Consider the following 57,671-nt stretch of genomic DNA (forward strand, 5'->3'; position numbering starts at 1 on the left):
TGCCGGGATAGCCGCGCTGGGCCATGGATGGCCCTTCGCGGCGGGCCCACGGAGCAATGCCGGAGTGAGGGCACACCGAGCCTAGGCGAGGTGCCGAGTGGTGGGGCAGAAGCGCTTTGGTTACTTTTGACTGGGCCGGCTTCCGGGCTTTTCGAAAGTGACCCGCCGTAAGGGCGGAACCCTAAGCAGCCGTTACCGCAGAAATGGATATGTACTCGCCCAGAAGTCTCACCCCCAACGCTTAGGCTCACCCACCAACTGCCCCTGCACCCCAAACAACCCCATCTCCCGAATCACCGCCAACTCCCCCTCCGTCTCAACCCGCTCGGCAATCAACGGCAAATCAATACTGTGAGCCGCCCGCTGAATTGCCTCAATGAACAAGCGCTTATCGCTCTCCTGATCAATCGCACGAATATAACTGCCATCGATCTTCAAATAAGCCAACCCCAACCGCGACAAGTTACCGATCATGCTGAACCGCCCACCAAAACGCTGCAGGCTCAGAGAGAAGCCAAGCTCACGCAGACGCCGAGTCAACTGCTCCAGCACCGCTTGCTCCGGCAGTTGCTCTTCACCAATCTCCAGCGTCAAGCGCGGCCCAAGGTTTGAATGCGCCCGCAGGATCTCAAAAATCTTGTTCAGCGCCTGCGGATCGGCCAAGGTCGCCGAAGACAGGTTCAACGCCAGGGATTGTTCATGCCCGGCCATTTGCCTGAGCACCTGTTCAAGCATCAAGCGGTCCAGGCGCGCCGTCCAGCCAAAGCGCTCCAGCCAGGGCAGGAAACGCCCGGCAGGAATCGTCTGGCCCTGCTCGTCCAACAGCCGCGACAGCACTTTGTAATGCAGCACCATCTGGGTGTCCTGTGCGGCCACCACCGGCTGGAAGTACAGTTCGAAGCGCTGATGACTCAAAGCCTGGTCGAGCAAATTGTGCCAGGCATGGTGATCGTCACCGACGCTCGCCGACGCACTGTGGTCCAGGCAGGCCCAACCCGGTTCGCCCTGGCTTTCAGCCTGGGCCAGGGCCTGGTCGCCGAGCTGGAGCACCGCTTGCGGCGAATCGCCATGAACGAACGGCGCCAGCCCAATGGAAGCCACCGACGCCACATCCGTCGCACCGGTCGCATGCAGGCTCGCCAACGCGGCCTCGAGGTTCTGCGCAAGCTGCAGCGCTTCCCCACGCACCAGTCCAGGCGCCAGCACCGCGAATTCCCCACCGCGAATACGCGTCACCAAATTGAGGGTTTCCGGGTAGCGGGCGCACTCACGCTGCAGTTGCTCGCCAACCGCCTTAAGCAACTGGTCGGTGCGCTGCCCGCCCAGCCGCTGGTTCAAACCGGCCAGGTCCTTGACCCGCAGCAACAGCAGGTAACCGGAACTGGCCTGCTCCGGGTTGCTCACCCGGGCATTGAGCTGCATTTCGAAATAGCGCCGGTTGGCCAGGCCCGTGAGGTTGTCCTGATAGGACTCGACCCGCAGTTTCTCACTGCGCTCGGCCTGCTCCTGGAACAACGCCTTGAGCTTCTCGACCATCTGGTTCATCGCCTGCACCACGCGGCGCAGTTCCGGCGTGCGCGGCAGCTCCGGCAGGCTCAGGAATTCGCGACGGGCGATGGCATGGGACTGACGCACCATGTAATCCAGCGGCTTGAGCTGGCGACGCAGCAGCAAGGCCCCCAGCACCGCGCTCACGGCGCCGCACAGCAGCAGCCAGCCCAGGCTGCCCAACGCGCTCTGCCACAGCTTGGCAAGGGCGAACATCGGGTGGCTGACCACTTCGACCCGCGCCGCCTGTTCCCAGCCGCGGCTGACGATGGCATCGCCTCCGGCCGGTTCCAGGCCGATCAGCTTGACGAACCATTGCGGCACGCTGCCGGCGTCCGGCGTGCCGGTGCGCTCGACGAGGGTCTTGTCGGTGGCCACGTCGACCACGCGGATGCTGGCGTAGTAGCCGCTGTCGAAGATCGAGCTGACCATCAGCTCCACCATCGCCGGGTCGTCGATGTTCGGCGTCAGCGACAACGCCAGCGCCGTGGCCGCGTCCTGGGCGTGGGAGCGCAACTGGTTGACGTACTGGGCCCGCGAGCTTTCCAGGCTGACCATGAAGCTGCCGCTGAAGGCAACCACCAGGAACAGACAGATAGCGATCAACAGCTGTTTGAACAAGGACATCTGAGCGCGCGCTCCTAGTTAGTCGTCTCGACCGGAAAACCTTCGGCCTGCATTTTCTTCAACACATCCTGCCACCGGGACAGGCGCTTGGTGTCACCCACTTTCTTGTTGCCCTTGGTGCCCGGTAGCCACAGCCCTTCGGCATTGAAAGAGTAGACCGGGAGCAAGTCGGTTCGCTGGCTGGCCGGCAAGATGCCGTCGATCAGGCTGTCGAGTACCAGCGGCATCGCCTCGGGCGTGGCGTAATAGGTGAGCACCATGTGCGCACGGTTCTGCCGCAAGGCCTTGACGTAGGTGATGCGCAGCTTGTCACTGGACACCCCGAGATGACGCAGGCTGAAATACTTGGCGATGGCGTAGTCTTCACAATCGCCAGCGCCCTTCCACAGGGCCTGGATCGGGGTCTCCCAGTAGTCGACCTCGCGCCACAGGTCGATGTCTTCCACGTAGCGCACCTGTTTATTGAAAAACAGGTTCACCACCTTGAGCTGTTCCAGTTCCGGGAGCTGTTTCTGGGTCGCCAACAATTGCTGCCATGCGTCGATCCGTTGCTGACCTTCGCCCAAGGGGCCATATAACGCTTGCGCCCGTCGGCTGATCTGCGCAAAGTCCCAGTCAGCCTGCAAGCCACCCAGCATCAGGCCGGCCAGCAACAATGCTGAACACAACCAGCGCAAGAACCTGAGGACAGGGAAAGGTGCAGCCAAGGGAATACGTCCGAAAGGGGCCGTTGGAAATTCGTTGGATGGTGAAGCCTGGCCCGGTAAAAAACAATGGCAGGTTGCAATCACCGCAAGCAGACTAAACTTTAGTTCAGGAACTGGGGCCGTGAAGTTTTGACGGCTTGGCATTCTGTAACTAACGTTGGCTTGGATCCAATTTTCGTTACTACCAGTCAGGTGTTGTCGTGACACAGAAGCCCAAACCGCTTAGCACTATTCAGGTCAACGGACCCATCCCGGCTGACCAGGCACGCTCGATCATCGAAGAGTCTTTGCGCGAGGCCATCCTCGATGGACGCCTGCCGTGCGGTACCGCGCTGCGCCAGCAGGAGCTGGCCGACCTGTTCGGCGTGAGCCGCATGCCGGTGCGCGAGGCATTGCGCCAGCTCGAAGCGCAGTCACTGCTCAATGTGGTTCAACACAAGGGTGCCGTGGTGGCACCGTTGATCACCAACAACGCGGTAGAAACCTATGCCCTGCGCTCGGTCCTGGAATCGTTCGCCTTGCGCCTGTCCATCCCGCTGCTCGATGACAGCGACCTCGCACTGGCTGCCCAGTACATCGAACAGCTGGAAACGGAAACCAATCACGCCGAGATCGGCAAGCTCAACCGGTTGTTCCACATGTCGCTGTATCACAAGGCACCCAACAGCAAGCTGCTGGCCCTGATCGAGCGCGAACTCAATGAAGAAGAGCGCTTCCTGCGCTTTCATCTGTCATCCATGGGGCTGGGCAAGTTGAGCCAGGACGATCATCGCGCGCTGCTCGAAGCCGCGCGTGCCAAGGACATCGATAACGCCGTCGTATTGCTGGAGCGGCACCTGGAAAAAGCTTCTGTCACCATGCGCCAGTATCTGGAACATTCGTCGAGTCTTTGATCCCGCCTCGACGGTCCGACCGCCGTAAAAATTTCTTACATATCCTTCCGACTCACTTGTCGCCTGCGCGGCGCGGCCTGGCCGTGTCCGCGACGCGGCGCCCCATCAGTTCAATGGCACTGCCATCGATTTGGGCTCACTCTTGCGCTTGTCGATTCAAAACAGACCTGAAGAAGTCAACGCCTGGCTGAGGCCAGGCGAATCGAAGCCAATACGCAAGGAGCGTCGTCCAACCGGCGGGATGATCGGATGTCCGACCGACGTCCTGCCCTAACATAAAACTTCCTTACTCCCCGATCCCTGAAGTGCTCCGAGTGAGGCATTCACTCGAACTATCGATTCTGATATTGCTAAATCGGAAGGAGCCTCTTCGCCCCAACAAAACTTATATAAAAAGTTTTAACAGCCCTCTTCGCGCCTAATAAAACACTCACTTTAAATAATTAAAAAATTACTTGCCGCTTACTTACTACATGGATTAGCTTTTTATTCGTCGCGTTACTAGCGACCCGTTCCACCTGCGACAATCTCAGCAAACACAGGCATCAGAAGCCGAAACAACGATTAAAAGAGAATGCTTAAGCCCCTTGGGCAATTCATGGATTTCGGTTCAGGCACCCGCTCGCCCTCATTAACTAACGAGCGGCCTTCCGAACAAAACATCATTGATGAGGACGTTCCAATGCAGCCAACCAAAGAACAACTATCTCTTAAGCTATCCCTGCAAAAACTGGAACTTGGTCAACACCCGGTTTTTTCCGAGATTACATCAATCGATCTGTTACGCCGTTTTATGGAAAGCCATGTCTTTGCCGTCTGGGACTTCATGTCGCTGACCAAACGACTGCAACGCGAGCTCACCTGCGTCCACCTGCCCTGGTTGCCGCCGGCCGACCCGCACGCGGCACGCTTGATCAATGAAATCGTGCTGGGGGAAGAGTCGGATGACCGCCCCGGGGCGGGCTATTGCAGCCATTTCGAACTGTACCTGGACGCCATGCGGGAAATCGGCGCCGATACCCGCGCAATCGAGCAATTCATCACCCTGCAGCAGGAAGGTGTCAGCCCCGAGACGGCGCTGGACAGCGTCGAGGTCGAACCGGCGGCGGCACAGTTTGTCCGCCAGACCTTGCACACCGCCCTGCACGCCCCGGCCCACAGCGTCGCCGCCGCGTTCGTACACGGTCGCGAAAGTGTCATCCCGCAGATGTTCCAGCGCATGTTGGACGCTTGGGGCATTGGCCTGGATCAGGCGCCGACCTTTCGTTATTACCTGCAACGGCACATCGAAGTCGATTCCGAAGACCACGGCCCGGCGGCAGAAAAGTTGTTGGCCCGGCTGATCGATGGTGACCCGCAGCGCGAAAGCGAAGTACTGGTCGCCGCGCTCGCCGCTGTCCACAGCCGCGCGGCCTTGTGGGATGGCTTGCGCCAGAGCATGACCCAAGCGGTTGCACAGGTGACGCCATGAACGCCGTCGAATACCAATCCTTCGCCGACGCCTGGGAAAGCCGCGCCACGATCCGCACCCGGCCACGGCGCCGGGTCGAAGACGACGACAAGCTGATCTTCCCGATGAGCCGCCAGCCGCTGGTGCACAGCCAGACCTTCCTCAGCCACTGTCCGCAATTGCGCGACTTTGTGCTGGTGCAGAGCCTCTACAAGTTCATCAACGACGTGGTGATTTTCGAAACCGAGTTGGTGGACCACACCGCCCGCCGCATCGCCAAGAACCGCTTCGGCATCGAATTCCCGTTCGCCTGCCGCTACGACGCGATGACCGTGGTGGTGGACGAGGATTACCACGCGCTGGTGGCGATGGACTTCATGCAGCAGACCATCGACATGACCGGCATCGCGCCGATCCCGTTGCCGGGGCAGATCGAACTCAGCCGCGCGATACCGGCGACCCTGGCCCAGGCGCCGGAACACTTGCTCAACGCCGTGGAGCTGATCTGCATCGCCATCGCCGAGAACACCGTCACCAACGAAGTGGCGGCTTTCGCCCGGGACGACTCGGTCAAGGCCTCGATCAAGGGACTGATGGCCGATCACTTGCTCGACGAAGGCCGGCACTCCGGTTTCTGGACGCGACTGGTGCAGATCTACTGGCGCACCGCGCCCGAAGAGGACCGCGCGGTGATTGCACGCTTGATGCCCGGCTTCATCGCCCAGTACCTGGCGAGCGACCTGCAGCAAGCATTCGACTTCGAGCTGATCGCGCACCTGCCCGTCGACGAATCGGTGCGCCAGTCGCTGCGTGAAGACGCCAGTGCGCTGGCCTATCCGATCAATCGTTTTCACCCGTTGGTGGGCAACATCACGCGTTTTTTCCGCGGCAGCTCGATGCTCGCGTCCCCCTGCGTGCGCGACGCCCTCGCCGATTACCTGACTCCATGAGGACTTTTCAATGAAACGCCTCGAAATTGCAGTGCCTGGTACCAGCCAGGCCATGGCCGAACTGGCCCGGGAACTGGAGCTGCACGGCCATGATTTAGTGGACCTTCAATCGCCAGTCGACCTGTTGATCGATGACGGGACGACACCGCGAGCCATTGAAGCCCGTTCATGCCTCCAGATCCGCGTGGCGCTGCGCACGCTGCCCGGCGAGGCATTGCCGCAACCGGTGCTGGTCTTTCGCGACGGCGCGCAGCGGCTGTTATGCCAGGAAGTGATCCCGCCGCAACACGATGGCAACGGTCAGTCCTTGCGCCTGCGTACGCTGGCAACCCTGATCGAGACGGGCGCACGGCTGGTCAGTCAGTTATCCCGAGATGAAACCTGCTTCGATCACTGGCCGACAATGCACGCTGACGCTGTCGACCCACCCCTGCTCGGGCTCGACGCGCTGGAGCCGCTGGCGTTCGAGCATCGCCTCAATCGGCCGCCAGTTCCCTGGCTGCTGGCCGCCGCCGATGTGCCGGTGATGCACAGCATCGAACAGCGCATGCTCGACGACGCGACACAACCGGCCCTGTGGGTCGATGGACAACTCATCGACTACAAATCCTTGCGCCGCCTGGCGCTGAGGTTGCAAGAGCCGATGCTGCAAATGCTACGGAGTTCCGAGCCGGCAGGAGCAAGGAGAGCAGAGCCTGTGGGAGCAAGGCTTGCCCGCGATGAAGACACCGATGCTCCCGAGCAAACCGCGTCATCGTTCATCGGGGGCAAGCCTTCCTCCCACAGGCCTTCCACCCACAAGGTGATCGGTGTGTGCCTGCCCAAGTCCGCGCACCTGTATGCGGCGATCCTCGCGGTGCTGGGCTGCGGGGCGGTGTACCTGCCGCTGGACCCGCAGCATCCGGCGCAACGTCGACGCTTCATCCTGGAAAACGCCCAGGCGGACCTGCTGCTGCACGATGGCGACAGCGACCTGGGCGACCTCTCGTTGCCAACACTGAATGTCCATCAACTGCCAGCATCCAAGCCCGGCATCCCGGCCTCGCTGATCCGCCGTACGGTGGACAGCGACGAGCCGGCCGTGGCGATCTACACCTCCGGCACCACCGGCCAACCCAAGGGCGTGTTGCTCAGCCACCGCAACCTCAGCCACTTCTGTGCCTGGTACGGCGACTACGTCGGGTTGCAGCGCGACAGCCGGGCGTTGCAGTTTTCCACCATCAACTTTGACGCATCGCTGCTGGATATCCTGCCGACCTTCATCCACGGCGCCCTGCTGGTGGTGCCCAGCGAAGACCAGCGCCGCGATCCGCAGCAACTGGTCGCGTTGATTCACCAGCAGCACATCAGCCACGCCTTCCTGCCGCCTGCGCTGCTGAGCGTCATGCCCCTTGATACACCGTTGGGCCTGGCGCACCTGATCACCGGTGGCGATGTCTGCGAACCGTTCGTGATCGAACAGCTCGCGCCACAATGCCGGTTCCACAACATCTACGGCCCGACCGAAACCACGGTGCTGGCGACCACGCGACAGTTCGGCATCGGCGACAACAACCGCAACCTCGGCGTGCCCATCGCCAATGCCCGGGTGCTGATCCTGGACGAACAGCTGCACCCGGTTGCCCAAGGTGTCCCCGGCGAGTTGTACATCGCCGGGCCGGGCGTCGGCCTGGGTTATTTGAACGACCCGACGCTGACCGCCACGCGTTACCTCGACCTGGCACTGCCCACCGGGCAAGCGCTGCGGGTCTATCGCACCGGTGATATCGGCCAGTGGACTGACAACGGCATCGAGTTGTGTGGCCGCCGCGATAACCAGGTGAAGATCCGCGGCTTTCGGGTCGAGCCCGAGGAAATCGAGCACTGCCTGCGCGATAGCCAGTTGTTTCGCCAAGTGGCGGTGGGGGTCGATGAACGGCGGCGAATCCTGGCGTTCCTGGTTCATCCCGAGCACCCCGGCGACGCCCTCCAGGCCCTGCGCGAACATGTGCAGAACAGTTTGCCCAGCTACATGCACCCAGCCGCCTACGTCGAGTTGCCGAGCCTGCCGTACACCAGCAACGGCAAGGTCGATCGCCGGGCCTTGCTTGCCATGGCGGTGCAGGTGCAGGTCGACGGCCAACGACGTCAGCCGCAAAACGCCCTGGAGACTCAACTGCAGCAACTGTGGGCCGAGCTGCTTGAACTGCCGGTCGAAGACATCGCCACCGACGAAAGCTTCTTCAACCTGGGCGGGCACTCGATCCTGCTGTCGCGACTGCTGCTGAGCATCCGCCAGACGTTCGGCCGCAGCCTGTCGATCAATCGCTTCATCGAAGCGCCGACGTTGATGACCTTGGCCAAGTTGCTGGACGATCCTGATCAAAACAGTGCATCGATCCTCAGCCCCCAGGCCTTCATCGATGCCGAGGCCGAGCTCAACCTCGAGCCGCTGCCCATCAGCCAATGCGGCGATGTGCACAAGGTGGTGGTGACCGGCGCCAACAGCTTTCTCGGCGTGCACATCGTCGAAGCGCTGCTGGCCTGGGGCGCCACCGAAGTCGCGTGCCTGGTGCGCGCGAGCGCTGAACACAGCGCGGCCGAGCGTTTCTCCCAAGCCCTCCAGGACAATCACCTGACCCACCTGGACCTGGACCGCGTCAGTGTGTACGCCGCCGACATTACCCAACCGCAATTGGGTTTGCCGGACGACGTCTACGCCCGCATCGACCGTACCTTCGGCGCACTGGTGCACAACGCCGCCCACGTCAACCATGTGCTCGACTATGAGTCCCTGGCGCGGGACAACGTGGAGCCGATCTTCGAATGCCTGCGCCTGTGTGAAGGGCGCAGCAAGAAGATCTTCAACTTCGTCTCCACGCTTTCCGCCTCCAGTGCCCTGGACGCCGACGGCCAAGTGCTGGAACAGCCGGCCGCCATGACGCCGCCGATCTATATCAAGAACGGCTACAACCTGTCCAAATGGGTCGGCGAACGGATCCTGCAACGGGCCCGGGATCGCGGGGTGTGGGTCAATCTGTTCCGTCCCGGCAACATCAGTTTCAACAGCCTGACCGGGGTCTGCCAGCCCCATAAAAATCGGCTGATGCTGATGCTCAAGGGGTCGATCCAGCTCGGCCAGGTGCCGGAGTTGTCCCTCAACTTCGACCTGATGCCGGTGGATTTCCTCGCCCGTTTCATCGCCTTCCACGCCAGCCGTTACCAGCCGACGCAAGCGGTGTTCAACCTGCACAACCCACAGCCGTTGAGCTGGGATGCGTATGTCGCGTCGTTTCGCGACAGCGGCCGGGAGTTTTCGCTGGTCAGCGTCGCCGAGTGGCAACGGCAATTGGCCCGGGTCGATGCCGACAACGCGTTGTTTGGCGTGCTGGGTTTCTACCTCAACGGCTTCGAGGAAGACATCGGCGACATCTCGCTGATCAGCCATGACAACGCCCGCGCCGGCGTGCGGCAGATGGGCGCCAGCTACCCGGAAAAGTCCCCGGCCCTGCTGCGCCGCGGCGCCGATTACCTCAAGGCCATCGACTTCATCTGAAACACCCTCAACCCAAAGCAAGGAGCAAGACCATGAGTGCATTTCAACCCGACACCCTGATCAAAAACCCCCACGCCTGCCAGGTCGAAACCTCGGTGGAGGTCGCGGCCGACGCGGCGCGCGTCTGGGACGTGGTGGGTAATTTTGGCGGATTCAACCGTTTCATTCCGGCACTGGAACGCATCGAAATGACCGGCGAGGGCGTGAGGTCCCTGCGCAAGAAATTCTTCCGCGATGGGCAGAACCTGGTGGTGGAACAGCTCAACAGCCGTGACGACCAGGCCATGCACATGACCTGGACGCTGATCTACAACACCCTGGGCATCGACAACCTGTGGGCGGCCATGCGTGTCGAACCCCTGGCGGACAACCGCTGCCGCGCCACCTGGACCATCATCGCCGACCACACCGACGCCCACACGCCGTCGGGCTTCCGGGATTTCCTCCAGGGCTTCGCCGATGAGGCGATGGGGAATGTGCAGGGGATGTTCAAGTAAGCGCCGATACCTTTGTGGGAGCAGGTTTGCTCGCGAAAGCGGTAGATCTGTGCCGGCGATGTTGACTGGGCCGCCGCCATCGCGAGCAAGCTCGCTCCCACATGGAGTTGGAGTGAACCCAAGATCCAGGCTCACCGCCGCACCTCTGTGGGAGCGAGCCTGCTCGCGATAGCGTCAGCCCAGACAACCCTGCACCCGTGGCGAGGGAGCTTGCTCCCGCTCGGCTGCGCAGCAGTCGTAAAGCCAGCCAACGCAGTCCGCCTGCAGACATGCTGGGGCCTGCTGCGCAGGCCAGCGGGAGCAAGCTCCCTCGCCACAGGTGATCGGCTCGGCTGGCGGCCGGGGTCAGATCTTGAAGCTGTCCACCAGTTGCTTCAGTCGATTGGCCTGTTGCGACAAGGCATCGCAATCCTTCAGGGTTTCATTGAGGTTGGCCACGCTTTGCTGGTTCAGCAGGTTGATGTGGCTGACGTCCATGTTGAGGGTTTCGACCACGGCCGTCTGTTCTTCGGTCGCGGCGGCCACCGACTGGTTCATGCCGTCGATCTCGCCGATGCGCTGCGTCACGCTGACCAGTCGCAGGCCGGCCTGGTTGGCCACTTCCACGCTTTCTTCGCTGGACGTCTGGCTGGCGTTCATGGTGGTCACCGCTTCACGGGAGCCGACCTGCAGCGAGGTGATCATCTTGTGGATTTCTTCCGCCGACTCCTGGGTGCGATGCGCCAGGTTGCGCACTTCATCGGCCACCACCGCAAAACCACGCCCGGCTTCACCGGCGCGGGCCGCCTCGATGGCCGCGTTCAGGGCCAGCAGGTTGGTTTGCTGGGAGATGCCCTTGATCACGTCCAGGATGTGGCCGATGTTGTCGGTGCTGGCGTTCAGGTTTTCGATCTGGGTGCAGGAAAGGCTGATCTTCTGCGACAGCTCGGTCATGGCCTGGATGGTTTTTTCCACCACCTGGCGACCGTCATCGGCCTGCTCGCTGGCACCGCTGGCCTGTTGCGAGGCATCGGCGGCATTGCGGGCGATTTCCTGAGTCGCGGCGCCCAACTGGTTGATGGCCGCGGCCACGCTGTTGGTGCGGGCGCTCTGCTCATCCGAGCCGACGAGCGAAGCGTTGGACGAAGTCATCACCCGCTGCGACAGGTCATGCACCTGACGAGTGGCGGAAGACACTTCCGAAATCGACGCGTGAATCCGCTCCACGAACTGGTTGAACGAGCCACCCAGCACTGCGAACTCATCCTTGCCCTGCACCACCAGGCGCCGGGTCAGGTCACCTTCGCCCTGGGCGATGTCCTGCATGGCGCGGCCCATGGTGGTCAACGGACGCATCAGCACCTGGATCAGCAGGCTCAGCAGCAACGCGATGGCCGCCACCGCGACAAACATCGCAATCAGCGCAGACGTACGGAACTGGCTCAGCGGCGCGTAGGCCTTGGCCTTGTCGATCGACAGGCCGATGTACCACTCGGCGTTCGGCAAGCCAGTAACGGGAGTGAACGAAAGGATACGGTCCTGCCCGTTCAGCTCAACTTCCTGGATACCCTTGCCAATGCGCACCGGGGTGCCTGGGTAGATGTCCTTGAGGTTTTTCATCACTTGGTCTTTATCCGGGCTGACGATCACCTGACCGTCGCCACTGACCAGGAACGCATGGCCGATACCACCGAAGTCCACGGAGTTGATGATTTTCACCAGCGTCTCCAGGCTCAAGTCGCCGCCCACCACGCCGAGCAGTTCGCCGTTGTGCTTCACCGGCAGGGCAACGGTCACCACCAGGCCACCCACCGCCGCCAGATAAGGCGGAGTCAGCATGGTTTTATCGGCGGTCACCGCCTGTTTGTACCAGGGGCGCTGACGCGGGTCGTAGCCGTCAGGCATTTTGGCGTCCGGGCGTTGGGTGAAGACACCGTTGGCCTGGCCCACATAAGTGAACTGGAAGTTAGACGTCAGCGCGGGCTGATCGACCAGCCCCGGCAGATCGGCAGTTGCACCCTGATGCGCGATGTTTTGCGCCAGGTTTTCCAGCACCAGTATGCGGCCACTCATCCAGTTCTGGATGCTGCTGGCCGTCAGGTCGCCGGATTGCTCGATGGACGATTCAAGGCTGCTGCCGATGGTGTTGCGCTGCAAATAATCGTTGTAGAGCGTGAACAGGGCAAAAGCCAGGACCACCACACCAGAGGCGGCAAGAAGGATTTTGTGGCTGAACTTTAGATTCATTGATGAGGCTTCTTATGCAAGGAGTGGGGGTGCATTCCAGGTTTGCAATGTTCATGTAACAGCGCGGGCGGTTGTCACTCTGCTCCACTTTGGTGCACACGTACAAGTCTGTCGGCAAACCTGTACAAATAATTAGGGATGCGCAGAAATAGCCGACGGGAGGCCACGCCGGGGCGAACGGTGGTTGCAAATTCGCCAGCGCCTGATGACAATGCGACCTATTATCATTTGTAGCATCCAGGCCGTCGCGTCCATGTCATCTCCCGAGTTTGCAGTACAGACGCTCTACAGCCGTCATCACGGCTGGCTCAATACGTGGCTGCGCACCCGTCTGGGCAATGCCGCCGATGCCGCGGACCTGGCCCAAGACACCTTCGTGCGCCTGTTGCAGCGTAGCGAACGCCTGGAACTTCGCGCCCCACGTGCGTTTTTGCGCACCATCGCCCAAGGCCTGGTGATCGATCATTGGCGTCGAGCAGAAATCGAACGCGCTTACCTGGAAACCATAGCTCACCTGCCGGAAGCCGAAACCCCTGGCGCTGAAGCCCAGGCCCTGATCCTGGAACTGCTCGAAGCGATTGCCAGGATGCTCGAAGGCCTCAAGCCGAAAGTGCGCAAGGCCTTTCTGTTGGCCCAGTGCGAAGGCCTGACGTACAAGCAGATTGCCGAACAGATGGGCATCTCGCTGCGCTCGGTGGAGCGCTACGTCGCCGATGCGCTGTACCACTGCTATGTGCTGCGCTATGAAAGCTGAGCCGGCGCAGCCCTTGCAGAACCGACGCAGCGGCCCGTCGCAACAGGTGGTCCGGCAGGCGATCAACTGGCTGCTGCGCCTGCGCAATCACAGCGCTCACCCGACCCTGCGCCAACAGTGCGACACCTGGCGCGCCGCCCACCCGGAACACGAACAGGCCTGGCAACGGGTGCAAGCGCTGCACAACGAATTGACCTCGAACCTGCGGGCCGTGCCCGGCGCCCATGTCGCCCTGGATACGCTGGAAAACAGCGCCCAGCGCCTCAGCCGTCGCCAGGCCCTGAAGTTGTTGTCGGGCGTCGCCCTGGTCGGCTGCGCGGCGTGGCTGGGCAAGGACCTGGGCTGGCAGCCTTGGCGTGCCGACTTCGCCACCGCCACCGGTGAACGCCGAGGCTTCCAACTGCCGGACGGCACGCGACTCGAGCTCAACACCCACAGCGCCGTCGACCTGGATTTCAGCGCCCGGCAGCGCCTGATTACCCTGGCCCGCGGCGAAATCATGGTCACCTGTGGCCGCGACCCGGGGCGGCCGCTGCTGGTGAAGAGCAGGCATGGCCTGTTCGAGGGCCTGGAGGGGCGCTTCGTCGTGCGCCAGGACGGCGACTGCACACGCTTGAGCGTCACCAGCGGCCGGGTGGTTATCCGTTCGCACCCAAACAGCGACGGCACGCCCCTCCAGGTCGAGGCCGGGCAAAGCTACCTGATCAACGCATCGACAGCGACCCTGGCACCGCCGCTGGAGATGGACGCAGGCGCCTGGGCCGACGGCTTGATCGTCACGCGCAACATGCGCCTGGAAGACTTTCTCAACGAAGTTGGACGCTACCGCCCAGGCTATTTGAACTGCGCGGCGTCGATTGCCGACCTGCGCTTGTCGGGGGTTTTCCGCCTGGAGGACACCGACAAACTACTCGCCGTCCTGCCACGCACGCTCCCGGTGCAGCTCCGTTATCGAACCCGTTGGTGGATCACGGTTGAACGCCTGGCTTGATTTTTTTTGGCGGGTTTCAGGCCGGCGTCCGGCTAGGACAGTAAGCAACCCTTATCTGCCTTCGGCGACTGCAACGGAACCCACAATGACTGAGCGCGTACTTCTCAAGAACCCCTTCGGCCTCTCTGCGCAACCGGGCCTGTTGCGCCAGGCGATCCATGCCGCGCTGTTCTCCACGGCGCTGGGGGTCAGCGTGGTGCCGATGTTCGCGCTCGCCGCACAAAGCAGCGTGACCGCCAGCCGTCAGAGCTACAACATCGCCCCCGGTCCACTGAGCGATGTGCTGAACCAGTTCGCCCGCCAGGCCGGAATCACCCTGGCAAGCACGCCGGCGCAAACCGGCGGCGTCCAGTCCGCGGGGCTCAAGGGTGAGTACTCGCCGGACCAGGCCCTGAGCCAGTTGCTCAGCGGCTCGGGACTGGTCGCCGTCAGCCAGGATGGCAGCAGCTACGTGCTGCAAACCCAGACCACTGGCAGCACGCTGGAACTGCCGACCACCGACATCAAGGGCTTCGCCCTGGGTAACGCCCTGGGCAGCATGGAAGGCTACAACGCCACCCACAGCCAGATCGCCACCAAGACCAGTACCGCCCTGCGCGAAACCTCCCAGAGCGTGTCCGTGGTCACCCGCGAGCAAATGGACGACCAGGGCGCGCAAACCGTGTCCCAGGCCATGCGCTACACCCCCGGCGTGCTGACCAACCCCTACGGCGCGACCCACCGCTACGACTACGTGGCGATGCGCGGCTTCAACGACGGCTCGGTGGATAACATCTACCTCGACGGCCTCAAGTCCATGGGCGACAGCGGCACCTACAGCTCGATGCAGGTCGATCCGTATTTCCTGGAGCGGGTCGACATTCTCAAGGGCCCGTCCTCGGTGCTCTACGGCCGCAGTTCGCCCGGCGGCCTGGTGGCGCTCACCAGCAAGAAGCCGCAGTACGAGGCCTATCACCAGATCCAGGCCACGGTCGGCACCCAGGGCCAACGCGGCATGGGCTTGGACTTCACCGGCCCCGTGGATGACGAAAAACGCGTCACCTATCGGCTGATCGGCCTGGCGGACAGCTCCGACACCCAGTTCGACCACAACAAGGAAAAACGCTTCGCCCTCGCGCCCACGGTGAACATCGACTTCAGCGAAGACACCTCGCTGACCCTGCAAGCCTACCTGCAGCACGATCCCGACGGCGGCTACCACGGCGGCATGCCGGCCGACGGCACCTTGCATCAGCGCAACGGCCGGCGGATCTCCGAAAACTTCTTCGAAGGCGAACCGGGCGTCGACGGTTACGAGCGCGACCAACAGTCGTTCGGCTACCAGTTCGAGCACCGCTTCAACGATGTCTTCACCGCCCGGCAGAACTTCCGTTACCTGGATTCCCAAGTCACCAACGATCAGGTCTACGCCTATGGCTGGACCACGCCCACCAGCAACGAGCTGAACCGCTATTACACCGGCGCCGAAGAAAAGCTCCATTCCTTCATCGTCGACAACATGCTGCAAGCCGAATTCTTCACCGGCGCGACCAAGCACACCGTGCTGATGGGGGCCGACTACCAGCGGCGCAAAACCGTGGTCGACTGGACCAGCGGCAGCCTCGCGCCGATCAATGCCTTCGACCCGACCTACGGCAACTCGGCCATCACCTACTTCAGCCCCACCAGTTACCTGCGGCGCCTGGAGCAGACCGGCGTGTACCTGCAAGACCTGATCGAGATGGACAAATGGCGCTTCTCCCTAGGCCTGCGCCAGGACTGGGTCGAGACTTCGGATGAAAACCGCATCGCCGAATTCGGCCGCCCGGAAGGCACCGAGATCAACGACAAACGCACCAAGCTCACCGGCCGCGCTGGGGCGCTGTACCTGTTCGACAATGGCTTGGCGCCGTACATCAGCTATTCCGAGTCGTTCAACCCCAACTCCTACGCCGACAGCGCCGGCAACCCGCTGCCGCCCACCGATGGCAAGCAATGGGAACTGGGCCTGAAGTACCAGCCACCGGGCACCGATGACCTGTACACCGCCTCGCTGTTTCGCATCGACCAGGAAAACCTGGCAACCAAACTGCCCCAGGAAAACTTCTACCGCGCCGTCGGGGCCGTGCGCTCCCAGGGCCTGGAACTGGAAGCGCACCTGCAGTTGACCGAACAATTCAAAGTGCTGGGCAGCTACACCTTCACCGACATCGAATATTCGAAATCGATGATCAGCACCTTGAGCACCGCCACCGACATCATCGAAAACAAGGGTAACTCACCGACCCAGGCCCCGCGCCACATGGCTTCGGTCTGGGCTGACTACGCGTTCGACAGCGGCGCCCTCGATGGCCTGCGCCTGGGCGGCGGCGTGCGCTATGTCGGCTACAGCTGGGCCGATGCGGAGAACACCATGAAGGTGCCGTCCTACACCTTGTTCGATGCCTCGCTGGGGTATGACCTGGGCAAGGTCGGCTTGAAGGGCGTGGACGTGCGCCTGAACGCGAACAACCTGACCAACGAAACCTACGTCGCCTCGTGCGCCAGCCTGAGCTATTGCTACCTGGGTGAAGAACGCAATGTGGCGGCGACGGTGAGCTATCAGTTCTGACCTGTTCCCAGTCTTAACGCATACCATTGTGGCGAGGGAGCTTGCTCCCGCTGGGCTGCGCAGCAGCCCCAAAAACCTGGGCCGCTTCGCGTCCAGCGGGAGCAAGCTCCCTCGCCACAGGTTTCGCGTTTCACCGCTCGAACCTGTATCGATCAGGCCCGCACCGCATCCCCTTCCTCCCGCACCACATCCTCTTCCCGCACAAAGCGGTTCGCCCGGCCAAACGTACCGAAATCATTGAACCGCACACCCATTTCCCGCATCACCTCATGGGCCACCGGCACCGTCAGTTGGCGGATGTAGAACGGCTCCTTCACCACGAAATGATGAATACCGTGGCTGCTGCCGAAGTTGAAGCAGAACGCCTGCAACGGCCACAACCACCACGGATTGAGCACCTGGGTCTGCTGGATGACGTTGCCCGGTTCGATGTCGCCGTAGTAATGCATGTTCGAGCTGATGAAATGCAGGCAAAAGGTGCGCAACACGTTCGGGCCGATGATCACTACCGCGGCGATGTCGATCACCTGCATCGTCGCCAGCGTGGTGGCCGACCAATCAATCGATGTTCCCAGCAGGCTGGCAATGCCGTTGGCCCCGTGAAATCCCAGGAACACATACCAGGCGCCCCAATGCAGCAACGCCAGCGGGAAATACACCTTTAGCGTGCGCTTGAGAATGCTGCGCTTGTGCGCCCAGCTCTTGGCCCGCAGCAGGCGGATGAAGGCCGACATCACGTTGTCGCCGACCATCAGCAACCGCGCCAGCCCCCAGGGTTCGCCGTTGGTGATGGCCCGCTCCTCCATGTCGGCTTCGCTGCCGGACACCTTGTGATGGTTGAGGTGCAGGTGGCGGCGGATCCACGGATTGATCGTGCTCGGCCGCGCCAGCCACACCAGGCCCATCATCAAGTTGTGGGGCAGGCGCTGCTTGCGAAAATACATGCTGTGGATCAGGTCATGTTCCAGCTCGTGGGTCAGCGACGCGAAAAACCCGTTGAGCAACAGGCACGCCCACCCGGCCAGGTGACCGTTGATGTAGAGCACCGCCGAACCGATCATCCCGGCCAGGGCGAACGCCAGGATGCCCGCGCCCAACGCATCCTGGTGGCGCAGGAACGGATAGCGCCGCCGCAGCTCTTCGCCCCGGGCCAGGACCACCTGGCGAATATGGGCCGATCGTTGTTGTGCATTCAATCGCTCGGGGCTTGCGCAAGTGCCGTGCATGGCTTACATCCTCTGTTAGAGATGTGCTCATCCTGCCGGGCGTTATCCCACGGGGTGGTAGCCGTAAACGCCAACCTGTTGACCGCAAGCGCCAATCGTCATGACTGAACCGACCTCCCTCGCCAGCTGGACCCGCGCCCTGCGCAAGCAGCTCGATGCGCTGGGCCTGGACAGCCATGCCTTGTGCGTCGAAGCCGGCCTCGACCCGCAATGGATGGACGACCCGAACGCCCGCTACCCGCTCTCGGCCACCACGCGCCTGTGGGCATTGGCCGTGCAGGCCAGCGGCGACCCGGCCATCGGCCTGAGGGTGTCGCGCTTCGTCAGCCCCACCACTTTTCACGCGCTGGGTTATGCCCTGGTGGCCAGCGGCAGCCTGCGGGAAGTGTTCGAGCGGATCGTGCGCTATCACCCGGTGGTCAGCGATGCCTTGACCCTGCAACTGATCCGCGCAGAGGACCGTTATCGCTTTAGCCTTGAGGTGCCGCCGGGCCGACCGGCGCCAGCCTTTGAAGCCATCGACGCGTTCACGGCGATTTATGTGCGCACCTGTCGCAACCGCCTCGGCCGTGATTACGCACCGCTGGCGGTGTACCTGCGGCGCCCGGAACCGGCAGACCCCAGCCCCTGGCACAAGGTGTTCCGCTCGCCGGTGCATTTCGGCGCTGCGCAGGATTGCCTGGAGTTCAACCTCAGCGACTTCGACAGCCACCTGGACGACGCCAACCCGGAACTGGCCGAGCACAACGAAACCGTGCTCGAACGCACCCTCGCCCAGCTCAAGCCGCTGACCTGGGAGCGCAAGGTCCGCGCGGCCATCGAGGCCCAACTGCCCGAAGGCGAGCCCAGCGCCGAACGCATCGCCCAGGCCATGCACCTGAGCCTGCGCAGCCTGCAACGGCACCTGGCCGACGAAGGCTGCCGCTTCGACGCACTGCTCAACGAGTGCCGGGAGAATCTGGCGCTGCTGCACCTGCGGGACCCGAATTGCTCGATAAGCGAAGTCAGCTACCTGTTGGGCTTCGCCGATGCCAGCAGCTTCAGCCGCGCCTTCAAGCGCTGGACCGGGATGACACCGGGGCAGTTTCGGGATGGGTTGCGCTAGGGATTTGCGGTGCCTGGGCGGGCCCTATCGCGAGCAAGCTCGCTCCCACATTGGGAGCGGTGTTACCGCGATATCTGCGACAACACCAAACCCCTGTGGGAGCGAGCTTGCTCGCGATGGCAATGTATCAGTCAATATGGACGTTGACTGAACTGACGCCTTCGCGAGCGAGCTCGCTCCCACAGGGTTCAGGTCGGTTTCAGAGCGTGGTCAGGGCCCGCAACCGCTCGATGTCGAGGATTTCGATCTCGCCGTAACCGAGGTGGAGAATGCCCTGGGCCTGCAAGTCCTTGAGGATCTGGTTGGTGGTCTGGCGCGACAGCGCGAGCATCAGCGCCAGTTGTTCCTGGGGCAGTGGCAGGACCCGTCGGGCCGGTTCGATTTCGCCGTAGCCCTCGGCGATCATCAGCAGGCGGTGGGCCACGCGGGCCGGGGCGGGCATCAGGCTCAGGTGTTCAAGGTTGATGAAGGTCAGACGCAGTTTGTGGCTCATCAATAATGCGAGATGCCGCCAGTGGATCGGCTGTTCTTGCAGCAATGCCAGCAACGGCGCCTGGAGCACATGCAGCAGCGTACATTGACCGACGACCACCGCATCATGCGTGCGCGGCTGGCCATCGAACAGGCAGATTTCACCGAACCAATGGGGCGCCTCCACCACGCTCAGCAACGCCTCCTTGCCCTGTTCGTTCACCGCACCGACGCGCACCGCGCCTTCCAGCACGGCATACAGCCCGCACGGTGGATCGCCACGCCGGAACAGCCGATGGCCCGGCGGCAGGCGGCGCACCCGCGCCATGTCCAGCAGACTATTCTGAAACTCAGCAGGCAGATGGCTGTACCAGTGGCCGGCCATCAAGTGTGAGTGCCAGGGATGCGAATTCATGGAAACTCCGGGACAAGTGTCGGCTAACTGACAGAATGCCTTGTGGTTCCTGGGCATCATGCAGGCATCACCTCAGGAGGAACAACAATGAAAAGCCTCGTCGATCATCTCAGTCAATACGCTGCCTATCATCGCGACCCGCGCAACATCGCCAGCCATTTCATCGGTATCCCGCTGATCTTCGTTGCCGTCGCCGTGCTGCTGTCACGGCCCGGCTGGCCCGTGGGCGCGGTCCTCGTGTCGCCAGCGCTGCTGGTGGCCGTGGCCAGCGCCTGGTTCTACCTGCGCCTGGAATTGCGCCTGGGGCTGCTGATGACGGTGCTGCTGGGCCTGGCGCTATGGCTGGGGCAGGTGCTCGCTGCGCAAAGCACCTGGGTGTGGCTGGGCGGTGGCCTGGGGATGTTCGTGGTGGGTTGGGTGATCCAGTTCGTCGGTCACTATTACGAAGGCCGCAAGCCGGCGTTCGTCGATGACCTCACCGGGCTGATTGTCGGGCCGCTGTTTGTGGTGGTAGAGGCGGGTTTTCTGCTGGGGCTTCGCGGCGAACTGAAGCGGGCCATTGAAGCGCGCGTCGGGCCGGTGGCGTTGCGTAACCAGCGCTCGGCCGCCTGAACACACCTACCCTCTGTGGAACCGAGCCTGTGGGAGCAAGTCTGTGGGAGCAAGGCTTGCCCGCGATGGCATCGCCTCGGTCTATCAGCTACACCGAGGTGTTTGCATCGCGGGCAAGCCTTGCTCCCACAGGTTCGCTCCCACAGGAGTTGGACTATTACCGCTCAAGCCTTACAGCGCACCAAACTCGACCCGTACCGTTAGCGCGCCGGTGTTATCTTTCAAGCCAGAGCCGTGCTGCCCGGTCAGGTCATCGTTGATGCACAGTTGCAGTTCCCCTTGCTGGTCGCCCGGAACCTGCCCCAGATCACCGACCAGGAACGGCTTGCCACCATTGCCCACGCGGCCGATCAAGGCGCCTTCGGCGGCACCGGGCAAGGCATAGCTGCTGTAGTCGATGTGCCTCGATCCGCCATTTCCATCGACATTGCCGCCCTGCGGACTGGCGCACCATTGCCCACTGACGTAGCGCACCAGCCGCGGTACCAACCCGTTGACCTGCACGCCAGTGCCCTGCCAGGCGATGGTGGATTGGACCTGCATCGTCACCGCCCGCAGGTCATTGGCCAGCGTATCCCCGGCCTGGAACGACAGCGCCGCAATCGTCAGGCTCGGGTTCGAGGTGCCGGTGCTGGGGAACACGCCATCGCCCACCAGGAACAGGTTCTTGTGGTCCCAACTGCGCTGGTATTTGTCCACCACAGACTTGGTGGGGTCATCGCCCATGCGATAAGTCCCCATCAGGTGGCCGGCGCCCTGGAAGCTGTAGGGCACCCCATCGTAAGTGAAGCATCCAGGCCCGATGATGTCCGTCAGCTCCTGGGCACCGAGCAGATCCTCGATGATATGCGTCGCCAATATTTTCGCCTGCTGGAAACCTTTCCTGGTGTACTTGGAGAGGTTGTAGTGGATTTCCGGCCGAACAATGCCGAGCCCATCCGTGAGGTTATCCGTCGAAGGCTGGATATAGCTGTCGGAGTGATCGGGATCCTCCTCCACCTGCTCCACTAAAAAGCCAATCCGGAACTGGCGGGTGAAGACGTCGTTGAGCTTGCGCACCAGCGCCGTTCCCGATAGCAATGTGTTGCTCGGGTTGGTCTTCCCAATGTTCGTCCCGTCGATAAAGTCAGCCACTGTGGTGTAGGGGTCACCGGCCGGCCAGTTCCAACCTTCGTTACCAATTTCGATACGCCACGCCGCACGATCGCTGCGAAAGGCGCCGTCGCGCAGGCTTTCGATGCCAGCCGTCGATAGCGGTCCCCGATAAGGAAAAATCGCCTTGCCCTCGGGCATCAGCCCCCAGGCCAGATAAATGGGATGGTCCGCCAGGCTGCGGCCTACTTGGCCGCTGCTGTTGGCGACGCCCTTGGACCAAACGTCAGTCTTGGAGTTGAGCAACAGTTTCGGTGTTTCGATCGCATGGGCGGCGATCACATAGCGCTGTGCAACGGCCAAGCCTTTTCCAGTATTGGGACCGTCTTCCAACTGATATTGCATGAACTCGATGCCATTGACGTTGCTGTCGGCGCCAACGGTTACCTTGCTGGCCACGGTCCGATAAAGCACGCGGACCTTGCCAGTGGCCAAGGCCTTGTTCATGGTCACGGTGGCGTCGTACTTGGCCTGGATCGGGCAGATCGGCGTGCAGTTGGTGTTACCGGCGCATACCCGGCGCCCGGCATAAGGCTCAGAGTTGCGCCCGGCCGGCGTCGGGCTGACCACCAGCGGCAAATTATCGAACGTCTGCCCCGTGACGGCGGTGACAAAGCTGCCATCGACCAGGGATAACGGAATGCTGTGCATCGGGAACGCATAACCATCAGGAAAGGTCATGCCCAGATAGGCTTGGTCGGCCACGTTGGCAGACACCCCGATTTCCGCTTCCGCCCGGCAGTAGGCGCTTTGCAGATCGTCATAACCCATCGGCCAGTCTACCCCGACGCCATACTTCGACCTCAGACGAAAATCGTTCGGCACCATGCGCAGGCAGGTTCCAACCCAATGCCATGTCGTGCCGCCACCTACTCGTTCATAAGTACTCGTGAAGGGCAGCGGGCCTTTTTGTACCAGGTAGCTGACCGCCGGATTATTCCAGTTGTCATCAAGCAGATCGGCAATGGTCGCTCGCGGAGCGTTCAGCTTGGCCGGCCCCTTGAGATGTGGGTCCAGTGTCGTGCTTGGGGGATAGGGTGACTCAGGGGTTTTCAGCGTCGCGGTATAGAAACGCTCCAGATACTGGGCACGATTGACCGGTATCTCCGGCCCCGATTCGAGTACCAGTACATCAATCCCGGCCATGCCCAACTGATAGGCAATGATGCTACCGGCCAGGCCTGCGCCAACGATCACCACTTCGGCTTGTTCGGTACTCATGACAACGCTCCTTGCTGTCCATTAGCGGATACGCCGGTCAACTCTTCAAGGCTGGAGGGCGCGCTGTTCCAATACCCAAAAAACGATTCGCTGTAGCCCATCGGGTGAGCCTGGGCGATTTTCCAGGCCCAGCTGTGGATATAGGCCTGATCGGACACCACCGCCGAATAATCTTTCTTGAAAGGCGCCATATCGAACGGTTGATACCAGACGCCCAACAACCACAGTTTCATGATCGAGCGCGCGGCGAGTACCGTGTGGGGAATTGTCGGTTGCATGTTGAACTTCAGTATCTGCTGGGCGATCTGGTCGGGCGGTACGTGCTCAGCCACCAGGGTGGCGTATTGAGTCAAGAGCGCGTTGAGCACGTCGGAAGGAACTCGCGCAGTGACGTAATCGAGAAAGATCGGCGGCAAACCGACCGGGTCGATCTGCGGTGCCAAACGATCCGTCGAGATGCCAATGAGGGCCGAAGACAGGCCTACGAAATTATCCAGATTGCTGCTCATTGCTTGGCTCCTTGTCCACTGGTGGACTGTGCGCGTTCGAGCAAATAGGTGAAATCCGCGAAGCTGGTACGCGGCGACTCGGTGACATGGGTGGCCGCATTGCCGTGGCAAGCCATGCAACTGGAAGACGCCTGGGGCACGGTGCCCTGGATGTAGGTCTCCAGCGTGGCGTTGGCCAGGAACGAGGGCGCAGGACTGCCCAGCGGATTGGCGGCCGATACCTGGCAGTTCTTGGGCGGGTCTGACGGCCACTGGGTACTGATCAGTTGATAGTTCGCCCAGACGCTCTTCGGGTTCACCGTACGCAACAGGCCTTGATACGTAGCGTTCAGTTTTTTGGTGGCCTCGGTGAGCGGCACGTCGCGCACGATCTGCGAGGGCGTCGCCTTGACCGCCGGGTTCCAGGGCCGTGGCGGCGGCTGGTTGATGTCGCTTTTGCTGGCGGCGTTGTAGAACAGATAAGGCCCCGTCCGTTGGGCAACAGGCGTGGTTTTTTCCGGCACGTTGTTCACATGCTCAAAGGTTGACCAGACCCATTGCGCCGCACTGGCGGTCTTATGGACCATGTGCAATCCCACCAACCCGACCGGCTGGGACACGCATGAATCCGCAACAATCGGCCCACGGCTCGGGTCATTGTTGCCCGGGGTGTAGACCAGCGCATCGACGGTATGGAAATCCTGGTGGTTGTCGTTGGGGCCCAGCACTTTCCAAGACGCCTTCACCATCACCGCGCCGACCTGTTGGGTCTTGGTGGAGCCACAACTGAACGCCACAGCGTTGGTCGGCTTGGCGGCGAAAAACTTCTGCTGACCTTCGATGCTGTACAGGCCGTTGTCGACGATGCCGTTGAACATCGATTGGTTGACCACGATTTCGTTGCGCGTGTAGCTGCCGTTCTGGTCCACCAGCGGGCCGCTCTCGAAGGGCTGGATAAATTCATCCAGCACATCGGGCACCTTGCCCATTTGCTGCAACAGGCGACCGGGCTTGAGCGACTTGCACGCTTCAGGCACGGTCGCCGGGGCGTTCCAGGGCAGCGGGGCCTGGCCCTTGGCCCGGAAAATCTGGTAGCTCTCTTTCCAGCTTTCCCACACCGTGACGCCATCCTGCTTGCCGATGGAAGTGCCGGTATTGGGACCGCCGTTATCCAGCGCCGGCCAGTTCAGGGCAATGAAGGTCTGCCACGACAACTCATCGAAATTGGCTTGCAGGCTGACCAGTGAAACGGGGTTGGTTACCGTGACATCGAAGGGTATCTGGGAGGACAACGAGGGGGCGGCGCTAGCGGTCGGAGCCAGCAAGACGCCTAACAATGCACAGCCGAACGGGCCATGCCGACTGACTTCCATTCTCATACTCATCTCCTTGGCATCAGGCGCCAGGAGATAACACCGGTCCGTCATTGGACTCTTACTGCCTCCTGGCAAGTCAGAGTCTAGGTAGGGTTTGATTCAAGGACAGGTGCAGAAGTAGAACCGATTGAAGCAAGGAAAAGCGTCGTTATTCAGATTCAGATGGCGGTGTCAGTGAGGACGCCATCGCGAGCAAGCTCGCTCCCACAATGGATCTGCGTCATACACAAATCCCCCTGTGGGAGCGAGCCTGCTCGCGATGCTTTTTGCTTTAGAGATTGGCGACTTTCTGCCAGACCTTGGGCTTGAAGAACAACGTCTCGCCCTTCGCCAGGCCCACCAGGCTGTCGTGATCCTTCACCACTTCCGCCTCGATCAGCTCGCTCTGGCCTTCCACCTTCAGGGTCACCCGGGTGGTGGCGCCGAGCGGACGGATGTCGCGCACTTCCGCGGCGTGGTGGTCTTCCAGCTCCGAGCGCGACAGCGAAACTTCGTGAGGGCGGAACAGCACATGCCGGTCCTCACCCAAGTGCAGGCGGTTCGAGTCGCCGAGGAAGTGATACACAAAGTCGCTGGCCGGGTTTTCGTAGACGTCGCCCGGCGAGCCGATCTGCTCGATCACGCCTTTGTTCATCACTACGATGCGATCGGCGACTTCCATGGCCTCTTCCTGGTCGTGGGTCACGAACACCGAGGTCAGGTTGATATCCTCGTGCAGCCGCGCCAGCCAGCGGCGCAGTTCCTTGCGGACCTTGGCGTCGAGGGCGCCGAACGGTTCATCCAGCAGCAACACCTTGGGTTCTACCGCCAGGGCGCGGGCCAGGGCGATACGCTGGCGCTGGCCGCCGGACAACTGCTCCGGGTAGCGGTCGGCGAGCCAGTCCAGTTGCACCATGTTCAACAGCTCATGGACCTTGGTCGCGATCTGGCTTTCGTTCGGACGCTGGTTCTTCGGCTTCATGCGCAAGCCGAAGGCAACGTTGTCGAACACCGTCATGTGGCGAAACAAGGCGTAGTGCTGGAACACGAAGCCGACGTTGCGATCACGCACGTCGTGGCCGGACACGTCCTCGCCGTGGAACACGATGCTGCCTTGGTCCGGGGTTTCGAGGCCGGCGATGATCCGCAGCAACGTGGTCTTGCCGCAGCCCGACGGGCCCAGCAGCGCCACCAGCTCGCCGCTCTGGATGTCCAGGCTGATCTCGTCCAGGGCCCTGAACGCGTTGAAATTCTTGCTGACATTACGGACTTCGATCGACATGACTTATTCCTCCGCGGCGCTGGCGCGCAGGCGGTTGATTCGGTTTTCGCTCCACTGCTTGAGCAGCAGGATCAAGAGCGCCAGGATCAGCAACAGGCTCGCCACAGCGAACGCGGCCACGTGGTTGTATTCGTTGTAGAGGATCTCGACGTGCAGCGGCAGGGTGTTGGTCACCCCGCGAATGTGCCCGGACACCACCGACACCGCACCGAACTCACCCATGGCCCGGGCGGTACACAGCACCACGCCATAGATCAGGCCCCACTTGATGTTCGGCACAGTGATATGCCAGAACATCTGCCAGCCATTGGCGCCGAGCAGGCGCGCGGCCTCTTCTTCCTGGGTGCCCTGCTCCTGCATCAGCGGGATCAGTTCCCGGGCCACGAACGGTACGGTGACGAAGATGGTCGCCAGGACGATGCCCGGCAGCGCGAACACGATCTGGATGTCGTGATCCGACAGCCACGGCCCGAACAGGCCCTGGGCGCCGAACATCAGCACGTAGACCAGGCCCGCGATCACTGGCGACACCGAAAACGGCAGGTCGATCAGCGTCACCAGCATGCTCTTGCCACGGAATGAATACTTGCTCACGCACCACGCGGCACTGACGCCGAACACCAGGTTCAGCGGCACCGAGATCAGCACGGCAACCACCGTGAGCTTCAACGCCGACAACGCGTCGGGCTCGAAGATCGCCGTGAAGAACGCCCCCAGCCCGAGCTTCAGGCCCTGGGACACCACGATGAACAGCGGCAACAGCAGAAACAATGCAAAAATCAGCCAGCCGAGGCCGATCAGCACGCGCCGCGACGTTGCACTGCCGCGGCGGGCAGCGTTGGTGGAGGCTGCAGAAATAGACGATTGGGACATGTTCGCGCCTCCTTATGGGGTTTCGATGCGCCGCTGCAGCAGGTTGATCAGCAGCAACAGGACGAAGGAAACCACCAGCATCAGCACGCCGATGGAGGTGGCGCCGGTGTAGTCGTATTGGTCGAGCTTGACCATGATCAGCAGCGGCAGGATCTCGGTTTTCATCGGCATGTTGCCGGCGATGAAAATCACCGAACCGTACTCGCCCACGCCACGGGCAAAGGCCAGGGCGAAGCCGGTCAACCAGGCCGGCAACAACGCCGGCACGAGGATGTGGCGGAACACCTGCCACGGCTTGGCACCGAGGCAGGCGGCGGCTTCTTCGACTTCACGGGGAATATCGGCCAGCACCGGCTGCACCGTGCGCACCACGAACGGCAGCGTCACGAAGGTCAGCGCCAGGGTGATGCCCAGCGGCGTATAAGCGATCTTGAAGCCCAGCTCAGTGGCGAACTGGCCGACCAGGCCGGTCGGCGCATACAACGCCGTCAGGGCAATACCGGCCACGGCGGTGGGCAGGGCGAACGGCAAGTCGATCATCGCGTCGATGATCTTGCGACCGGGGAAGGTGTAGCGCACCAGTACCCAGGCCAGCAACGTACCGATCACGCCGTTGATGATGGCGGCGTACAGCGCAGTGCCGAAACTGAGTTTCAGGGCCGCAAGCACACGCGGCGCCGAAATGATCGCCCAGAACTGTTCCCAGGTGAGCTGGGCGGCATGCACGAACATCGCCGCCAGGGGTATGAGCACAATCAGACTGAGGTACACCAGGGTGTAGCCCAGCGTCAGCCCGAAGCCGGGTATGACGGGGGATATGCGACGCGACATAAAGGTCCTTGGTTGAGAACAGCAAAGCCCCGACGGTCATTGCAATGCGGTTCACTGGAGAATGAATCCGTGGCGAGGGAGCTTGCTCCCGCTGGGCTGCGCAGCAGCCCCATTCTGTGAGCGCTTCGCACTCAAGCGGGAGCAAGCTCCCTCGCCACAGGGATTTCAACAACTCTTAAGTGAACACCATTACAGGTAGATCAGAGCCCTTTTATGGCCTACCCAGCTTACTGCGCCTGATAGATCTGGTCGAACACGCCGCCATCGTTGAAGAATTTCGGTTGGGCGCTTTTCCAGCCGCCGAAGTCCTTGTCGATGGTTACCAGGTCCAGCTTCGGGAACTGCCGGGCGTACTTGGCGGCCACATCCTTGTCCCGTGGACGATAGAAGTTTTTCGCGGCGATTTCCTGGCCGGCCGGGCTGTACAAGTGCTTGAGGTAGGCTTCGGCGATCTCCAGGTTGCCCTTTTTCTCGGCGTTCTTGTCCACCACCGCCACGGGCGGTTCGGCGAGGATCGACAGCGACGGCACGACGATGTCGAACTTGTCCGCGCCGCCGTCCTCTTTCAGCGCCAGGAAGGCTTCGTTTTCCCAGGCCAGCAGCACGTCGCCCTGACCGTTGTTGACGAAGGTAATGGTCGAGCCACGGGCACCGGTGTCGAGGATCGGCACGTGCTTGAACAGCGCCTGCACGTATTCCTTGGCCTTGCCTTCGTCACCCCCGTTGGCCTTCAGGCCGTAGGCCCAGGCGGCGAGGAAGTTCCAGCGCGCACCGCCGGAGGTCTTCGGGTTCGGGGTGATGACCGACACGTCGTTCTTGATCAGGTCGCCCCAATCCTTGATGCCCTTGGGGTTGCCCTTGCGCACCAGGAACACGATGGTGGACGTGTAGGGCGTGCTGGCTTCCGGCAGGCGGGTTTGCCAGTCCGCCGGCAGGGACTTGCCCAGCTTGGCGATTTCATCGATGTCACCGGCCAAGGCCAGGGTCACCACGTCAGCCCGCAGACCATCGATCACCGCCCGGCCTTGCTTGCCCGAACCACCGTGGGACTGCTGGATCTTCACGCTGTCGTCCGGGTGCGCTTTCTTCCAGAAACTGGCGAATTCGGCGTTGTAATCCTGGTAAAGCTCACGCGTCGGGTCGTAGGACACGTTGAGCAACTCGTAATCCTTGGCGACAGCGGAACCTGCAAAAACAGCACTGGCCAATGCGGCCAGGGCATAACGACGAATGGACGACATGGTGAAAGCTCCTGGAATTCTGGTTTTTATGGCTTCGAAATCGTTGTGGTCCTGAAAAGATCGCAGCCTTCGGTAGCTCCTACGCCTAGCCCCCTGTAGGAGCTGCCGAAGGCTGCGATCTTTTGTCTTCCTCAAGACGGCTTATGACTCGGCTGCTGCAGCCGGAATTTTTCCTTGCGTTCGATCTGGACCACCTGCGCGTTGTGCACGGTGATTTCCACCGCCCCAAAACGCAGATCGCGCAACGCGCTCTGGATCTCGCGCAAGATGGTTGCTTCGTCCTGGCCGTCAACGCTACGTAGAGATGCGCTCATGCTGCTGCTCCTTGAATGAATGCCTGGCAGTGGGCGGCACTGCTTGCGGCGTGGGAGCAATACTAGATAAGCGCAGATATTCTTAAAAATACTATTTAAGAATTTTTATATAACCAAAATTACATAAAGTGGCCGACGTCCTACGGCAGGGGCGATGGGGGACTTTTTCCCTGCCAAACCCTCGGAGATTTCCTTCAAAACGCCGGGCTGTTCATGAACTAGGCACCCTGGTTTTGCACCGCTAACCTTGGTTCGTCATCGCAAAAAACGGTGACACGGACGTGCAAGTCCGGGTAAAACACCAACCCTTAATGCTTCTAGCCATTCGTGGCGCATTCGCGCCCGTGTTTTATGGCGGCTGTGTTCGGGAGATCTTCGGATCTGCCGAGTTTTGGGTATGGTTGCTCGGTCTTGCACACTCGCACACAGCTGCCACCCTTCATTGCGTGCAAGCGATCCAGGGCGGTTCTCTATAGGAAACCTACCCATGTTCAAACCTACGCCGAATCCTCCGCAAAACGGCCACAAATCCCGCGTCCAAGCGCAGGAAGAAAAAAAGCTCGAAGACGCCACCACCCGCGCCCTCGACTACTACCTCAACCCCAAGCCCGCCTCACCGCCTGAGCCTGACAAAAACCAGCTCTTCATCGTGTCCCCCCACATCGACACCGAAACCCTGCTCGCCAACGCCTCAGAAGACCTGCTCTCCATCAGCACCATCGCCGCCGACCTGGCTGACGATGTGGACGATTCACGCCGCTGCGTCGCTTTGGCGATCAGCCGCATGGCCGACGGGGTGCAATTGTTGGTTGAGCGGGCGTTGGATCATTTGGAAACCAAGGAGATGGTGGCGGCTGGAGCCAAGGTGTAGCGCTTGCATTGATGCAAGCTGAGCCGACGCCATCGCGAGCAAGCTCGCTCCCACAATGGTTCTGCGTCGAACCGAATCTCAAGTTCAACGCCAATCCATTGTGGGAGCGAGCCTGCTCGCGATAGCGGTGCATCAGTCCCTATCAATGCCAACTGAACAGACGCCTTCGCGAGCAGGCTCGCTCCCACAGTTGGATTGAGGTACGGCAGGAGAGATAGGTCGGCTGTCAGGCCGCCTCGCGAGCAAGCTTTGCTCCCACAGGCCCTGCTCAAACAGATCTGAGGGGTGTACGACCGGGAGAACCAGGTCGGCTACTAGGCCGCCTCGCGAGCAAGCTTTGCTCCCACAGGCCCTGCTCAAACAGATCTGAGGGGTGTACGACCGGGAGAGCCAGGTCGGCTACTAGGCCGCCTCGCGAGCAAGCTTTGCTCCCACAGGCCCTGCTCAAACAGATCTGAGGGGTGTACGACCGGGAGAACCAGGTCGGCTACTAGGCCGCCTCGCGAGCAAGCTTTGCTCCCACAGGTCCTGCTCAAACAAATCTGATGGGTGTACGGCCGGAAGAGCCAGGTCGGCTATCAGGCCGCCTCGCGAGCAAGCTTTGCTCCCACAGGCCCTGCAAACAGATCTGATGGGGGTACGACCGCGAGAGCCAGGTCGGCTACTAGGCCGCCTCGTGGTGGACGTTGATCTCGGCGCCCCGTTAACCACGCAGGCCGAACGCAGGCATTGTGGAGTGGGCATCCCGGCATGGATGCCGGGATAGCCGCGCTGGGCCATGGATGGCCCTTCGCGGCGGGCCCACGGAGCAATGCCGGAGTGAGGGCACACCGAGCCCAAGCGAGGTGCCGAGTGGTGGGGCAAAAGCGTTTTGGTTACTTTTGACTGGGCCGGCTTCCGGGCTTTTCAAAAGTGACCCGCCGTCAGGGCGGAACCCTAAGCCGCCGTTACCGCAGCAACGGATATGCACTCGACCAACATCAATACCCTGACGATCAAGCAATAACCGGCGCCCGCCCCCAATCCAACTGCGCCGCCGCCACCGGCCGGCCAAACCAGTAGCCCTGCCCCAACTCACACGCCTGCCCAAGCAAAAACGCCGCTTGCTCACGCTGCTCGATGCCCTCGGCGTGCACCTGCATACCCATGCTGTGGGCCAGGGCAATGATCACCCGGACGATCGCCGCATCATCCTCATCCCACGGCAACCCCGCGACAAACCCCTGATCGATCTTGAGCTTCTGCACCGGCAAACGCTTGAGCCGCAGCAACGACGAATACCCCGTGCCAAAATCGTCGATGGCCAGGCGCACGCCCAACTCCCGCAAGCGATGCATCTGCTCCAGCGCCACCTCCGGATCTTCCATCACCGCGCTTTCCGTCACTTCCAGTTCCAGGCAACCCGGATCCAGGCCCGTGTCGTGCAACACCTGAGCGACCTGGTCGTACAACTCGCGACGGGCAAACAACCGACTCGATACGTTGACGGCGACAAACGACAGCGCCACGCCGGCCTGCTGCCACTGGCACATCTGCCGGCAGGCCTGGTTCATGACCCAGGCATCGACCTGGGCAATCAGGCCGGTACGCTCAGCGATGGGAATGAACTCGGCCGGCGACACCAGCCCCCGCGTGGGATGCTCCCATCGCACCAGCGCCTCGACACCGATCAGACGACTGGTCGCCAGCTCGTGGACCGGCTGGTAGTGAACGCGCAACTCCTGTTGCTGCAGCGCGCGCCGCAATTCGAAGGCAATCTCGACCCGCTGCTGGGCGTGGGCCGTGAGTTCTTCGGTGTACAAGGCATAGCCGTCGCGGCCGGCGCTCTTGGCCTTGAACAACGCCGAATCGGCATTGCGCAGCAGTTGCCCGGCGCTCAGGGCATCGCCGGGAAACAGGCTGATGCCGATGCTGGCATTGATGAACAATGCGTGATCATCGAACCGTAACGGCTCTTTCAACGCATCGAGGATGCGCCGGGCCAACGCCGCGGCCTGGCCTGGCTGCGAGCAGTTTTCCACCAGCACCGCAAATTCGTCGCCCCCGAGCCGGGCCAGGGTCACCCCTGGCGCAAAAAGCCCGCGAAACCGCTCGGCCACGCCTTTGAGCAACTCATCGCCCACGTTGTGACCCAGGCTGTCATTGATGTTCTTGAAGTGATCCAGGTCCAGCAGCAACAAGGCACAGCCACGTTTGTGCAACTGCGCCGACGCCAGGGCCTGCTCGGTGCGATCGGAAAACAGCAGGCGGTTGGGCAAGCCGGTCAGCGGGTCGTGATGGGCCAGGTAGGCCAGCTCGTGCTCGGAATCCTTGATGGCGCTGATGTCAGAAAACACCGCGACATAATGGCTGACCTCGCCGCTGTCGTCGCGAATGACGCGGATCGTCTGCCATTGCGGGTAGATCTCACCGCTTTTACGCCGGTTCCAGATCTCGCCGCTCCATTCGCCCTGGCTGCTCAGGGAAGCAAACATGTCGCGATAGAACTCCGGCCCATGGCGACCGGACTTGAACAGGCTGGGGCGCTGACCCAGCACTTCATCCCGCATATAACCGGTGATCGACATGAAGGCCCGGTTCACGTGCACGATCAGGCCGTTGCGGTCGGTCACCAACACCCCTTCGCGGGTGCAATCGAAGACGGCGGCAGCCTGGCGCAGGCGCTCTCGATCGACGCTGTGCTCGCCCTTGGCGAAAAATCGCGAGATCCGCGCCCGCGCCAAAAAGACCAGCCCGGCGCTGAACAGCGCCCAGGCATAGCCGTTGATCAGTAGCCAGCGTTGCCTGTCGGCGAATTGATCGAAGAAACTGGTCGATAAATAACCAGTCAGTTGCAGCCAGATGACTGACAGCACGAGATAAAGCAGCGCTACGCGCATGGCACTGCGTTGATAGACAGTCATTCGGCCATCCATGTCCCTACAAAGAGGTGGATTATAGAGGAAGAAACATTCAGCCACTCTTATCTGAAAGGCCGACTGGTTTTATCTGTCGAGCCGGTGATAATGCAACGGCTGTTTCTATCTTTATCGAGGGCCCTACAGCCTATGTGGTACGAAGGTTTTCTTGGCTTGTCGGCCTGGTCACTGGTGGCAGTCACCCTGCTGATGACCCATGTCACGATCATTGCCGTCACGGTCTACCTGCACCGTTATTCGGCGCACCGCTCCCTGGAGCTCAACGCCGGTCTCAAACATTTCTTCCGTTTCTGGCTGTGGCTGACCACGGCGCAGAACACCCGCGAGTGGACCGCCATCCACCGCAAGCACCACGCCAAATGCGAAACCGTCGACGACCCCCACAGCCCGGTCATCAAGGGCTTGTCCACCGTGCTGCGCAAAGGCGCCGAGCTGTATCGCGCCGAGGCGGAGAACCCGGAAACCCTGCGCATCTACGGCAAGAACTGCCCCGACGACTGGATCGAGCGCAACCTCTACAGCCGCTTCCCGCTGCTGGGCGTGGCGATCATGGGCATCATCGACCTGCTGCTGTTCGGCACCATCGGCATCACCATCTGGGCCATCCAGATGATGTGGATTCCCGTGTGGGCCGCCGGCGTGGTCAATGGCCTGGGCCATGCCGTGGGCTACCGCAACTTCGAATGCCGCGACGCGGCGACCAACCTGGTGCCCTGGGGCATCCTGATCGGCGGCGAAGAACTGCACAACAACCACCATACCTACCCCAACTCGGCCAAGCTGTCGGTACGCAAATGGGAGTTCGACCTGGGCTGGGCCTGGATCCGGGTGTTCAGTGTCCTGCGCCTGGCCAAGGTCCAGCGGGTTGCGCCGATCGCCCACCGGGTCGAAGGCAAGGGCCACCTGGACATGGACACGGCCATGGCGATCCTCAACAACCGTTTCCAGATCATGGCGCAGTACCGCCGGCTGGTCATCGCGCCGCTGGTCAAGCAGGAGCTGGAAAAGGTCGATCACTCGGTGCGTCACCAGTTCCACCGGGCCAAACGCCTGCTGTCGCGGGAAACCAGCCTGCTGGACGACCGTCACCACGTGCGCATCCAGAACATGCTCGAACACAGCCAGGCGCTGAAGGTGATCTACGAGAAACGCCTGGCCTTGCAGCAGATCTGGGTCAAGACCAGCAGCAACGGCCACGACATGCTCGCCGCCATCAAGGAATGGGTCCACGAGGCCGAGGCCAGCGGCATCCAGTCCCTGCGGGACTTCGCCGACCAGCTCAAGACCTACTCGCTACGGCCTGCCACGGCCTGACGATGCAACTCCATGGCAAAGGCTTGCGCGGGGTTCTGTAGGAGCTGCCGAAGGCTGCGATCTTTTGATCTTTCGCTTGAGATTCAAGCGTCAGGGGAAAGATCGCAGCCTCGCTCCGCTCGACAGCTCCTACAGGCCCAGCGGGAGCAATCTCTGGCCACAGGTTCAACCCATACTTTGACTCGCTAAATCCCCCGCCCTTCGTCGCCTGAAAAGGAACTTCGCCCTAAATCCCCTATCTCAAAGAGCACTTCGCCATCCAGGCGGGTTATGGAGAAAGCGCGTGCGAACCAACAGCAGTGCATGCTCTTTGAGATTTGTGCCGATGGTCGACAAGAACCTACAGGATTACTCCCTACCTCATTGGCCCGAGGCAGCCCAGACGCTCATGGCGCTGATGCATGCCCAGGGCGAAGTGGCGCGCCTGAGCGAGCGTGAGCAGTTGTTCAGCTCGTTGCTGGTCAGCGTCAATGCCGTGCTGTGGGCGTTCAACTGGGAAACCCGGCAGGTGCTGTATGTCAGCCCCGCCTACGAGCGGATCTTCGGCCGCCCCGCCGGCCTGGTCCTGGCCGACTTCAACGAATGGCGCGACGCAATCTACCCCGACGACCTGGAGTACGCCGAGCGCAGCCTGGCCGAGGTCTTGGTCAAAGGTGCCGTCGAAGACCGGGAATACCGCATCATCGCCGGCGACGGCCAGGTCCGTTGGTTGAGCGACAAATGCTTCATCAACCGCAAGGCCGAGCCAGGGCAACCGGTGATTGTGGTGGGCATTGCCGAAGACATCACCGAAAAGAAGCTGCTGGAAAGCGAACTGCAACGCCTGGCGACCACCGACGTACTGACCCAAAGCAGCAATCGCCGGCATTTCTTCGAATGCGCCCACCGTGAGTTCGAGCAGGCACGGCTACAAGGCATGCCCATGGCGTTCCTGTTGCTGGACATCGATGACTTCAAGGTGATCAACGACACCTACGGCCATCAGGAAGGCGATACCGTGTTGCAGAGAATCGCCGAAAGCGGGCGGTCCGTGCTCCGGCGCGGTGACCTGTTCGGGCGGATCGGCGGCGAAGAGTTCGCCGCGGTGTTCCCCGGCTGCGCCCCCGACATGGCATTGCAAGTGGCGGAGCGGTTGCAACGGGAAATCCAGCGCCTGATGTTCCGCTGCGGCGAGCAGAGCTTCGGTATTACCGTCAGCCAGGGCCTGACCGGCATCACCCCCGAAGACCAGTCCCTCGACAGCCTGTTCGCCCGCGCCGATGCGGCCATGTACGAAGCCAAGCGCAAGGGCAAGAACCGTATCATCGCGGCTTGACGCAATCGCAGTGCAATTGAATCCAGCCATGCCACTGGTCCTGTGGGAGCGAGCTTGCTCGCGAAGGCGTCAGGTCAGTCGACATCAATATTGACTGATACACCGCCATCGCGAGCAAGCTCGCTCCCACAGGGGGTGGGCGGTGGCTTTATTTACGGCGCAACCGCATCAACTCCGGCAAGCCGATCTTCAGCAACCGCGCCGTGCGCCCCCGGGCCAGCTCTTCAAGTCCTTCGTGCTCGGTCAGATGGGCCATCTGCGCCGCCATGTTCATCACCAGTGCCTCGCGGGAATAAACCCCACCACCCAGGCTATAGGCTGCCGCGATCAACTCACGCAGCTCCAGCGGCAGGCGCCAACGGGTGCGCAGCGCCGAGCCGAAACCGGCGCCGTATTGATCGAGGCAACTCCCTACTTCCTCCAACTCATCCAGCTCGCCACCCGCCTGCGTCCACTCCTCCAGGCAACGCAACAGCGCCAGGTCGCCGAGGCGGTGTAACAGCCCGGCGCAATAACATCGTTCCGGTTCCAGATCCAGCAGCCGCGCCAGGATTCGGGCGTACTCGGCGGTGTGCAGCGACAGTTCCCAGTAACGCTCGGCATAGTCCGCCAGGCACGGAACGCTGAGCCGGGCGCAGCGCTTGAGGGTCAGGGCGAGGATCAGGTTCATGCTTGGCCCGGAACCAAGCTGGTGCAGCGCCTGGGCCACGGTCTGCACCGGGCCGCCACCCTGATGCTGGGCCGCGCTGTTGGCCGCCGCGATCAGCACTCCAGTGATTTGCGGGTCGGTGCGAATCTCTTCTCCGAGCCGTTTCAGATCCAGGCCGCCGGGGTTGAGGCTGCGCTTGACCGCCACTTGCACATCGGTCATCAGCGGCGCGCCTTCGGACAGGTCACGCCGACGCTCCAGAAAAGCTATCAGGGTCAACCCCGGCCCCGGAACCGGTGCATCGTTGGAGGTTTCTTCACCGCCCACCAACAACCCCTGCAAACGCTGGGTCAGGTTTTCCCGGTTCAAGGGCTTGGTCAGATACGCGGTCGGCGCCAGCGGCAAGACCTCGCGCACGCTGGCGCTGTCGTTGCGCCGACTCATCAGGATGAACGGCAACGGCGGGGTGCGGTGCTGCTGGCGAAGACCACGCAGAATCGCCAGGCCATCAACCCCCGGCAGCTCCCAATCGGCGATCACTAGGTCGTAGGGATGTTTCGCCAACAAATCCAAAGCCTCTTTGCCGTCGCCACAAGTGTCCACTCGAGCATCGCAGCGCACACCCGACAACACCTGCTCAAGCAGCTCACGGGACGCCGGGTCGGCCTCGGCGATCAACACCCGCGGTACAGCGGGTAAATCCACAGCAGTCATGCAGCATGCTCCCTTGCCATACTTGCACCTTAGACCTTGGTGGCCGTTCCAGACAGCTCAATATCCACCGGGCAGGTTCGCGGATATGAAAAAACCCGCCAGAAGGCGGGTTTTTGTGGATCAGCGCACAACCGTCGCTCAGAGCTCGGAGAAGCACTCTTCAAGGATAGCCAGGCCCTTGTCCAGTTGCTCGTCCGGCGCGGTCAGCGGCACCAGCACCCGCAGAACGTTGCCGTAGGTGCCGCAGGACAGCAGGATCAGGCCCTTGTCGCGCGCCTTGGCCACGATTTGGGCTACCGCTGCCGCGTTCGGCTTGTGGGAGTCGCCGTTTTCGAACAGCTCCACGGCGATCATCGCGCCCAGGGCACGCACGTCACCGATGACCGGGTACTTCTTCTGGATCGCCTTGAGGCCGGTCACCAGACGCTCGCCCACAGCCTTGCAGCGGTCCAGCAGGTGTTCTTCTTCGAACACTTCCATCACCGCCAGCGCCGCCGCACAGGCGATCGGGCTACCGGCGTAGGTGCCACCCAGGCCACCCGGCGCGATGGCATCCATGTACTCGGCCTTGCCGCAGACACCGGCCAACGGGAAGCCGCCAGCGATGGATTTGGCGAAGGTGGTCAGATCGGCCGCAACGCCCATCTGCTCCATGGCGAAGAAGGTGCCGGTACGGCCGGCACCGGTCTGCACTTCGTCAGCGATCAGCAGAATGCCGTGCTGGTCGCACAAAGCGCGCAGGCGCTTCATGAATTCCTTGGGCGCTACGTAGAAACCACCTTCGCCCTGTACCGGCTCGATGATGATTGCCGCGATGTCACGCGGTTCGGCGTCGTTCTTGAAGATACGCTCGATGCTGGCGATGGAATCGTCGATGCTCACGCCGTGCAGTTCGTTCGGGTACAGCGCGCGGAAAATGCCGCCTGGCATCAAGCCCATGCCGGCCGAGTACGGCACGACTTTACCGGTCAGGCCCAGGGTCATCATGGTGCGACCGTGGTAAGCGCCGGTGAAGGCGATCACACCGGCACGGCCCGTGGCAGCGCGGGCGATTTTCACGGCGTTTTCCACCGCTTCCGAACCGGTGGTCACCAGCAGGGTTTTCTTGGCGAAGTCACCCGGGACCTTGGCGTTGATTTTTTCGCACAGTTCCACGTACGGCTCGTAGGCCAGGACCTGGAAGCAGGTGTGGGTCAGCTTGTTCAGCTGTTCGGTCACGGCGGCGATGATTTTCGGGTGCACGTGGCCGGTGTTCAGCACGGCGATACCGCCGGCGAAGTCGATGAATTCACGACCTTCAACGTCGGTTACCGTGGCGTTCTTCGCCGATTCGGCAAAGATCGGGTGAATCTGGCCAACACCGCGTGGAACAGCGGCGGTACGGCGGGCCATCAAGTCAGCGTTAGTCTTGCTCATTACAGTCCTCATTCGCAGCTCAGGGCGGCGTGTCTCAAGGAATACATGGCGGGGAGGCACTGCGACAGCATGCGATGATCGACTGCCGCAGCGTTCCGGCCACAAGAAACAGAACGGGTGAAACGCGCAAAGGGACAGCGCTCTCGTGCCCTTTGCGCTTGAAGCAGATCAGATACCCAGGCAGAGGTATTTGATTTCCAGGTAATCCTCGATGCCGTACTTGGAGCCTTCACGGCCCAGGCCCGAAGCCTTGATGCCGCCGAACGGCGCGACTTCGTTGGAAATCAACCCGGTGTTGACGCCGACCATGCCGTATTCCAGGGCTTCGGCCACGCGGAACACACGGCCCAGGTCGCGGGCATAGAAGTACGAGGCCAGGCCGAACTCGGTGTCGTTGGACATCGCGATCACTTCGGCTTCGTCTTTGAAGCGGAACAGCGGTGCCAGCGGACCGAAGGTTTCTTCCTTCGCCACAGCGGCGTTTTTCGGTACGTTGGTCAGGATGGTCGGCTCGAAGAAGTTGCCTTCCATCGCCTTGCCGCCCGACAGCACGGTCGCGCCTTTGCTGACGGCATCAGCGATGTGTTCCTGGACCTTGGCGACCGCCTTGCCGTCGATCAACGGACCTGTGGTGGTGCCATCGTCCAGGCCGTTGCCGATCTTGAGCTTGGCCACCGCCACTTTCAGTTTTTCGGCGAACGCGTCGTACACCGAATCCTGGATGTACAGGCGGTTGGCGCAGACGCAGGTCTGGCCGTTGTTGCGGTACTTGGAAATGATCGCGCCTTCGACGGCCTTATCCAGGTCCGCGTCGTCGAACACGATGAACGGCGCGTTGCCGCCCAGTTCCAGGGAGACTTTCTTGATGTCCTTGGCGCATTCGGCCATCAACTGGCGACCGATCTCGGTCGAGCCGGTGAACGACAGCTTGCGCACGATCGGGTTGCTGGTCAGCTCGCCACCGATGTCGCCGGCACTGCCGGTGACGACGCTCAACACGCCTTGCGGAATGCCGGCACGATGCGCCAGCTCCACCAGGGCCAGGGCCGAGAACGGGGTTTGCGAAGCGGGCTTGATGACCATGGTGCAACCGGCAGCCAGGGCTGGGCCGGCCTTGCGGGTGATCATCGCGGCAGGGAAGTTCCACGGGGTAATGGCCGCGGTCACGCCAATCGGCTGCTTGATCACGATCAGGCGCTTGTCGGGCTGGTGGCCGGGAATCACGTCACCGTAGATGCGCTTGGCTTCCTCGGCGAACCATTCGATGAACGAGGCGGCGTAGACGATTTCGCCCTTGGCTTCGGCCAGTGGCTTGCCCTGTTCCAGGGTCATCAGGCGACCGAGGTCGTCCTGGTTTTCGATCAGCAATTCGTACCAGCGGCGCAGCTTGTTGGCGCGCTCCTTGGCGGTCAGCGCACGCCAGGCCGGCAGTGCCTTGTCGGCGGCTTCAATCGCCCGGCGGGTTTCGGCGGCGCCCATCTTCGGCACAGTGCCCAGCACTTCGCCCGTCGCCGGGTTGGTGACCTTGATCGTCTGACCATTGTCCGCATCGACCCAAGCGCCATCGATAAAGGCTTGCTGGCGGAACAACTGGGTGTCTTTAAGCTGCATGTCGGCTTTCCTTAACAGCACCGCGCACGCGCGGAGCGAATTAGATTTGTAGAAAGGCGCCTCGGGGGCTGCCGTCAGGGAAATCATTCACCGGGCTGAAGCACAGAAATAACGCACAAAAGCACAGACGTGCGGTTCAGCACCCAGACAAGAGCGTTTGAAATCTCAAACGAATCCTAGGGCCGATAGGGGTGAAGGACAATAGGCTGTTCGAAAAAAAGAACGAAAAAACCGAATTTGCCCGCTTTTTCTGATCAGCGTAGCCGATGCCCGCCCAGGCTCATGAAAACACCGGCAAATCAGCAGCATGGACGCCCGCGATGCATATGAGTATCATGGCGCCCGCGTCGCACCAGTAGCTCAGCTGGATAGAGTACTGCCCTCCGAAGGCAGGGGTCGTGGGTTCGAATCCCGCCTGGTGCACCATCTTCAGAATCAAAAGCCCCAGGTCGCAAGACCTGGGGCTTTTTTGTAGGCGTTGATTTCACTCAACGCTTGCGCAACGCCTCCAACCGCGCCGGCAAGTCCTCCCCAGGAAAGCGCTGATGCAGCGCCAGCAGCTTTTCATCAGCAGCCTTGCTCTCACCCTCCTCGCGCAAACGCAGGATCTCCAACAAGCCTTCCTCCAACGATGGCAGTGCAGCGGGCGCGGGTTTGCTCATTTTCGCCGCCGACTTTTCCGCAAAGGCCTGGTCAGGGCTCGCCGGGGCTCGGGCCAGTTCGCCCTGGGGCGCCATGCGGGTGATCGGCGCGGGGGCGGGCATGGCCGGCGGTGGTGCGGCGGCGACGGCGGGCGCTTGCCGATCGGCGGAAAACTCCATCGAGGCGGGTGAGGCCAGTTCGTCGTGGGGCACGGGGGAACGCAGCACCAGGCCGATCATCAGCGCCACGCCAGCGACCGTGGCGAATGCCATTTGCCAGCGCGGCCGTTGGCAGGCCTGTAGCCAGCGCTGCCACAGGCTTGGCGTGGGCCTCGGGGCTTCGCGACGGGCGGCGGCCAGGATGAAGGCGTCCAGGGAGGCCGGCGGCTCGGCGCTGGCGTGTTGGCGAAAATGCTCGATCAGCATTTCGTCGTCGGGATCCGGGGTATGTTTGGTGTCGATCATGCGGATACCTCCTCGGCCAGCAGGCGATGCAATTTCTGCTGGGCGTAACGCAAGCGGCTCTTGACCGTTTCCAGCGGGGCGCCGGTCAAGGCGGCAATCTGTGGCAGCTCCAGGTCGCCGTGCAGGCGCAGCAGGAAGACTTCCCGCTGATCTTCGGGCAAAGCCTGCAATGCAGCGTCGAGACGCGCCTGGTCGCGACTCAGGGTCAGCTGTTGCTCCGGGCTGCTGGTGTCGTCGGGTTGGACGTGAAGCTGCTCGTCGTAGCTGTCATGCAACGGGTTGTGGACACCGTGTTTGCGCCAGTGGTCGATCAAGCGGTTGCGGGCAATCTGGAACAGCCAGGTACGAAAACTCGCCCGGCCTTGTGGCTGGGTGGTGCTGCGGATCAGGCTGAGCCAGGTGTCCTGGAACACTTCCTCGGCCAGTTCGGCCTTGTTGCTCAAGGACACCAGGAACCGGTAAAGCCCTTGCCGATGGCGGGCGTACAGGGCTTCGAAAGCAGCCCCATCGCCGTTGCGGTAGCGGGCCAGCAGCGATTCGTCGCTGGGAGAATCAAGCGCAGCGGGCATGTGGGGGGCGAACTCCTTTCCGATCATTGCAACACAGTCCTGACAGACAACATGGGACCCCTGTGGGAGCGAGCTTGCTCGCGATAGCGGTGCATCAATCAACATCAATGCCAACTGATCCCACGCCATCGCGAGCAAGCTCGCTCCCACAGTTGATCCTCGTCGTGGCCAGGATCAGCGCTTGGCCGCAGGCTCGAGGCTCTGGGCAAGCTCCACCAACTGCACGAACTCGGCACGCAGCCCAAACGGGTCATCACCACGGGCCGAGCGGGCCAATTGCGCGGTGTCCTTCAAGCTCATCGTCCCAGTGTAACGACCATCCCCCTTGAGCTGCTGGGCAAACGCAGCCACAGCAGCCGAGAAGCGCAGGTCATCGCTGGCCTTGTGTTCGTCCTGCACGCCCGCAATCGGATGCTCGATCAATCGACTGCTGCCGCCCTCAGCGGGTTTGTAGCGTACACGCAACATCGCCAATTCGCCTGACTTACCCTCCGACGGGGGTGTGCTGGCATAGCGCAGCGGCTCCAACCAGCCCGGCTGGCCCTTCGGGACAATCTCGTACAAGGCCGTCACCGTATGCCCGGCACCGATCTCGCCCGCATCGACCTTGTCGTTGTTGAAATCCTCACGCTTGAGCGCGCGGTTCTCATAACCGAGCAGGCGATACTCACTGACCTGGGCAGGGTTGAACTCCACCTGCAACTTCACATCCCGCGCCACCACCGCCAGGGTAGAGCTGAGCTGGTCGACCAAGACTTTGCGCGCTTCGAGCAGGTTGTCGATGTAGGCGTAGTTACCGTCACCGGCGTCAGCCAATTGTTCCATCAGGTGTTCATTGTAGTTATCCACACCGAAGCCCAGCGTCGTCAGGGAGACGCCACTTTTGCGCTGGTCCACCGCCATCTGCTTGAGGCTGTCGAAATCACTGATGCCGACGTTGAAGTCGCCATCGGTGGCCAGCAGGATGCGGTTGATGCCCTTGTCGATAAAGCTCTCCCGGGCCATCTGGTAGGCCAGTTCGATCCCCGAGGCGCCTGCGGTGGAACCACCGGCGTCCAACTGGTCGATGGCGTTGCGGATTTTCACCTTGTCGCGCCCCGAGGTGGGCTTGAGCACCACCCGGGACTCACCGGCATAGACCACCAGGGATACCCGGTCCTGATCACGCAATTGATCCACCAGCAGTTTCAGCGTGCTCTTGACCAGCGGCAGCCCTTCGCGACGGTCCATGGAACCGGAAACGTCCACCAGGAACACCAGGTTGGCCGGCGCCAGGTCCGCCACGGCGCGGTCGCTGGCCTTGATGCCGACGCGCAGCAAGCGGGTGTGGGGGTTCCACGGCGTTGGGGCCACCTCGGTGGTCACGCCAAAGGGTGAACCGTCGGTAGGCAGGGCGTAGCTATACGGAAAATAATTGACCATTTCCTCCAGCCGCACGGCACCTTCGGGCGGCAGGCTGCCCTGATTGAGCAAACGTCGCACATTGGCGTAGCTACCGGTGTCGACATCCACGCTGAAGGTCGAGACCGGTGTTTCGGCGACGCTATGGATGGGGTTGTCCGGCAGGTTTTCGTACTGCTCGCGCGGTTCGGTGCGGTAGTCCCCGGCGATGGCATCGTTCGCCATGCTCGGGGCGGGCATCGATGCCGGCTTCATGAGCATGCGCTTGACCGTCGACTGGCGCACTTCGGCGATCTCGCCTTGCACAACGCTGGGCGCCACGGCTACCGGCTCGGCCGGCTTGGCAGCCTCTCGGGAAGACAACCCACAACCGGCCAACGCCACCAGCAAAGTCACGGCGAAGCCTTGGGCAGCAGGACGCATAAAGGGAAGTGGACGGGACATGGGCTGAACCTCGTGAATGAATGATCCGTTCACCAAGTCAGACGCAGGGTGCATGGGGTTCGGGTTAACGACCAAAAAATTTTTTTGATGTGCTGAAAAGACAGCGCTGGCCACCCCAGAGTGGCCAGGCCGTTACCGCGATCGGACCCATCGCCAGCACGTTGCAGCAGGCATTGCTAGCGGGACGGAATGCCGCGCAGATCATCGGCGATGAATCCGCTCAAATGGCCGGTGTAATAGCCTTCGACATCGGAGTTGCCTCTGTTCGTCAGGGCGCCCGCAATACCTCTCATGGCCTCAAGTTGCCCGATCGCCCCACCCGGCATCAGCCCCTGGCGGGCCTGGGCAAAGTGCAGCACTTCGACGCCGGCCTTCTTCACCTTGACCTGATAATTGAAATCGACACTGGCCAGGTACGTACCGTCGGCGACGATCTTGTTCATGAAACCACCTTGGGTGTCTTGAATACGGCGCGCATAGACGGCGTTGATGTCCAGCAGATAGTCAGCGGTTTCCTTGCTGGAGGCATAGCGATTGCCGTCGAGCAGGCGGACGATCAGGTCGGTGTGCAACTGGTCACGGACCTTTTCGTCGGGCAGGAAGCGTTCGTTCTTGCCAACGACTTCAACGTTGAACGTGTCGATCCAATAGGTGGCGGTCTCGGGGATTGCCACCGGCGCGGGAGAGATGTAGTAATCAGGTTTGGAAGCACAACCTGCCATAAGGCAGAGGGCCAGCAACAGGGTAAAGACTCGCATGTTTGAATTCGTCCTTGAGAGGTAGCGGAATGATGGCGGCCGCATTCTACGGGGTTTGAACGAGCGCTCAAGTTGTTTGGCCCCTGGCGGAATGCGGCCCCGTCTCACTCACTCCCGATGTCCACCACGGTTTTCCCCGCCCCACGCCCCTCGGCGACCTGGGCAAAGGCCTCATTGACTTGCTCCAGGCCAAACCGGGTTTGATCCACTTTGATCCGCAACACTCCAGCCTCAACCAATGCGGCGGCCTCCCGCAAGATCTGACCATGGTGTTCGCGCCCCTTGCCGGTCAGCAGCGGCATCAACGTAAACACCCCGGAATAGCTCGCCCCCCGGAACGACAACGGCGCGAGGCTGTGCTGGCCCCAGCCGAGGCAACTGAGCACATGGCCGGTGTAGGTTTTCACCGCATTGAACGACGCATCCAGGGTCGGGCCGCCCACGGTGTCGTAGACGATGTCGAAACCTTCGCCATCGGTGTACAAGCCCACGTAGCTGTCGGTGTCCTGGGTCCGATAATCGATGGCTGAAGCGCCCAGTTCGCGGATGAAATCCAGGCTGTTGGCCGAGCCCGTGGCGTAGACATCGGCGCCCCGGGCCTTGGCGATTTGCACGGCCATTTGACCGACGCCGCCCGCCCCGCCATGAATCAGCACCTGCTGCCCGGCCCGGACGTTGGCGCGATCGACCAAGCCTTCCCAGGCCGTGATGAAGGCCAGCGGCAAGGCGGCCGCCTCGCGCATGCTCAGGGAGCGGGGCTTGGGGGCAATCAGGCGGGCATCGACCGCGATGTATTCGGCCAGCGCGCCTTGGGCCCCGCCGATCCCGCCGGCCATGCCGAACACCTCTTCGCCAGGCGCGAAGTCATTCACGCCCTCTCCTCGCTCAACCACCGTCCCGGCCAGGTCAATCCCCAATACCGCGGGCAGCGGCTGGCGTGCGTGGGCCCCGCCTCCCGCCGCGATCTTGGTATCCAGCGGGTTGATTCCGGCGGCATGCACCTTGATCAATACCTGGCCTTTGTCGGGAATGGGCCGGGAGATGGAACGGACAATCAGCGCAGCCTGAGCGGTTTCGGCGACGGCGGCGAACATGGTGTTGTTCATGACGGTAAACCTCCAATGAGTGGGCAGGTTCATGGTGCGGGCGAAGACACATTCCGATAAGTGAGCAACAATGGATAGGATTTATTCCACACAGGGGCCAAATCCTGATGGATCTGTTCGACGCAATGCAGGTGTTCGTGCGGGTGGTGGAGCGCGGCTCGTTCTCGGCCGTCGCCAGGGAACTGAACCTGGGCCAACCGGCGGTGAGCAAACAGATCCGCGCATTGGAGCAACACCTGGGTGGGGCACTGTTTGCCCGCAGCACCCGCCATCTCGCACTGACCGACCAAGGACAGCGCTTCTACGCCGAGAGCAAGGACATACTCGCCAGCCTGGACGCGGCACGGCTCAGTTTCGCCAGCGGGCAGGAACAGATCGCCGGCCTTCTGCGCGTGGCGGCGCCCGTCAGTTTCGGCCGCTTGTGCATTGCGCCGTTGGTGGGCGAGTTCCTCGCGCATCACCCACAGCTTCGGATCGACTTGAGGCTAAGCGATCAGAACGAGGATGTGTTGAAGGAAAACATCGACGTTGCCATTCGCATTGGCGCGGTGAAAAGCGAAGGGCTGGTAGCGATTTCCCTCGGCGACAGCCCGCGCCGGGTGTATGCCTCCCCCGCCTATCTTCAACAGCACGGCACGCCCCTCGCACCGGCTGACCTGGCCGGCCATAACTGTTTGGCTTTCACGCTGCTGGAGCATTACGACGTCTGGCGGTTCGACCAGGATGGCCGACAGCACAGCGTCACGATCAAGGGCAACGCTACCTGCAACAGCAGCGAGGCGATCCGGGAAATGGTGCTGTCGGGGCTGGGCGTTTCGCTGTCACCGCAGTGGTTGTTCGCGGCCGATATTCGCCAGGGAACCGTCTGCACCGTGCTTGCCGATTACCAGCCACTGGCGCTGCCCATCAGCGCCGTGTTCAGTCACGACCGACGCCGCTCGGCACGCACCCGGGCCTTTGTGGATTTTTTGCGCGAGCGGCTTTGAACAGCCAGATCAGGACTCACAAGCCAATGACGGCTGCGCAGCCTTCCCATGGCGCCCTGGAAAATACGCCGCCGCAGCCACGCCCACCGCGCCCATCACCACGCAATACCCCACGCACACCCACGGGCTCCACGGCACCAGTGCAATCAGCATCAGCGGGGTCATGCTAGCCCATAGCGCATAGGCGATGTTGTAGGTAAGCGAGATGCCGGACACGCGGATCTTCGGCGGGAACAGGCTGACCATCACCGAAGGCACCGCACCCACCACGCCGCAACCCAGCCCGGCCACGGCGTAGGCCAGGCCCAGCCAGGCGCTGCCGCTGATCAGGCTGGCGTAGAGCACGGCGATGCCCACGGGCAGCAGCAGGCTGTAGAGCATGACGGTGCGCCAGGCGCCGATGCGGTCGACGATGAGGCCGGCCAGGACGCAACCGATGTTCAGGAACACGATGCCCAGGCTGCTCAGGGCGAAGGTGTGGCTGGGGGTCATGCCGAAGCTTTTCTGCATCACGGTCGGGGTGATGACCACGAACACCACCACGGCAGAAGTCAGCACGCAGGTCAGGAGGGCGGCGGGCAGCAAGGCCTGGCGGTGGTCGCGCAGGACCGTGCGCAACGGCAGCTCCGCAGCGCCTTCGCGATTGGCTTGCAGGGCCATGAAGATCGGCGTTTCGCTCAGCCAACGGCGCAGCCAGACGCCGATCACGCCGAAGACGCCCCCCAGCAGGAACGGCAGGCGCCAGGCGTAATCGAGAATCTCTGCCGGTGTGTAGATCCGCGCCAGCGCCGTTGCGGTCAGGGCCCCCAGCAAGTAGCCGAAGGTCAGGCCGGCCTGGAGGAAACCTAGGGCATAGCCGCGATGATGCAGCGGCGCATGTTCGGCCACGAACACCCAGGCGCTGGGCACCTCGCCGCCCACCGCCGCCCCCTGGAGGATACGCAGCGCCAGCAACAGCAACGGTGCGAAATAACCGATTTGCGCGTAGGTCGGCATCACGCCGATGAGCAGGCACGGCAAGGCCATCATCAGGATGCTCAGGCTGAACACGCGCTTGCGCCCCAGGCGATCGGCGAAGTGCGCCATGAGAATGCCGCCCAGCGGCCGGGCCAGGTAGCCGGTGGCGAAAATCCCGAAGCTTTGCAGCAAGCGCAGCCAGTCGGGCATTTCCGGCGGGAAGAACAACTGGCTGAGGGTCAGGGCGAAGAAGACGAAGATGATGAAATCGTAGATCTCCAGCGCGCCTCCCAAGGCAGCCAGGCCCAGGGTCTTGTAATCGGATCGGCTGAATCGGTCACCGGGTTGAACAGGGGTGGCAGTCATAGGCAGATTTGAACGATAGGTTGAAAGAGGGCGACGGCTCAGTCGTCGCGATCAGTGTCCACCGGTTGGACCGGTGATTGGCCTGGCTCGGCGTCTTCGGCCTCGTCGGCAGGCAGGAAATCCTTGCGGCTCTGGGCGATGGCCCGGCGCATCTCGTCGCCCTTGGTGGGGCAGTTCAGGAGGCGGGCGATGCCGTCGGTTTTTTGCGTCATCGCCATCCTCCGGCATGAGTGAACAGGGGCTCGATAGTGCTCGCTTTTGGCGCGTGATGCCAATGTTGCGTCGGGGTGTCAGCGCGACTGTGGGGGGCTGCTTCGCAGCCCAGCGGGAGCAAGCTCCCTCGCCACGGTTTTTTTGTGTTGTTCGGGTCAGCGATGGTAGCGGCGCACGACGCTGCTGTTGCGCAGGACGTGGCCTTTGATTTTTTCCATCAGTTGGGCCCGTGTGAGGCCGGCGGGCAGGGCTTCCGGCGGCAGGTCCAGGGCGAAGAGCTGGATCAGGTAATGGTGAGCGCTGTCGCCGATGGGCGGGCAAGGGCCGATGTAGCCGTGGGTGTCCTTGCTGTTGATACCGCTCATGCCTTCCAAGGAGGACTTGGTACCGGCGCCCGCCGGAATCTGCCGCGTGGTGGCCTTGATGCCGTAGTGGATCCAGTGGTCGACACCCTGGCCCCGCTGGCCGTCCGGGTCCAACATGACGATGGCGTAGCTGAGGGTGCCCGGTGGGCCGGCGTTCCAGCTCAAGGCCGGAGAAATGTTCTTGCCACCACAGGTGTTGGCGTCACTGGCCGCTGCCGCCGTGAAGAGGCGGTCGTCCGACACGCCGGGAATGCTGAGGGTAAAACGCTCCTCGGCTTGGACAGCCCCTTGTGCGCACAGCACCAGGGCGACGGCCGCCAGCCAAGGGGAAAGAGAGTTCAATCGGGTCATACCGGGGGCACCTTGTGCGTGTCTGGCCATGGACGGCTTGCGAACTATAGCCGCAGCTTCGCCAAGGTTGCAGTGACAATTATGCTGAACCTCGCTCCGGCCCTGCGACTCCAAAAGGAAATGCCTGCCGGAGAATGACCATGTCTCTGCATCAAGTCGCCCGTTTCGCCGATGTTCGCGAAGACCGCGGCCTCGAAGTCAAAATCGACGACACGTCCATCCTGCTGTTGCGCTCCGGTGATCAAGTGCGCGCCTTCCAAGGCAAATGCCCGCATGCCGGCGCACCACTGGCCAAGGGCGCGGTATGCCATGGCCGGCTGATTTGCCCGTGGCACAAGGCGGCGTTCCGGGCTGAAGACGGCGCCCTGTGCGAACCGCCGGCCCTCGACAGCCTGGCGCGCTATCACGTCGAGGTCCGGGACGGTGACGTCTGGGTCGACGATCAACCACTGCCATCCGATAAAGTGCCGCCTGCCGATGATACGCGCACGTTTGTCATCATCGGCGCCGGTGCGGCCGGCACGGCTTGCGCGGCGGCGTTGCGCGAGAAGGGTTTTGGCGGACGAATCCTGATGATCGACCGCGAAGCCGAAGCCGGCTACGACCGTACGGTGCTGAGCAAGTATGTGTTGGCCGGCGACATGGCGGTCAACGAGACGGCGCCGCTGCGCGATGAAACTTATTTCACCCAGCAACGCATCGAAAGGCTCCACGGCGAGGTCACCCATTTGGACCCCGACGCTCGGCACATCCAACTCGCCGACGGCCGGCGCCTGGACTACGACGCCGCGCTCATCGCCACTGGCGGAGTCCCCAAGGTGCCCGCGTTGCCCGGTATCGATTTGCCGCAAGTCTTCGTGCTGCGTTCGATTGCCCACGCGCGGCAGATTCTCGACACGGTCCGGCCAGGGCAACGGGCGGTGATCATTGGCGACAGTTTCATCGCCATGGAGGTCGCCTCGTCCCTGCGCAAGCGCGAGCTGAACGTTACGGTCCTGGCCCGGCATCCGGTGCCGTTCGCCGCACAGCTGGGTGAAAGCGTCGGCCAGGCCATCCTGGCCAGACACCAGGTCAATGGCGTGGTGTACCGCACCGACAGCGAAGCGGCGCAGATCGAGGGGGCGGGCAAGGTCGAAGCCGTGGTACTGGAAAACGGCCAGCGCGTTGCCGCGGACCTGGTGATCATCGGCATCGGCGTGCGCCCAGCCACCGAACCTTTCGCCGGGTTGCCACGGGAGCAAGACCAGTCACTGTCCGTTGACGCAGGCATGCGAGTGACCGATGGCTTATGGGCCGTCGGTGATATCGCGACCTTCCCCCTGAACGGCGCGCCTGCGCGCATCGAGCATTGGCGCCTGGCCCAGCAACAGGCCCGCATCGCCGCGGCGAACATGCTCGGCGGCGACGAGCACTATCTGGACGTGCCGTTTTTCTGGACCTATCACTTCGGCAAACGCTACGACTACCTCGGCCACGCCGAGCACTGGGACGAAGTGGAATTCAAGGGCACGCCAGAACATCCGCCCTTTATTGCCCTGCTGGGCAAGAACGGCCTGGTTGCCGCCGCAGTGGCCTGTGATGAAGGCCGGGCCATGGCGGCGTTGGCCCAGCGCATGAAACAACCGTTGCCGGTGGACGAGGCATGGCGGCTGATCCGGGATTTTTCGTCCTAGCCCCAAATCCCCTGTGGGAGCGAGCCTGCTCGCGATGGCGGTGGGTCAGTCGACTTCAATAGGGCTGACACGACGCCATCGCGAGCAAGCTCGCTCCCACAGTTTTGTTCTGGGTTGACCAAAATATCCGCCACAACCCCAATCCCCCTGTGGGAGCGAGCTTGCTCGCGATGGAATCAATGCACGGACTGATCCGCTGACAAGTGGATAACCCGTGGCCGCTCCAGTGGCGCCAGGGGCGGTGGCTGCAAGTCGGGGCTGAGCAAGTGGAAATGCGGCACGACGTGGCTGATGTCGCCGTCCTGGTTGTTGTGGATGATCTTGGAGCCTGGCTGGCGCAGCGTGTCCAGGCGCTCGTCGGTCAACTTGAAACTGGCGCTCAAACCCTGGTCATTCACGACCGGGGCCGGCGACCGGCGCTGGGCGAAGCTGCGGCTCTTGCGCTGTTGGTAACGCGCCCAGGTAATCAACAGCAGCGCGTTGACCAAGGCGATCCAACCATAGACCTGCAAAGTCCCCAAGGTATCGAACAGCGACCCTCCCAGACGCGGGCCGGCCTGGCTATCGAACAGCGGCCATAGCCCGTTGACCAGCAGGTACAACAGCCCCACCCACGCCAGCACGGTGAAAAACGCATCGATGACCACCAGAAAAGGTCGTTGTCGGGTCCTGATAATTTTCATCGGATCACTTCCTCTTCCTGATCATCGAACGGTTTGATACCGCGATCCGGACTGATCCAGCGCGCACGCTTCTGATGCTGCCCGAACAGCACTTTTGGAAAACTCACCAGGGTGGTGAAAAGGCTGATCAGCCAGAACACCAACGGGTACCAGACCACCCAGAACATGATGTGCCACAGGCCTTTTTCGTAACGCCGATCAATCAGGATGCTCACCGCGAATTGCAGCAGGCACACCACCGCCAGCAACAACCCGGTGAAGGCTGGCGGCATGAGGTGATCGACCGCGATGGCCGCTGGCATTTCGACGAATTTGCCGGCGCCCCAGAAAATCACCGACAGCAGGAACGTGAACGCCCAACCGGTGGACAGGCAATATTCGAACAACAGCGGCCACAGGTAGCGGTGACGGTACTGCCAGATACCACGGATGTTCTTGAACAACACCTCGGCGCCACCCTGGGCCCAACGTAGCCGTTGCCGCCACAGGCCACGCAGGGTTTCGGGCATGAGGATCCAGCACAGCGCGCGCGGCTCGTAGAAAATGCTCCAGTGATCCAGTTGCAGCTTCCAACTGATGTCGATGTCTTCGGTGATCATGTCCGGGCTCCAATAGCCAACCCGGTGCAGGGCGGTGCGCCGGAACGCGACGATCACGCCGGACACGGTGAAGATCCGCCCAAAGACTCGCTGGGTGCGCTTGATCAGGCCGATGATCGAGGAGAACTCGCCCACCTGGACCCGGCCTATCAGAGTCGAGCGGGTGCGGATCCGCGGATTGCCGGTCACCGCGCCGAGGCGGGCATTGTCCAGCATCGGCGCCACCAGGTAGGCACAGGTGTTCGGCGCCAGCAGCGCGTCACCGTCGATGCACACCAGGTATTCGCTGCGCGCCGCTATGGCGCCCATGCGCAGGGCCACGGCCTTGCCCTGGTTTTCCGCCAGGTGCAACACGCGCAAGCGTGGGTCTTCAGCCGCCAGCTGATCGAGCATCTGCGCGGTGTTGTCCTTCGAGCCGTCGTTGATGGCGATGACTTCGATGTTCGGGTAATGCTGGCCCAGCGCCGCGTGGATGGTGTCGGCGACGTTATCGCCCTCGTTGAAGCATGGGATCAGGATACTGATCAACGGCTCGCCGGCCAGGGGCGGTGGCAAGGTGTCGTCCTTCCACGGCCAGTGACGCTCCCAGTGCAGCCAGAAATACAGGCCACCGGCGATCCACAGCCCGGACATGAACAGTGGGTAAAAGAACACGAAGTCCATCAGGAATTGCCCGGTGACCAGGAAGATCAGGCCCAGGGGCACCCCAAGGACGATCGCCAGCACCAGCAGGGCGAGCAGTCTGTCGAGCATGTCAAGGATTCCACTTGTTGGAGAGCGCCGGCCGCACGATTTTCACCGCGGGCTGGTCTTCGATGAAGTTGTCCGGGTAGTAGCCGAAACTGGTCACGCCTTTGCGCTTGAGGCGCCCCATCCAGTCGGCCAGTTGTTCGCCGTCGATGTCGCTGACCGGCTTGCTGTGCCAGTCCCGGGCCTGCAATTCGAACACCGTGCGCTTGAGCGCGCCGGGGCGTGCCTTGACGGTGTCCACCAGGCGCTCGAGCCAGGGGCCGGACTGTTCGCGGGTCTGCTTTTCCATCAACGGCATGGCCATCGGTGCCGTCCAGTCGTAGGCGCCGAGGAAGTCGTCAAGGTTCTGGGCGAACCAGGCTTCGCTGTCAGGATTGAGCATCGGTTCGGCAAAGATATTGCGCGCGGTGCGCACCTGCGGGCCACGAATCGCCCGGACCTTGGCGGTCAGCTCATGGGTGAAGTCGATCAGGTAGCGGCTCTTGAAGCGCGTCCAGCGTTGCATCGCTGCAGGATCGGCCCGCAGGGCGGCAATGGACGTCGGCAGGCCGTTGGCGGCATAGACCTTCAGGGCTGCGGGGCTGGCATCCTCGAAGTCGGAGAACACCGCGTCGTCATGGTACAAAACGCCGTCCACCGAGCTCATCCGCGCCAGGTCTTCGTAGAGCTCGCCGATGACCTTGCGCACGTTCGGGTCGAACGGCGACAAACGCGCGTACTGGTCCGGGGCAACGCCGGTCTTGCCGGTTTCCGGATCCCAGCGCTGTACCCGCGGCAGCTTCGCGTCCAGGGCAAAACTGAGCACCGGCATCCAGGCATAGACCTTGGCGTTGGCCCGGGTGCGCAACTGCCATGCAACCCGGTCGAACAGGTCGGCGCGTACCGGCAGGTGACGGTTGGGGAAGTACAACGAATGCACGAGGCCGTCGCCTTTCGGGTCGGCGAAGGCCTGCAGGAACACGGTGTTGGCGCCCAGGTCGTAGATGCGCTGGACCAACTGGCCGACATTGGCCTCCTGCTGCACCGGGTCCGGATCGTAGACGTAATCCAGGTCTACATGCACCACGCGCATCGGGTCAATCGTCTGCACCGACACGATGCTTTCGGCGAAATGGGCGCCATCCGGATCGGACGCCACCAGGAAGCGTGGGCCGCTCATCAAGTTATCCAGGCTGTCGAGGCCGTCTTCCAGGGTCAGGGCCATCTGATAGCCCTCGCTGCCAATCACTTGCAACGCCGTGCCGTCGGCTTCCCCGTATGGCCAGACCCAGACGCGCGGGCTGTAGCCGGTGACCTTGCGAATTTTCTCGGAAATGGCCGCCACGTCCTTGCGCAGGCGAGCCTGGAAATCGGCTTCGGTTTCATAGCGACCGGTGGCGGGATCGTAGCGCCGGGTGGTCGCCGCCGGTTGCTGGTTGCCTTGTGGGTTAGCGAGGATACCCTTGTGATTGGCATCGGTGTGGGCGGCAATTTCCACCAGGCCCGATTTCGACACCTCACGAATCTGCTCCCAGGTCAGGAACTCGGCACGCTTGCGCGGTACCCCAGCGAAATCCACCGTTTGGTTCAGTGGCGTATCCACCCAACTGCCGACCGGGGCGAGGATCGCCGGCCAGTTATAGGCGCGCAGGATGGGCATGACGCGGGTGTAGAAGCTCGAGTAGCCGTCGTCGAAACTCAGCAGCACCGCACGCGGCGGCAGTTCCGGGCCGCCGTTGCGGGCGGTGATGATCTGATCCACCGTGACCGGCTGGTAATTGTTTTCCCGCAGCCACGCCAGTTGCTCGATCAAGCGTTCGGTGCGCACGGCCACCAGCGCTTGGTCCGGGTCACGGTCGTCGACATCGTGGTAGGCGATGCCGAGCACATGGTTCTTTGGCCACGGGGCGTCATTGGCCGCCAGCGGGCGCTGCGAAGGCGGCGTAAACGCCGGGGCTTGCTGGGCACAAGCGCTGATCAGCAAGGCCCCCAGCAGAAGGATGAATCGCGAAATGACAGGCATCTTCAAACTCTTCTAGAAGCGATAGGTGAGGTCGACAAGCAGGCGCAGATCGCTTTCGCGATCACCGTCGTAGGGGCGGTTGAGCCAGCTCAGCGCGGCGCCAGCCTCCAGCACATCGTTCCAGATGAAACGCTGGCCGTAGCTGAGCAATCCCATGGCCGCGGTGTTGTAGTCGCGCTGGCTGTAGGTACCGGCACCGACCTGGAACTGCTGGCTCCACGTGGTTTCATAGCGGCGGTGCAACACGTGATTGACGCTCACGGTCGGCATGACGCTGAAGTCCGCTTTCGGATTGAAATAAGGCACTTCGTTGGAACCGCTGTTGCGGCTGGCCCCCACTTCCAGGCCCAGCTCCACCTGCACACGCGGTGTGCTGTAGATGCCTTCGCGACCGGTCAGCTGGGTTTCGAGGCGGTTGTTGCCATCGCTGAAATGGGACGGGCTGAGCGCCAGTCGCCACTCGCGGCTTTCATTGGCCCGCCAGCGTACGAAACCGCTACCGCCGTTGGCGCGAATGCCGCTGTTGAGCGCCCGCAACGGGGTATTGGCCGAGAGATAATCCAGGCTGGCGCCGTACTGCCAGTGATCGTCGATGTCCCGGGCCACGGCCAGGCGCGCGCCCTGCTTGTCGCCGGAGCCATAGGAATGATTGGAGACCTCGGCCTCCAACGTCATGTCCCGGGTGCGACGCTCGACGCCCAGGCGCTGCCAGCGGTGGTGGCCGGTGCCTTCCTCGAAATCACCGGTGGCGTAGCCGGCACCGCCGAACAGCCGCCAGTCTTCATCAATGGGCGGGCTGTAGAGCAGCGTCTCGATACCAAAGTCCCGGCTGCCAGTGACGGCACCGGCGTCACCATTGCCACCGCCATAGCTCTTGCCGGTATAGGCCTCGATACGCAGTTCGGCCATGTCATGTACGTCGCGCTGGCGTTGCAGGCGTTTGACATGGGCGTTTTCCGGATAGCGGGCGACGACGTCGTCGGTCAGTGCATCCATCTGCCGCCATTCCTGCAAATCCATGGCTGCGCGGCCCTGGGCGATTTCCAAGTCACGGTTGCGCGGGATCGTCGCCTCGACCTCCTTGAGCAGGTTTTCCGAACGACGCGGCCAGTCACGGGCCTGGTACAGATCGGCCTGGGCCAGGCGCATGCCGGTGTTGCCGGGGCCTTGGTTGACCAGGGTGTCCAGGCGCGCTTCGGCAGAAGGCAGGTCGGCGCCATAGGTACCGGCCTGGGCGGCGAGTTGCTGGGCGTCCATCCACGCATCGTTGGGGTTGCCGATCGGCAGGCCCTTGAGTTCGATGCGCGGGCGCTGGGTTTTCGCCATGTCTTCGGCCAGGGCGCGGGCCTCTTCGGATTTTTCACTTTCCAGCAACGCGTAGTAGAGCGCGGTGCTGTCCTCGAAGCGTTCCGCAGGATCGGCATCCGGCGCCGCCAGTACCCGGCGGTACAGCTCGACGGCGATTTCCGGCTCCCGCTGCTCCAGGTAGGAAGAAGCCACCCAACGCAGGGCATAGGTGGGAATGCTCACGCCCTCGGCGATCAGCTTCTGGTATTCGGCAATCACTTCAGCCCGACGGGCGCGGGCGTTGAGGGCGCCCATGCGATCGATGCGCCAACGGAGTACGTCGTCTTGGGCCTCTGCCACGGGGGTCCAGGTGGCGAGCAACTTATCGTAGTCGGCCAGGGCGCGGTCGGCAATGACGAAACGCTCCTGTTCGCTGCGGCTGGCCATGTCTGCCAGGCGCACCCGTTCGGCGGCTACGTCACCCTCCAGGCGGCGCTGCACGCCACGCTCGATCAGCCCCGGCTGCAGACGCGCCAGGCGCAGCGCCGGCTCAGGCAACCGCGCGCGTTGCAGGGCGTAGATGTATTCGCGCGCGATCTCTGGGTGGTTGCCGGCGCGGGTGAAGGCCTGGTCGTATTCGAATAGCGCTTCGTGGGGGTTGTTGGCGCGGGTCAGGGCATAACCCAGTGCCAGTCGACGCAGCGGATCTGTCGGTTTGGCAGCGACCATGGCCTTGGCGCGAGTGACGGCTTCGTCGGGCTGGCCTGCATCGGCCTGGGTTAAGGCCAGGCCGAGTTGCAGGTCGGGGTTCTGAGGATCGATCAGCAGGGCCTGGCGGTACAGCTCTTCCGCCGAATCCCAACGCTTGAGGTTTCGATAGGCGCGAGCCGTAGCGGTCAGCGCCTGGACAGGCAGCACTCGATGGCGGCCCTGGGTTTCATAGACCGTCACCACCTCGGCGTCGAGCCCGGCCCAACTGGCAATCTGCAAGTGGTCGCTGATCTGCGCAGCGCTGGCCTGGCCGGTCGGCACCTGGCGCAACGCGGTCAGCGCAGGCGTGTAATGGCCGGCACGGGCGTCGAGCACCATCTGGTCATAGGCGGTATCGGCAATCGCCAGCAACGGCCAGCACAATTGGCTGCACAGCGCGACGCGAAACAACGGGCGTAAACCACGTTGCATAAAAGGACCCACAGTACGCGGCATTCGTCAGCATCCTTACATGGCCAGCCGGGTCGCAGTGCCCCCTTGCCCATCAAACAGGAAGCCGGATCAAAGGAATCCAGCCAAGCTCTAATGGGCCTAGTCTTGCACTCTCAGGCGGGTCATCTTCTGGAACGCCACAATTCTTCAGAATCGCTACAGATTTCGGCGCAGGGCTGATCGCTAGGCGTAAAAAAACCCGGCCCATGCGTCATGCACGGGCCGGGTTTGGGGTGTTGCTCGAACGCGTTACTGGATGGCGACGCCACCACCCAGCTTGCTCATCACGAATGCCGTGAATTGCTCGACGGTCATTTTCTGGCCGTTGAAGTCGACCTGATTGTTGGCGTAGTGCAGCTTGGTGACGACATCGTTGCCCTCAAGGGTCGCCAGTTGAGTACCGACGGCCATGGCGCTGAACATATCGCTGGTGGCGGTGGCCTGATCGGCGATCAGCTTGGCATCGGTCTGGCCTTCCATCTGTGCCTGCACAGTCATCAGGTCCACCAGCATCGGCTTGGAAACCTTGAGGTTGAAATCCAGCAGGGCGAGCAACTGACGGCCCAACTCATCCGGTGGCAGGTCCATGGACTGCGGCTTGGCCAGATCAACGATCAGGCTGGCACGGCTTTCACCGTTGGCGGTGTTGAACGACAGATTTTCCAACGCCACTTGCGGGGCGCCGGCCAG

Annotated in this window: 45 protein-coding genes and 1 tRNA gene (1 of these 46 running past the window's edge); 16 read left to right on the forward strand and 30 right to left on the reverse strand. The window is 62.2% G+C overall.

Annotated elements, in window-relative coordinates; genetic code table 11:
• Window positions 1-228: 228 nt before the first annotated feature.
• Both lapD and lapG read right to left on the reverse strand, forming a co-directional pair.
• Window positions 229-2,175 carry a cyclic di-GMP receptor LapD gene (gene lapD, locus LQ215_RS16685; protein WP_230151514.1) on the reverse strand — a complete coding sequence of 649 codons (1,947 nt, stop codon included), beginning with the start codon at window positions 2,173-2,175 and terminating at the stop codon, window positions 229-231.
• Between the two features lie 14 nt (window positions 2,176-2,189).
• Complete coding sequence (lapG, locus tag LQ215_RS16690) at window positions 2,190-2,813, reverse strand: cysteine protease LapG (RefSeq protein WP_436839584.1); 624 nt, start codon at window positions 2,811-2,813, stop codon at window positions 2,190-2,192.
• A 269-nt stretch (window positions 2,814-3,082) separates the two neighbouring features.
• Between lapG and LQ215_RS16695 the strand changes: the two genes are divergently transcribed.
• The 5 genes from LQ215_RS16695 (at window position 3,083) to LQ215_RS16715 (ending at window position 10,207) form a co-directional block, all read left to right on the forward strand.
• A complete protein-coding gene (locus tag LQ215_RS16695) occupies window positions 3,083-3,775 on the forward strand; it encodes a GntR family transcriptional regulator (protein ID WP_230151516.1) in 693 nt (230 codons plus the stop codon).
• 682 nt (window positions 3,776-4,457) lie between these two features.
• A complete protein-coding gene (locus LQ215_RS16700) occupies window positions 4,458-5,246 on the forward strand; it encodes a DUF3050 domain-containing protein (RefSeq protein WP_230151517.1) in 789 nt (262 codons plus the stop codon).
• Entirely contained in the window at window positions 5,243-6,175 is a 933-nt protein-coding gene (locus LQ215_RS16705; RefSeq protein ID WP_230151519.1) for a diiron oxygenase, read from the forward strand. The genes LQ215_RS16700 and LQ215_RS16705 overlap by 4 nt, the downstream gene beginning before the upstream one ends.
• A 10-nt stretch (window positions 6,176-6,185) precedes the next feature.
• Window positions 6,186-9,710, forward strand: coding sequence for a non-ribosomal peptide synthetase (locus LQ215_RS16710; RefSeq protein WP_230151521.1), 3,525 nt, complete (start codon window positions 6,186-6,188; stop codon window positions 9,708-9,710).
• A 32-nt stretch (window positions 9,711-9,742) separates the two neighbouring features.
• On the forward strand, window positions 9,743-10,207 hold the full coding sequence (locus LQ215_RS16715) for an SRPBCC family protein (protein ID WP_230151524.1): 465 nt from the start codon (window positions 9,743-9,745) through the stop codon (window positions 10,205-10,207).
• Window positions 10,208-10,552: 345 nt separating this feature from the next.
• Here LQ215_RS16715 and LQ215_RS16720 read toward each other — a convergent pair whose 3' ends face one another.
• A complete protein-coding gene (locus LQ215_RS16720) occupies window positions 10,553-12,433 on the reverse strand; it encodes a methyl-accepting chemotaxis protein (RefSeq protein ID WP_230151527.1) in 1,881 nt (626 codons plus the stop codon).
• 253 nt (window positions 12,434-12,686) lie between these two features.
• Between LQ215_RS16720 and LQ215_RS16725 the strand changes: the two genes are divergently transcribed.
• The 3 genes from LQ215_RS16725 (at window position 12,687) to LQ215_RS16735 (ending at window position 16,768) form a co-directional block, all read left to right on the forward strand.
• Window positions 12,687-13,187 carry a sigma-70 family RNA polymerase sigma factor gene (locus tag LQ215_RS16725; RefSeq protein WP_230151529.1) on the forward strand — a complete coding sequence of 167 codons (501 nt, stop codon included), beginning with the start codon at window positions 12,687-12,689 and terminating at the stop codon, window positions 13,185-13,187.
• Entirely contained in the window at window positions 13,177-14,178 is a 1,002-nt protein-coding gene (locus LQ215_RS16730) for a FecR domain-containing protein (RefSeq protein ID WP_230151532.1), read from the forward strand. The genes LQ215_RS16725 and LQ215_RS16730 overlap by 11 nt, the downstream gene beginning before the upstream one ends.
• A gap of 85 nt (window positions 14,179-14,263) precedes the next feature.
• Complete coding sequence (locus tag LQ215_RS16735; protein WP_230151535.1) at window positions 14,264-16,768, forward strand: TonB-dependent siderophore receptor; 2,505 nt, start codon at window positions 14,264-14,266, stop codon at window positions 16,766-16,768.
• A gap of 152 nt (window positions 16,769-16,920) precedes the next feature.
• On the opposite strand, the gene LQ215_RS16740 is transcribed toward LQ215_RS16735, so the two are convergent.
• On the reverse strand, window positions 16,921-17,994 hold the full coding sequence (locus LQ215_RS16740) for a fatty acid desaturase (RefSeq protein WP_230151539.1): 1,074 nt from the start codon (window positions 17,992-17,994) through the stop codon (window positions 16,921-16,923).
• A 100-nt stretch (window positions 17,995-18,094) separates the two neighbouring features.
• Here LQ215_RS16740 and LQ215_RS16745 point away from each other — a divergent pair, with 100 nt between their 5' ends.
• The gene (locus LQ215_RS16745) at window positions 18,095-19,099 is read left to right on the forward strand and encodes an AraC family transcriptional regulator (RefSeq protein WP_230151542.1); all 1,005 of its coding nucleotides are present in this window, start codon (window positions 18,095-18,097) and stop codon (window positions 19,097-19,099) included.
• A 199-nt stretch (window positions 19,100-19,298) separates the two neighbouring features.
• On the opposite strand, the gene LQ215_RS16750 is transcribed toward LQ215_RS16745, so the two are convergent.
• Window positions 19,299-19,985, reverse strand: coding sequence for a Crp/Fnr family transcriptional regulator (locus LQ215_RS16750; RefSeq protein WP_230151544.1), 687 nt, complete (start codon window positions 19,983-19,985; stop codon window positions 19,299-19,301).
• 87 nt (window positions 19,986-20,072) lie between these two features.
• On the opposite strand from LQ215_RS16750, the gene LQ215_RS16755 reads away from it, so the two are divergent.
• A complete protein-coding gene (locus LQ215_RS16755) occupies window positions 20,073-20,597 on the forward strand; it encodes a DUF962 domain-containing protein (protein WP_230151546.1) in 525 nt (174 codons plus the stop codon).
• A 171-nt stretch (window positions 20,598-20,768) separates the two neighbouring features.
• Here the strand turns inward: LQ215_RS16755 and LQ215_RS16760 are convergent, their stop codons facing one another.
• From LQ215_RS16760 to oscA, 8 genes are all read right to left on the reverse strand, one after another.
• Entirely contained in the window at window positions 20,769-22,970 is a 2,202-nt protein-coding gene (locus tag LQ215_RS16760; RefSeq protein WP_230151548.1) for a GMC oxidoreductase, read from the reverse strand.
• Window positions 22,967-23,479: a sorbitol dehydrogenase gene (locus LQ215_RS16765; RefSeq protein WP_230151550.1), complete on the reverse strand. Its 513-nt coding sequence runs from the start codon at window positions 23,477-23,479 to the stop codon at window positions 22,967-22,969. The genes LQ215_RS16760 and LQ215_RS16765 overlap by 4 nt, the downstream gene beginning before the upstream one ends.
• On the reverse strand, window positions 23,476-24,837 hold the full coding sequence (locus tag LQ215_RS16770; RefSeq protein WP_230151552.1) for a cytochrome C: 1,362 nt from the start codon (window positions 24,835-24,837) through the stop codon (window positions 23,476-23,478). The genes LQ215_RS16765 and LQ215_RS16770 overlap by 4 nt, the downstream gene beginning before the upstream one ends.
• Window positions 24,838-25,105: 268 nt before the next feature.
• A complete protein-coding gene (locus tag LQ215_RS16775; RefSeq protein ID WP_003196507.1) occupies window positions 25,106-26,095 on the reverse strand; it encodes a sulfate/molybdate ABC transporter ATP-binding protein in 990 nt (329 codons plus the stop codon).
• A gap of 3 nt (window positions 26,096-26,098) precedes the next feature.
• A complete protein-coding gene (gene cysW, locus LQ215_RS16780) occupies window positions 26,099-26,968 on the reverse strand; it encodes a sulfate ABC transporter permease subunit CysW (RefSeq protein WP_230151554.1) in 870 nt (289 codons plus the stop codon).
• A 12-nt stretch (window positions 26,969-26,980) separates the two neighbouring features.
• Window positions 26,981-27,799, reverse strand: coding sequence for a sulfate ABC transporter permease subunit CysT (cysT, locus tag LQ215_RS16785; RefSeq protein ID WP_230151556.1), 819 nt, complete (start codon window positions 27,797-27,799; stop codon window positions 26,981-26,983).
• Window positions 27,800-28,026: 227 nt separating this feature from the next.
• Window positions 28,027-29,040 carry a sulfate ABC transporter substrate-binding protein gene (locus LQ215_RS16790; RefSeq protein WP_230151559.1) on the reverse strand — a complete coding sequence of 338 codons (1,014 nt, stop codon included), beginning with the start codon at window positions 29,038-29,040 and terminating at the stop codon, window positions 28,027-28,029.
• A 131-nt stretch (window positions 29,041-29,171) separates the two neighbouring features.
• On the reverse strand, window positions 29,172-29,354 hold the full coding sequence (gene oscA, locus LQ215_RS16795; protein ID WP_003186967.1) for a sulfur starvation response protein OscA: 183 nt from the start codon (window positions 29,352-29,354) through the stop codon (window positions 29,172-29,174).
• Between the two features lie 487 nt (window positions 29,355-29,841).
• On the opposite strand from oscA, the gene LQ215_RS16800 reads away from it, so the two are divergent.
• A complete protein-coding gene (locus tag LQ215_RS16800) occupies window positions 29,842-30,225 on the forward strand; it encodes a DUF6124 family protein (RefSeq protein WP_230151562.1) in 384 nt (127 codons plus the stop codon).
• A 995-nt stretch (window positions 30,226-31,220) separates the two neighbouring features.
• Here the strand turns inward: LQ215_RS16800 and dibA are convergent.
• Complete coding sequence (gene dibA, locus LQ215_RS16805; RefSeq protein ID WP_230151565.1) at window positions 31,221-33,128, reverse strand: phosphodiesterase DibA; 1,908 nt, start codon at window positions 33,126-33,128, stop codon at window positions 31,221-31,223.
• Between the two features lie 144 nt (window positions 33,129-33,272).
• Here dibA and desA point away from each other — a divergent pair, with 144 nt between their 5' ends.
• The gene (desA, locus tag LQ215_RS16810; protein WP_230151567.1) at window positions 33,273-34,457 is read left to right on the forward strand and encodes a delta-9 fatty acid desaturase DesA; all 1,185 of its coding nucleotides are present in this window, start codon (window positions 33,273-33,275) and stop codon (window positions 34,455-34,457) included.
• 325 nt (window positions 34,458-34,782) lie between these two features.
• Window positions 34,783-35,772: a GGDEF domain-containing protein gene (locus tag LQ215_RS16815; protein ID WP_230151569.1), complete on the forward strand. Its 990-nt coding sequence runs from the start codon at window positions 34,783-34,785 to the stop codon at window positions 35,770-35,772.
• Window positions 35,773-35,920: 148 nt separating this feature from the next.
• On the opposite strand, the gene LQ215_RS16820 is transcribed toward LQ215_RS16815, so the two are convergent.
• The 3 genes from LQ215_RS16820 to gabD form a co-directional block, all read right to left on the reverse strand.
• Complete coding sequence (locus tag LQ215_RS16820) at window positions 35,921-37,135, reverse strand: HDOD domain-containing protein (protein ID WP_230151570.1); 1,215 nt, start codon at window positions 37,133-37,135, stop codon at window positions 35,921-35,923.
• Window positions 37,136-37,273: 138 nt separating this feature from the next.
• Window positions 37,274-38,551, reverse strand: a complete 1,278-nt coding sequence (gene gabT / locus LQ215_RS16825; RefSeq protein WP_057450589.1) for a 4-aminobutyrate--2-oxoglutarate transaminase — start codon at window positions 38,549-38,551, stop codon at window positions 37,274-37,276.
• Window positions 38,552-38,719: 168 nt separating this feature from the next.
• A complete protein-coding gene (gabD, locus tag LQ215_RS16830) occupies window positions 38,720-40,162 on the reverse strand; it encodes an NADP-dependent succinate-semialdehyde dehydrogenase (protein ID WP_003196484.1) in 1,443 nt (480 codons plus the stop codon).
• Window positions 40,163-40,511: 349 nt separating this feature from the next.
• Here gabD and LQ215_RS16835 point away from each other — a divergent pair.
• Window positions 40,512-40,588: transfer RNA gene (locus LQ215_RS16835), tRNA-Arg, on the forward strand.
• A gap of 62 nt (window positions 40,589-40,650) precedes the next feature.
• Here LQ215_RS16835 and LQ215_RS16840 read toward each other — a convergent pair.
• From LQ215_RS16840 to LQ215_RS16860, 5 genes are all read right to left on the reverse strand, one after another.
• The gene (locus tag LQ215_RS16840) at window positions 40,651-41,268 is read right to left on the reverse strand and encodes a hypothetical protein (RefSeq protein WP_230151571.1); all 618 of its coding nucleotides are present in this window, start codon (window positions 41,266-41,268) and stop codon (window positions 40,651-40,653) included.
• Window positions 41,265-41,837 carry an RNA polymerase sigma factor gene (locus LQ215_RS16845; protein ID WP_230151572.1) on the reverse strand — a complete coding sequence of 191 codons (573 nt, stop codon included), beginning with the start codon at window positions 41,835-41,837 and terminating at the stop codon, window positions 41,265-41,267. The genes LQ215_RS16840 and LQ215_RS16845 overlap by 4 nt, the downstream gene beginning before the upstream one ends.
• Window positions 41,838-42,011: 174 nt before the next feature.
• Window positions 42,012-43,682: a vWA domain-containing protein gene (locus LQ215_RS16850; RefSeq protein WP_230151573.1), complete on the reverse strand. Its 1,671-nt coding sequence runs from the start codon at window positions 43,680-43,682 to the stop codon at window positions 42,012-42,014.
• Between the two features lie 176 nt (window positions 43,683-43,858).
• A complete protein-coding gene (locus tag LQ215_RS16855; RefSeq protein ID WP_230151574.1) occupies window positions 43,859-44,440 on the reverse strand; it encodes a hypothetical protein in 582 nt (193 codons plus the stop codon).
• A 104-nt stretch (window positions 44,441-44,544) separates the two neighbouring features.
• On the reverse strand, window positions 44,545-45,546 hold the full coding sequence (locus tag LQ215_RS16860; protein ID WP_230151575.1) for a zinc-dependent alcohol dehydrogenase family protein: 1,002 nt from the start codon (window positions 45,544-45,546) through the stop codon (window positions 44,545-44,547).
• Window positions 45,547-45,653: 107 nt separating this feature from the next.
• On the opposite strand from LQ215_RS16860, the gene LQ215_RS16865 reads away from it, so the two are divergent.
• On the forward strand, window positions 45,654-46,532 hold the full coding sequence (locus LQ215_RS16865; RefSeq protein ID WP_230151576.1) for a LysR family transcriptional regulator: 879 nt from the start codon (window positions 45,654-45,656) through the stop codon (window positions 46,530-46,532).
• Between the two features lie 9 nt (window positions 46,533-46,541).
• On the opposite strand, the gene LQ215_RS16870 is transcribed toward LQ215_RS16865, so the two are convergent.
• The 3 genes from LQ215_RS16870 to LQ215_RS16880 form a co-directional block, all read right to left on the reverse strand.
• Window positions 46,542-47,855 (reverse strand): MFS transporter, encoded by a 1,314-nt coding sequence (locus tag LQ215_RS16870; protein WP_230151579.1) that lies wholly within the window; start codon window positions 47,853-47,855, stop codon window positions 46,542-46,544.
• Window positions 47,856-47,893: 38 nt separating this feature from the next.
• Window positions 47,894-48,067 carry a hypothetical protein gene (locus LQ215_RS16875; protein ID WP_230151581.1) on the reverse strand — a complete coding sequence of 58 codons (174 nt, stop codon included), beginning with the start codon at window positions 48,065-48,067 and terminating at the stop codon, window positions 47,894-47,896.
• 156 nt (window positions 48,068-48,223) lie between these two features.
• On the reverse strand, window positions 48,224-48,784 hold the full coding sequence (locus LQ215_RS16880) for a YbhB/YbcL family Raf kinase inhibitor-like protein (protein WP_230151583.1): 561 nt from the start codon (window positions 48,782-48,784) through the stop codon (window positions 48,224-48,226).
• Window positions 48,785-48,924: 140 nt separating this feature from the next.
• Between LQ215_RS16880 and LQ215_RS16885 the strand changes: the two genes are divergently transcribed.
• The gene (locus LQ215_RS16885; RefSeq protein ID WP_230151584.1) at window positions 48,925-50,457 is read left to right on the forward strand and encodes an FAD-dependent oxidoreductase; all 1,533 of its coding nucleotides are present in this window, start codon (window positions 48,925-48,927) and stop codon (window positions 50,455-50,457) included.
• Window positions 50,458-50,633: 176 nt separating this feature from the next.
• Here the strand turns inward: LQ215_RS16885 and pgaD are convergent, their stop codons facing one another.
• The 5 genes from pgaD to LQ215_RS16910 form a co-directional block, all read right to left on the reverse strand.
• On the reverse strand, window positions 50,634-51,140 hold the full coding sequence (pgaD, locus tag LQ215_RS16890; RefSeq protein WP_230151586.1) for a poly-beta-1,6-N-acetyl-D-glucosamine biosynthesis protein PgaD: 507 nt from the start codon (window positions 51,138-51,140) through the stop codon (window positions 50,634-50,636).
• Window positions 51,137-52,492, reverse strand: coding sequence for a poly-beta-1,6-N-acetyl-D-glucosamine synthase (pgaC, locus tag LQ215_RS16895; protein ID WP_060739781.1), 1,356 nt, complete (start codon window positions 52,490-52,492; stop codon window positions 51,137-51,139). The genes pgaD and pgaC overlap by 4 nt, the downstream gene beginning before the upstream one ends.
• A gap of 1 nt (window position 52,493) precedes the next feature.
• The gene (gene pgaB / locus LQ215_RS16900; protein WP_230151588.1) at window positions 52,494-54,491 is read right to left on the reverse strand and encodes a poly-beta-1,6-N-acetyl-D-glucosamine N-deacetylase PgaB; all 1,998 of its coding nucleotides are present in this window, start codon (window positions 54,489-54,491) and stop codon (window positions 52,494-52,496) included.
• Window positions 54,492-54,503: 12 nt separating this feature from the next.
• Complete coding sequence (pgaA, locus tag LQ215_RS16905; protein WP_230151591.1) at window positions 54,504-56,984, reverse strand: poly-beta-1,6 N-acetyl-D-glucosamine export porin PgaA; 2,481 nt, start codon at window positions 56,982-56,984, stop codon at window positions 54,504-54,506.
• A gap of 246 nt (window positions 56,985-57,230) precedes the next feature.
• Window positions 57,231-57,671, reverse strand: partial view of a YdgA family protein gene (locus LQ215_RS16910; RefSeq protein WP_230151593.1) — the end only. Its footprint extends 1,065 nt past the window's final position; the window shows 441 of its 1,506 coding nt (coding positions 1,066-1,506); its start codon lies off the right edge, out of view — the gene reads right to left on this strand; the stop codon is at window positions 57,231-57,233.

It is taken from the genome of Pseudomonas brassicacearum, from assembly GCF_918698105.1.
Taxonomy (GTDB): domain Bacteria; phylum Pseudomonadota; class Gammaproteobacteria; order Pseudomonadales; family Pseudomonadaceae; genus Aquipseudomonas; species Aquipseudomonas brassicacearum_F.

Coding starts and splice junctions, on each gene's coding strand:
- lapD (WP_230151514.1), bottom strand. CDS start 2,175: ATGTCCTTGTTCAAACAGCTGTTGATCGCTATCTGTCTGTTCCTGGTG.
- LQ215_RS16885 (WP_230151584.1), top strand. CDS start 48,925: ATGTCTCTGCATCAAGTCGCCCGTTTCGCCGATGTTCGCGAAGACCGC.
- gabD (WP_003196484.1), bottom strand. CDS start 40,162: ATGCAGCTTAAAGACACCCAGTTGTTCCGCCAGCAAGCCTTTATCGAT.
- pgaB (WP_230151588.1), bottom strand. CDS start 54,491: ATGCCTGTCATTTCGCGATTCATCCTTCTGCTGGGGGCCTTGCTGATC.
- LQ215_RS16705 (WP_230151519.1), top strand. CDS start 5,243: ATGAACGCCGTCGAATACCAATCCTTCGCCGACGCCTGGGAAAGCCGC.
- pgaD (WP_230151586.1), bottom strand. CDS start 51,140: ATGAAAATTATCAGGACCCGACAACGACCTTTTCTGGTGGTCATCGAT.
- LQ215_RS16855 (WP_230151574.1), bottom strand. CDS start 44,440: ATGCGAGTCTTTACCCTGTTGCTGGCCCTCTGCCTTATGGCAGGTTGT.
- LQ215_RS16735 (WP_230151535.1), top strand. CDS start 14,264: ATGACTGAGCGCGTACTTCTCAAGAACCCCTTCGGCCTCTCTGCGCAA.
- oscA (WP_003186967.1), bottom strand. CDS start 29,354: ATGAGCGCATCTCTACGTAGCGTTGACGGCCAGGACGAAGCAACCATC.
- LQ215_RS16820 (WP_230151570.1), bottom strand. CDS start 37,135: ATGACTGCTGTGGATTTACCCGCTGTACCGCGGGTGTTGATCGCCGAG.
- LQ215_RS16790 (WP_230151559.1), bottom strand. CDS start 29,040: ATGTCGTCCATTCGTCGTTATGCCCTGGCCGCATTGGCCAGTGCTGTT.
- LQ215_RS16800 (WP_230151562.1), top strand. CDS start 29,842: ATGTTCAAACCTACGCCGAATCCTCCGCAAAACGGCCACAAATCCCGC.
- LQ215_RS16775 (WP_003196507.1), bottom strand. CDS start 26,095: ATGTCGATCGAAGTCCGTAATGTCAGCAAGAATTTCAACGCGTTCAGG.
- LQ215_RS16710 (WP_230151521.1), top strand. CDS start 6,186: ATGAAACGCCTCGAAATTGCAGTGCCTGGTACCAGCCAGGCCATGGCC.
- pgaA (WP_230151591.1), bottom strand. CDS start 56,984: ATGCCGCGTACTGTGGGTCCTTTTATGCAACGTGGTTTACGCCCGTTG.
- gabT (WP_057450589.1), bottom strand. CDS start 38,551: ATGAGCAAGACTAACGCTGACTTGATGGCCCGCCGTACCGCCGCTGTT.
- pgaC (WP_060739781.1), bottom strand. CDS start 52,492: ATGCTCGACAGACTGCTCGCCCTGCTGGTGCTGGCGATCGTCCTTGGG.
- LQ215_RS16730 (WP_230151532.1), top strand. CDS start 13,177: ATGAAAGCTGAGCCGGCGCAGCCCTTGCAGAACCGACGCAGCGGCCCG.
- LQ215_RS16745 (WP_230151542.1), top strand. CDS start 18,095: ATGACTGAACCGACCTCCCTCGCCAGCTGGACCCGCGCCCTGCGCAAG.
- LQ215_RS16870 (WP_230151579.1), bottom strand. CDS start 47,855: ATGACTGCCACCCCTGTTCAACCCGGTGACCGATTCAGCCGATCCGAT.
- LQ215_RS16755 (WP_230151546.1), top strand. CDS start 20,073: ATGAAAAGCCTCGTCGATCATCTCAGTCAATACGCTGCCTATCATCGC.
- LQ215_RS16880 (WP_230151583.1), bottom strand. CDS start 48,784: ATGACCCGATTGAACTCTCTTTCCCCTTGGCTGGCGGCCGTCGCCCTG.
- cysW (WP_230151554.1), bottom strand. CDS start 26,968: ATGTCCCAATCGTCTATTTCTGCAGCCTCCACCAACGCTGCCCGCCGC.
- LQ215_RS16860 (WP_230151575.1), bottom strand. CDS start 45,546: ATGAACAACACCATGTTCGCCGCCGTCGCCGAAACCGCTCAGGCTGCG.
- LQ215_RS16765 (WP_230151550.1), bottom strand. CDS start 23,479: ATGAGCAGCAATCTGGATAATTTCGTAGGCCTGTCTTCGGCCCTCATT.
- LQ215_RS16815 (WP_230151569.1), top strand. CDS start 34,783: ATGGTCGACAAGAACCTACAGGATTACTCCCTACCTCATTGGCCCGAG.
- LQ215_RS16725 (WP_230151529.1), top strand. CDS start 12,687: ATGTCATCTCCCGAGTTTGCAGTACAGACGCTCTACAGCCGTCATCAC.
- lapG (WP_436839584.1), bottom strand. CDS start 2,813: ATGCTGGGTGGCTTGCAGGCTGACTGGGACTTTGCGCAGATCAGCCGA.
- dibA (WP_230151565.1), bottom strand. CDS start 33,128: ATGACTGTCTATCAACGCAGTGCCATGCGCGTAGCGCTGCTTTATCTC.
- LQ215_RS16760 (WP_230151548.1), bottom strand. CDS start 22,970: ATGAGTACCGAACAAGCCGAAGTGGTGATCGTTGGCGCAGGCCTGGCC.
- LQ215_RS16715 (WP_230151524.1), top strand. CDS start 9,743: ATGAGTGCATTTCAACCCGACACCCTGATCAAAAACCCCCACGCCTGC.
- LQ215_RS16875 (WP_230151581.1), bottom strand. CDS start 48,067: ATGACGCAAAAAACCGACGGCATCGCCCGCCTCCTGAACTGCCCCACC.
- desA (WP_230151567.1), top strand. CDS start 33,273: ATGTGGTACGAAGGTTTTCTTGGCTTGTCGGCCTGGTCACTGGTGGCA.
- LQ215_RS16840 (WP_230151571.1), bottom strand. CDS start 41,268: ATGATCGACACCAAACATACCCCGGATCCCGACGACGAAATGCTGATC.
- LQ215_RS16850 (WP_230151573.1), bottom strand. CDS start 43,682: ATGTCCCGTCCACTTCCCTTTATGCGTCCTGCTGCCCAAGGCTTCGCC.
- LQ215_RS16700 (WP_230151517.1), top strand. CDS start 4,458: ATGCAGCCAACCAAAGAACAACTATCTCTTAAGCTATCCCTGCAAAAA.
- LQ215_RS16845 (WP_230151572.1), bottom strand. CDS start 41,837: ATGCCCGCTGCGCTTGATTCTCCCAGCGACGAATCGCTGCTGGCCCGC.
- cysT (WP_230151556.1), bottom strand. CDS start 27,799: ATGTCGCGTCGCATATCCCCCGTCATACCCGGCTTCGGGCTGACGCTG.
- LQ215_RS16720 (WP_230151527.1), bottom strand. CDS start 12,433: ATGAATCTAAAGTTCAGCCACAAAATCCTTCTTGCCGCCTCTGGTGTG.
- LQ215_RS16750 (WP_230151544.1), bottom strand. CDS start 19,985: ATGAATTCGCATCCCTGGCACTCACACTTGATGGCCGGCCACTGGTAC.
- LQ215_RS16865 (WP_230151576.1), top strand. CDS start 45,654: ATGGATCTGTTCGACGCAATGCAGGTGTTCGTGCGGGTGGTGGAGCGC.
- LQ215_RS16740 (WP_230151539.1), bottom strand. CDS start 17,994: ATGCACGGCACTTGCGCAAGCCCCGAGCGATTGAATGCACAACAACGA.
- LQ215_RS16770 (WP_230151552.1), bottom strand. CDS start 24,837: ATGAGAATGGAAGTCAGTCGGCATGGCCCGTTCGGCTGTGCATTGTTA.